General features: G+C 63.0%; 51 protein-coding genes and 1 riboswitch (2 of these 52 running past the window's edge). Of the genes, 38 read left to right on the forward strand and 13 right to left on the reverse strand.

Annotation, left to right across the window (positions count from 1 at the left end; translation table 11 throughout):
* Window positions 1–385: the 3' portion of a patatin-like phospholipase family protein gene (locus tag C8J98_RS04640; protein ID WP_107911403.1), read on the forward strand. Its footprint begins 1,871 nt before the window's first position; only the last 385 of its 2,256 coding nucleotides appear in the window; the start codon falls outside the window, past its left edge; it ends in the stop codon at window positions 383–385.
* Here the strand turns inward: C8J98_RS04640 and C8J98_RS04645 are convergent.
* The 3 genes from C8J98_RS04645 to C8J98_RS04655 form a co-directional block, all read right to left on the reverse strand.
* Window positions 382–798, reverse strand: coding sequence for a DUF202 domain-containing protein (locus tag C8J98_RS04645; protein WP_158272597.1), 417 nt, complete (start codon window positions 796–798; stop codon window positions 382–384). The two genes, C8J98_RS04640 and C8J98_RS04645, sit on opposite strands and share 4 nt — an antisense overlap.
* A 404-nt stretch (window positions 799–1,202) precedes the next feature.
* Entirely contained in the window at window positions 1,203–1,733 is a 531-nt protein-coding gene (locus C8J98_RS22245) for a hypothetical protein (protein WP_233260112.1), read from the reverse strand.
* A gap of 49 nt (window positions 1,734–1,782) precedes the next feature.
* Window positions 1,783–2,403 carry a response regulator gene (locus tag C8J98_RS04655; RefSeq protein WP_158272598.1) on the reverse strand — a complete coding sequence of 207 codons (621 nt, stop codon included), beginning with the start codon at window positions 2,401–2,403 and terminating at the stop codon, window positions 1,783–1,785.
* A 164-nt stretch (window positions 2,404–2,567) separates the two neighbouring features.
* On the opposite strand from C8J98_RS04655, the gene C8J98_RS04660 reads away from it, so the two are divergent.
* Window positions 2,568–4,100 (forward strand): arylsulfatase, encoded by a 1,533-nt coding sequence (locus C8J98_RS04660; RefSeq protein WP_107911410.1) that lies wholly within the window; start codon window positions 2,568–2,570, stop codon window positions 4,098–4,100.
* 19 nt (window positions 4,101–4,119) lie between these two features.
* Here the strand turns inward: C8J98_RS04660 and C8J98_RS04665 are convergent, their stop codons facing one another.
* Entirely contained in the window at window positions 4,120–4,872 is a 753-nt protein-coding gene (locus C8J98_RS04665) for a hypothetical protein (RefSeq protein ID WP_146171531.1), read from the reverse strand.
* 163 nt (window positions 4,873–5,035) lie between these two features.
* On the opposite strand from C8J98_RS04665, the gene C8J98_RS04670 reads away from it, so the two are divergent.
* The 6 genes from C8J98_RS04670 to C8J98_RS04695 all read left to right on the forward strand — a co-directional run bounded on the left by C8J98_RS04670 (window position 5,036) and on the right by C8J98_RS04695 (window position 11,553).
* Window positions 5,036–5,956 carry a LysR family transcriptional regulator gene (locus C8J98_RS04670; RefSeq protein ID WP_107911413.1) on the forward strand — a complete coding sequence of 307 codons (921 nt, stop codon included), beginning with the start codon at window positions 5,036–5,038 and terminating at the stop codon, window positions 5,954–5,956.
* 79 nt (window positions 5,957–6,035) lie between these two features.
* The gene (locus C8J98_RS04675; protein ID WP_107911415.1) at window positions 6,036–6,233 is read left to right on the forward strand and encodes a hypothetical protein; all 198 of its coding nucleotides are present in this window, start codon (window positions 6,036–6,038) and stop codon (window positions 6,231–6,233) included.
* A 9-nt stretch (window positions 6,234–6,242) separates the two neighbouring features.
* A complete protein-coding gene (locus C8J98_RS04680; protein WP_107911417.1) occupies window positions 6,243–8,297 on the forward strand; it encodes a pyridoxamine 5'-phosphate oxidase family protein in 2,055 nt (684 codons plus the stop codon).
* Window positions 8,298–8,328: 31 nt separating this feature from the next.
* Complete coding sequence (locus C8J98_RS04685; RefSeq protein WP_107911419.1) at window positions 8,329–9,216, forward strand: alpha/beta hydrolase; 888 nt, start codon at window positions 8,329–8,331, stop codon at window positions 9,214–9,216.
* A gap of 740 nt (window positions 9,217–9,956) precedes the next feature.
* Window positions 9,957–10,709 carry a hypothetical protein gene (locus C8J98_RS04690; RefSeq protein ID WP_107911421.1) on the forward strand — a complete coding sequence of 251 codons (753 nt, stop codon included), beginning with the start codon at window positions 9,957–9,959 and terminating at the stop codon, window positions 10,707–10,709.
* A 46-nt stretch (window positions 10,710–10,755) separates the two neighbouring features.
* Window positions 10,756–11,553, forward strand: coding sequence for a hypothetical protein (locus C8J98_RS04695; RefSeq protein WP_107911423.1), 798 nt, complete (start codon window positions 10,756–10,758; stop codon window positions 11,551–11,553).
* Between the two features lie 5 nt (window positions 11,554–11,558).
* Here C8J98_RS04695 and C8J98_RS04700 read toward each other — a convergent pair whose 3' ends face one another.
* The gene (locus tag C8J98_RS04700) at window positions 11,559–13,499 is read right to left on the reverse strand and encodes a cytochrome c/FTR1 family iron permease (protein ID WP_107912577.1); all 1,941 of its coding nucleotides are present in this window, start codon (window positions 13,497–13,499) and stop codon (window positions 11,559–11,561) included.
* A 145-nt stretch (window positions 13,500–13,644) separates the two neighbouring features.
* On the opposite strand from C8J98_RS04700, the gene C8J98_RS04705 reads away from it, so the two are divergent.
* The 3 genes from C8J98_RS04705 (at window position 13,645) to C8J98_RS04715 (ending at window position 16,314) form a co-directional block, all read left to right on the forward strand.
* The gene (locus C8J98_RS04705; RefSeq protein ID WP_158272599.1) at window positions 13,645–14,823 is read left to right on the forward strand and encodes a beta-propeller fold lactonase family protein; all 1,179 of its coding nucleotides are present in this window, start codon (window positions 13,645–13,647) and stop codon (window positions 14,821–14,823) included.
* A 172-nt stretch (window positions 14,824–14,995) separates the two neighbouring features.
* Entirely contained in the window at window positions 14,996–15,646 is a 651-nt protein-coding gene (locus C8J98_RS04710) for a DUF3313 domain-containing protein (protein ID WP_107911426.1), read from the forward strand.
* A 41-nt stretch (window positions 15,647–15,687) separates the two neighbouring features.
* Window positions 15,688–16,314, forward strand: coding sequence for a hypothetical protein (locus C8J98_RS04715; RefSeq protein ID WP_107911427.1), 627 nt, complete (start codon window positions 15,688–15,690; stop codon window positions 16,312–16,314).
* On the opposite strand, the gene C8J98_RS04720 is transcribed toward C8J98_RS04715, so the two are convergent.
* The 3 genes from C8J98_RS04720 to C8J98_RS04730 are packed head-to-tail and all read right to left on the reverse strand — an operon-like array spanning window position 16,286 to window position 19,967.
* A complete protein-coding gene (locus C8J98_RS04720) occupies window positions 16,286–17,296 on the reverse strand; it encodes a DUF2955 domain-containing protein (protein ID WP_107911429.1) in 1,011 nt (336 codons plus the stop codon). The genes C8J98_RS04715 and C8J98_RS04720 overlap by 29 nt on opposite strands.
* Window positions 17,293–18,444 (reverse strand): HlyD family secretion protein, encoded by a 1,152-nt coding sequence (locus C8J98_RS04725; protein WP_107911431.1) that lies wholly within the window; start codon window positions 18,442–18,444, stop codon window positions 17,293–17,295. Before C8J98_RS04725 ends, C8J98_RS04720 begins: the two co-directional genes overlap by 4 nt.
* 23 nt (window positions 18,445–18,467) lie before the next feature.
* Complete coding sequence (locus C8J98_RS04730; protein ID WP_199229815.1) at window positions 18,468–19,967, reverse strand: efflux transporter outer membrane subunit; 1,500 nt, start codon at window positions 19,965–19,967, stop codon at window positions 18,468–18,470.
* Between the two features lie 189 nt (window positions 19,968–20,156).
* Between C8J98_RS04730 and C8J98_RS04735 the strand changes: the two genes are divergently transcribed.
* On the forward strand, window positions 20,157–20,660 hold the full coding sequence (locus C8J98_RS04735; RefSeq protein ID WP_107911433.1) for a hypothetical protein: 504 nt from the start codon (window positions 20,157–20,159) through the stop codon (window positions 20,658–20,660).
* A 215-nt stretch (window positions 20,661–20,875) separates the two neighbouring features.
* Here C8J98_RS04735 and C8J98_RS04740 read toward each other — a convergent pair whose 3' ends face one another.
* Window positions 20,876–21,454: a hypothetical protein gene (locus C8J98_RS04740; RefSeq protein WP_343125714.1), complete on the reverse strand. Its 579-nt coding sequence runs from the start codon at window positions 21,452–21,454 to the stop codon at window positions 20,876–20,878.
* A gap of 83 nt (window positions 21,455–21,537) precedes the next feature.
* Here C8J98_RS04740 and C8J98_RS04745 point away from each other — a divergent pair, with 83 nt between their 5' ends.
* Complete coding sequence (locus C8J98_RS04745) at window positions 21,538–21,918, forward strand: helix-turn-helix domain-containing protein (protein WP_199229816.1); 381 nt, start codon at window positions 21,538–21,540, stop codon at window positions 21,916–21,918.
* Window positions 21,919–21,990: 72 nt separating this feature from the next.
* On the opposite strand, the gene C8J98_RS21910 is transcribed toward C8J98_RS04745, so the two are convergent.
* Window positions 21,991–22,176, reverse strand: coding sequence for a hypothetical protein (locus C8J98_RS21910; protein WP_146171533.1), 186 nt, complete (start codon window positions 22,174–22,176; stop codon window positions 21,991–21,993).
* A 179-nt stretch (window positions 22,177–22,355) separates the two neighbouring features.
* On the opposite strand from C8J98_RS21910, the gene C8J98_RS04750 reads away from it, so the two are divergent.
* Window positions 22,356–23,768: a lactate dehydrogenase gene (locus tag C8J98_RS04750; RefSeq protein WP_146171534.1), complete on the forward strand. Its 1,413-nt coding sequence runs from the start codon at window positions 22,356–22,358 to the stop codon at window positions 23,766–23,768.
* 56 nt (window positions 23,769–23,824) lie between these two features.
* Here the strand turns inward: C8J98_RS04750 and C8J98_RS04755 are convergent, their stop codons facing one another.
* A complete protein-coding gene (locus tag C8J98_RS04755) occupies window positions 23,825–25,738 on the reverse strand; it encodes a glycoside hydrolase family 76 protein (protein WP_107911438.1) in 1,914 nt (637 codons plus the stop codon).
* Between the two features lie 341 nt (window positions 25,739–26,079).
* Between C8J98_RS04755 and C8J98_RS04760 the strand changes: the two genes are divergently transcribed.
* From C8J98_RS04760 to C8J98_RS04785, 6 genes are all read left to right on the forward strand, one after another.
* Window positions 26,080–28,263, forward strand: coding sequence for a CBM35 domain-containing protein (locus tag C8J98_RS04760; protein ID WP_107911440.1), 2,184 nt, complete (start codon window positions 26,080–26,082; stop codon window positions 28,261–28,263).
* Window positions 28,264–28,449: 186 nt separating this feature from the next.
* A complete protein-coding gene (locus tag C8J98_RS04765; protein ID WP_107911442.1) occupies window positions 28,450–30,240 on the forward strand; it encodes a peptide-N4-asparagine amidase in 1,791 nt (596 codons plus the stop codon).
* A gap of 92 nt (window positions 30,241–30,332) precedes the next feature.
* Window positions 30,333–30,857, forward strand: coding sequence for a dihydrofolate reductase family protein (locus tag C8J98_RS04770; RefSeq protein ID WP_107911444.1), 525 nt, complete (start codon window positions 30,333–30,335; stop codon window positions 30,855–30,857).
* 153 nt (window positions 30,858–31,010) lie between these two features.
* Window positions 31,011–31,538, forward strand: a complete 528-nt coding sequence (locus C8J98_RS04775) for a DUF2170 family protein (RefSeq protein ID WP_158272600.1) — start codon at window positions 31,011–31,013, stop codon at window positions 31,536–31,538.
* A gap of 170 nt (window positions 31,539–31,708) precedes the next feature.
* Window positions 31,709–33,700 (forward strand): SPFH domain-containing protein, encoded by a 1,992-nt coding sequence (locus C8J98_RS04780; RefSeq protein WP_107911448.1) that lies wholly within the window; start codon window positions 31,709–31,711, stop codon window positions 33,698–33,700.
* A 161-nt stretch (window positions 33,701–33,861) separates the two neighbouring features.
* A complete protein-coding gene (locus C8J98_RS04785) occupies window positions 33,862–36,099 on the forward strand; it encodes a hypothetical protein (RefSeq protein WP_107911449.1) in 2,238 nt (745 codons plus the stop codon).
* 62 nt (window positions 36,100–36,161) lie between these two features.
* Here the strand turns inward: C8J98_RS04785 and C8J98_RS04790 are convergent, their stop codons facing one another.
* Window positions 36,162–36,671 (reverse strand): hypothetical protein, encoded by a 510-nt coding sequence (locus C8J98_RS04790; protein WP_107911451.1) that lies wholly within the window; start codon window positions 36,669–36,671, stop codon window positions 36,162–36,164.
* Between the two features lie 166 nt (window positions 36,672–36,837).
* Here C8J98_RS04790 and C8J98_RS04795 point away from each other — a divergent pair, with 166 nt between their 5' ends.
* From C8J98_RS04795 to C8J98_RS04825, 7 genes are all read left to right on the forward strand, one after another.
* Complete coding sequence (locus tag C8J98_RS04795; RefSeq protein WP_107911453.1) at window positions 36,838–37,527, forward strand: TetR/AcrR family transcriptional regulator; 690 nt, start codon at window positions 36,838–36,840, stop codon at window positions 37,525–37,527.
* Window positions 37,528–37,594: 67 nt separating this feature from the next.
* Window positions 37,595–38,116: an SgcJ/EcaC family oxidoreductase gene (locus tag C8J98_RS04800; RefSeq protein ID WP_107911454.1), complete on the forward strand. Its 522-nt coding sequence runs from the start codon at window positions 37,595–37,597 to the stop codon at window positions 38,114–38,116.
* A gap of 281 nt (window positions 38,117–38,397) precedes the next feature.
* Window positions 38,398–39,693 carry a CHAT domain-containing protein gene (locus C8J98_RS04805; protein WP_107911456.1) on the forward strand — a complete coding sequence of 432 codons (1,296 nt, stop codon included), beginning with the start codon at window positions 38,398–38,400 and terminating at the stop codon, window positions 39,691–39,693.
* 17 nt (window positions 39,694–39,710) lie between these two features.
* Window positions 39,711–41,291, forward strand: a complete 1,581-nt coding sequence (locus tag C8J98_RS04810; RefSeq protein WP_107911458.1) for a hypothetical protein — start codon at window positions 39,711–39,713, stop codon at window positions 41,289–41,291.
* Window positions 41,292–41,300: 9 nt separating this feature from the next.
* Entirely contained in the window at window positions 41,301–41,621 is a 321-nt protein-coding gene (locus tag C8J98_RS04815) for a GYD domain-containing protein (protein WP_107911460.1), read from the forward strand.
* A gap of 1 nt (window position 41,622) precedes the next feature.
* Window positions 41,623–43,803, forward strand: coding sequence for a TCAD7 domain-containing protein (locus tag C8J98_RS04820; protein WP_107911462.1), 2,181 nt, complete (start codon window positions 41,623–41,625; stop codon window positions 43,801–43,803).
* Between the two features lie 11 nt (window positions 43,804–43,814).
* Window positions 43,815–45,335: a hypothetical protein gene (locus C8J98_RS04825; protein ID WP_107911464.1), complete on the forward strand. Its 1,521-nt coding sequence runs from the start codon at window positions 43,815–43,817 to the stop codon at window positions 45,333–45,335.
* Between the two features lie 67 nt (window positions 45,336–45,402).
* Here C8J98_RS04825 and C8J98_RS04830 read toward each other — a convergent pair whose 3' ends face one another.
* Entirely contained in the window at window positions 45,403–46,395 is a 993-nt protein-coding gene (locus tag C8J98_RS04830) for a DJ-1/PfpI family protein (protein WP_107911466.1), read from the reverse strand.
* A 173-nt stretch (window positions 46,396–46,568) separates the two neighbouring features.
* Here C8J98_RS04830 and C8J98_RS04835 point away from each other — a divergent pair, with 173 nt between their 5' ends.
* From C8J98_RS04835 to C8J98_RS04885, 11 genes are all read left to right on the forward strand, one after another.
* On the forward strand, window positions 46,569–47,483 hold the full coding sequence (locus C8J98_RS04835; RefSeq protein ID WP_199229817.1) for an MBL fold metallo-hydrolase: 915 nt from the start codon (window positions 46,569–46,571) through the stop codon (window positions 47,481–47,483).
* Window positions 47,484–47,587: 104 nt separating this feature from the next.
* A riboswitch (cobalamin riboswitch) is annotated at window positions 47,588–47,818 on the forward strand.
* Window positions 47,819–47,975: 157 nt separating this feature from the next.
* A complete protein-coding gene (gene btuB, locus C8J98_RS04840; RefSeq protein WP_233260155.1) occupies window positions 47,976–49,814 on the forward strand; it encodes a TonB-dependent vitamin B12 receptor in 1,839 nt (612 codons plus the stop codon).
* A gap of 24 nt (window positions 49,815–49,838) precedes the next feature.
* Window positions 49,839–50,420, forward strand: coding sequence for a hypothetical protein (locus C8J98_RS04845; RefSeq protein WP_107911470.1), 582 nt, complete (start codon window positions 49,839–49,841; stop codon window positions 50,418–50,420).
* A gap of 23 nt (window positions 50,421–50,443) precedes the next feature.
* Window positions 50,444–51,046, forward strand: coding sequence for a cob(I)yrinic acid a,c-diamide adenosyltransferase (cobO, locus tag C8J98_RS04850; protein ID WP_107912582.1), 603 nt, complete (start codon window positions 50,444–50,446; stop codon window positions 51,044–51,046).
* Entirely contained in the window at window positions 51,043–52,332 is a 1,290-nt protein-coding gene (locus C8J98_RS04855; RefSeq protein WP_107911472.1) for a cobyrinate a,c-diamide synthase, read from the forward strand. Before cobO ends, C8J98_RS04855 begins: the two co-directional genes overlap by 4 nt.
* The gene (cbiB, locus tag C8J98_RS04860; RefSeq protein WP_107911474.1) at window positions 52,329–53,237 is read left to right on the forward strand and encodes an adenosylcobinamide-phosphate synthase CbiB; all 909 of its coding nucleotides are present in this window, start codon (window positions 52,329–52,331) and stop codon (window positions 53,235–53,237) included. Before C8J98_RS04855 ends, cbiB begins: the two co-directional genes overlap by 4 nt.
* On the forward strand, window positions 53,230–54,237 hold the full coding sequence (gene cobD, locus C8J98_RS04865) for a threonine-phosphate decarboxylase CobD (protein WP_107911475.1): 1,008 nt from the start codon (window positions 53,230–53,232) through the stop codon (window positions 54,235–54,237). Before cbiB ends, cobD begins: the two co-directional genes overlap by 8 nt.
* Entirely contained in the window at window positions 54,234–55,700 is a 1,467-nt protein-coding gene (locus C8J98_RS04870; RefSeq protein ID WP_107911477.1) for a cobyric acid synthase, read from the forward strand. Before cobD ends, C8J98_RS04870 begins: the two co-directional genes overlap by 4 nt.
* Entirely contained in the window at window positions 55,694–56,215 is a 522-nt protein-coding gene (gene cobU / locus C8J98_RS04875) for a bifunctional adenosylcobinamide kinase/adenosylcobinamide-phosphate guanylyltransferase (protein ID WP_107911479.1), read from the forward strand. The genes C8J98_RS04870 and cobU overlap by 7 nt, the downstream gene beginning before the upstream one ends.
* On the forward strand, window positions 56,212–57,255 hold the full coding sequence (cobT, locus tag C8J98_RS04880; protein ID WP_107911481.1) for a nicotinate-nucleotide--dimethylbenzimidazole phosphoribosyltransferase: 1,044 nt from the start codon (window positions 56,212–56,214) through the stop codon (window positions 57,253–57,255). The genes cobU and cobT overlap by 4 nt, the downstream gene beginning before the upstream one ends.
* Window positions 57,252–57,671: the 5' portion of a histidine phosphatase family protein gene (locus tag C8J98_RS04885; protein WP_107911483.1), read on the forward strand. It continues 117 nt past the right edge of the window; only the first 420 of its 537 coding nucleotides appear in the window; it begins with the start codon at window positions 57,252–57,254; the stop codon falls past the right edge of the window. The genes cobT and C8J98_RS04885 overlap by 4 nt, the downstream gene beginning before the upstream one ends.

The raw sequence follows: 57,671 nt of genomic DNA on the forward strand, positions 1-57,671 counted from the left end.
CGGCAAGCACTCGGTGCAAGTGGGGCTTCGCTACCACGTGACGACCAGCGGTGTGGCGCCGCTGCAGAGCATCTATCGGCTGGGCGGATTCTCCCGCCTCGTCGGATTCGAGTCGAACCAGCTTACCGGCCAGGACTACGGCGTGGCCCTGTTGGGATACTCGTATCGTATCGGTCGCGTGCTCAACCAGGACGCGCTTGTGGGAACCACGCTCGAGTACGGCAACGCATGGGTCGATCGGTCACGGATGAGCTGGGGCAACTCCCTTCTGAACGGGAGCATCTATGTCGGTCTGAATTCATGGATCGGACCGATCCTCCTGGGCGTCGGCGCACGGCAGGGTGGCGACTACAACATCTTCCTGGAGGTGGGGCATCGCTTCTAGAACAGGGTGGAAAGCATGCTCAAGGAGACGAAGAGTCCCGCCAACGAAAGCAGTGCCGCGATGATGAAGGAAGGCCTCCACGCGTAACGCATCGCGTGAAGACCGAGCTGTCGCATGGCGCTCACATACTCGCCCAGGCCCATGAGTATCGACAGCGTGCCAGCGCCGCACAGGAACAAACCGACGTTCAATGGACTGAATCGCTGTGCCAGCGGGTGAACATGCGCGGCGTTCGGAGCATTCTGGAAGCCGGTAAGGATCACGTAGAGCGAGAAACCGAAGCTGATCATCGAAATGCCCGTGCGCACCCAGTCCATCAGGACGCGCTCATCACCGGCACGGGTGTCCCTCAACGCGCGGTCATCAAGACCGGGGGTAACAGGGAGAGAGGGGCTCGGATCGTCGCTAGGCACGATTCATTCCATCGTTCGGCACGCCGGAAACGTGATCAGTCATGCTCGCAAAATCGCCGGCGTCCACAAGCGAACTTGTGCGGATCTTTCCCTAGGTAAATGTACATAGACTTTTCGGATGGCCAAATGGCCAGCACCGAATGCGCGGAACTACTGGGGTGTGGGACTGGGGCGCAGATTAGACTTCCACCATGTCCACCCTGCGCAAGCGATCCATCCGGCCGGATAGGGAATGCCGCGAGCAGTCTCTGGAACGCGAACTGGTTCGGCTGCGCGGCCAGCTGGCTCATCTGTCGAGGGTCCAGCTGCTGGGAAGTATTGCCGGGTCCATCGCCCATGAACTGAGCCAGCCTTTGACCGCGATCCTGAGCAATGCCCAGGCGGCGCTTCGCCTGCTCCCGGCATCACAGCGTGGCGGAGGCGAGATCCGTGACTGTCTCGTCGGTATCGTGCAGAGCGATAAACGGGCGAGCGGGGTGCTCGGACGACTTCGCCTCATGCTTCGCGAAAACCAGGCGGCATTCGTTCCTCTCGCGATCAACGACGTGGTCAGGGAATCCGTGGCTATCCTCAGCTGCGTGGTTTCGCGCAAGGGTGTCACGCCAAGAATTTGCCTGGCATCCCATCTTCCCAAGGTTGAAGGCGATCGCGTGGCCCTTCAGCAGGTCATGCTCAACCTTATTCTCAATGCGTGCGATGCGATGGCCGACCAGTGTGCTCCGCACGAGCTGACGATAAGCACGCACGCCACCGTCGATGGTGGCGTCGAAGTTCGGGTGATCGATGCAGGCGTGGGCATCCCCGAGGATGACCTCGAACGAATCTTCCAGCCTTATGTCACCAGTAAGCCGGACGGGACGGGCCTTGGCCTGTCCATCTGCCGATCCATCGTTGCCTCCCATGCGGGCACCCTGTGGGCCGCCAACGGAACGCATGGCGCGACCTTCCATATGCGGCTGCCACCGCCATCGCTCCACACCGCGCTCACGTCGATCGAGCCCCGAAGCGGTCGTACGCGCGCACCAGCTGCGCCACGGAGCGCACCTGCATCTTCGCCATCACGCGTCCACGATGAACCTTGACGGTCTTGATCTGGATATTCATTTCACCGGCAATCTGCTTGTTCAGGCGACCCTCGACCACATGCTCGAGCACCTCCCTCTCGCGAGGTGAGAGACATTCGAGCGATCGCCGGATCTGGTCACGGGCGGCTTTCTCGGCGCGCAAGCGGCGGTCCCGTTCCACGGCACTGCTAATGACCGGCAGCAGCGCTTCTTCGTCGATCGGTTTCTCGAGGAAGTGAAATGCGCCGTGCGTCATGGCATGGATGCCCACCGATACGGTTCCACACCCTGTCAGGAACACCACGGGCATCGTCACGCCGGCGGAGCGGAGTCGCTCATGCACCTCCGCACCACTCATGCCCGGCATACCCATGTCGAGGAGGACGCAGCCAGGCGTGGTATCGGGGATGCGTTCGAGGAAGTCCCGTCCCGTCGGGTAGGTGATTACGCTCCATCCAGCGGACCGGAGAAGGCGCGAGAGGCCATCGCGAACCTCGGGTTCGTCATCGACGATATGGACGGTGCCTTGTGCGACATGCATGGCAAAGCCTCTTTGTAGGGCCCAGTCTGCGCCGCTTCCATGCGAGTCGATACCGTAAATTAGCCGTAGGCAGGATGCACCCGGGTAGGACCAAGGTCCCATGGCACGGGCCAACGGACGAACGCACGCTCACTCCTTATCCATGCCGAGCGAAGGGGAGTGCCATGTCCACACCCAACATCCTTATGATCATGGCCGACGACGTTGGCATCTGGAACCTCAGCGCCTACCACCGGGGCATGATGGGTGGAAACACCCCGAACATCGACCGGATCGCCAGGGAAGGGGCCCTGTTTACCGACTACTACGGCCAGCAGTCATGCACGGCGGGGCGGGCAGCGTTTATCACCGGCCAGACACCGTTTCGCACGGGCTTGTTGAAGGTGGGCATGCCGGCGGCCAAACAAGGCCTGCAGGACACGGACCCGACCATCGCCGAACTGCTCAAGCCACTCGGCTACGCCACGGCGCAGATCGGCAAGAATCATCTCGGTGACCGTAACGAATACCTGCCCACGCTGCACGGCTTCGACGAGTTCTCCGGCATCCTCTATCACCTGAACGCCATGGAAGAACCGTACGACAGCGAGTACCCGAAGGATCCGACGTTCCATGCCATGTTCGGGCCGCGCAACATCATCCACACCAAGGCGACGACGACCGACGACGCAACCGAAGATGCCCGGTGGGGACGCATGGGCTGCCAGACGATCGCCGATGGCGGCCCCTTGCCGCCCCACCCGGGCATGGATCCCGCCGCGAAGTTCAGCATGGAAGATATCGACGCGGAACTGGTGAGGTTGTCGCTCGATTTCATCGACCGATCCGTCGCGGCAGACAAACCCTTCTTCCTCTGGCACAACTCCACGCGCTGCCATGTCTGGACGCACCTGGACAAACAATGGCAGGGAAAGAGCGGGTTTGGCCTGTTCGCCGACGCCATGATGGAGCTGGACTGGATCGTCGGGCAGCTGCTCGGCAAGCTCGACGCTCTTGGCATCGCGGAGAATACGATCGTACTGTTTACCAGCGACAACGGCGCCGAGATCTTCAGCTGGCCCGACGGCGGCAACCATCCGTTCCGCGGCGAGAAGGGCACGGTGTACGAAGGTGGATTCCGCGTGCCCATGCTCGCGAAGTGGCCCGGTGTGATCGCCCCGGGCACGATCGTCAACGAGATCATGGCAGCTGAAGACTGGATGCCAACCCTGATGGCGGCGGTCGGCGTGCCCGATGTGAAGGAGAAGCTCCTTACCGGTTACCAGGCGGGTGCGAAGACATTCCGCAACCATCTCGACGGTTACAACTTCAAGCCGTTCTTCACGGGTGAAGCGAAGGAGGGCCCGCGAAACGAGTTCTTCTACTTCAGCGACAACGCCGACCTCATGGCCGTGAGATACCGCGCGTGGAAGGTGACCTTCAAGACTATCGAAGGCAACCTGTTCACGGGCAAGGAAGACTCGACGAACGTGCCCCTGGTGACGAACCTGCGCGCGGACCCGTGGGAACGCTATCAGAGCGAAAGCATGCTGTACGGCAAGTGGTGGGGCGAGAAGCTCTGGTCGATGATGCCCGCGGTCGGCATCGTCGGGAAGTTCCTCGCTACGTTCCAGGCGTTTCCGCCGAGCCAGGTTTCCGGCTCGTTGAGCGTGGAGAAGGCACTGGCCGCGTTGTCGGAAGGTGCCAAGAAGAATTGAAGCGATCGGGGCGCTGCCCTCAGAACATAAAGGCGTAAGCCACCTCGGGACCGTACATCTTGAGCTTCAGGTTGCGCCCCTGATCGTCGAACTTCGTCACCATGTACCGGTAGCCAAAGAGCCAGGCGCCGTGATGGGTTCGATAGCTGCCGAGGATCGACGCGTTGTAGTTCGTATCGGTGTCGCCAAAGCCGCCATCACCGCGCAGCGTGAGTGCCCATGCGGGGGTGAACCGGAAGGTGTAACGAGCGCCGATCATGAAGTCGGTAAGGTTCTTGCTGACATCGACCCGCCCGCGACGCCTTTCCGGATCGGTCGGATCGAAGCGGAACTTGAACGAGGCGTCGAAATAGCGAATGCCGGCGAACCCCTCGAAGCCCTCGAAGCGAACGTCGCCCGGGCTCCACAGGGCCGCCGCTTCGCCGATGCTGGTCTTCAGCGACGAGTGCGTCGAGAAGCGGTCGCGCGAGTGATGATCTTTCAGGGAAAGATAGAGGATATCGGCGAAGCCGCCGAAGTCGTCGCCCTGGGCCTCACCGCGGAGCTCCGCAGCGGCACTCACCTTGCTCAGGATGTCCGGAAAGCTGACCGTGTTGCTCTGCTCGATCGGACTGAGCCTGAGGTTGAGGTCGCTCCTGATCGAAGGAGCCCATAAGTAGGGCTCGATAACCCAGCTGAGCTTGCCCGCATCGTCCGCCATCGCCTTGAACGAGGGCAGGGCCGTGACGGCGAGGGATGCCATGGCGCACAGGATGCGTCGAGACCGTTTCATGAATCGGACCCTCCGGGCCAAAGCGTGCCCATGCCAACTTAGCGCCGCGTCCCCGCGTTTCGACATGGGACCTTGATCCCATAGCAGCCAGAACGTGAGGGAATCCCGTGGGTTATGATGGGAACCTCGTAACATCCTATCGATTCCCAGAAGGCGACAGACCGTGGACCGATTCCGGGCGATGGAGATCTTCCTGGCCGTGCTCGACGAGCAGGGCTTTGCCCCGGCAGCCAGGAAACTCAGGGTGTCGCCGCCGGTGGTCACCCGCGCGGTCACCGAGCTGGAAGAGGCCCTGGGCGTTCGCCTGCTCAACCGGTCCACCCGTGTGGTCCGGGTCACGGAGATAGGCGCGCGATACGCCACGGATTGCCGCCGCATCCTTGCCGATATCGCCGAGTCGGAGCGAGGTGCCACCGGATTGCACGCGACGATACGAGGAACTCTCGTGGTCACCGCATCGACGTTGTTCGGCCGTATGCGGGTCATCCCCATCGTTACCGAATTCCTCAGGCGTTATCCCCAGATCGACGTTGAATGCCGGTTCCTGGATCGGGTGGTCAACATGATCGACGAAGGGGTCGACGTCGCCGTGCGTATCGGTCCATTGGAAGATTCGAACTATCACGCCGTGCCTGTCGGCCAGTTGCGTCGAGTGGTCTGTGCGTCGCCCGGCTATCTGGCGGCCCACGGTGCGCCCACGACGGTCGCCGAACTGGCCGACCACGTCATCATCATGGCGACCGGCATGACGCCTTCGTACGAGTGGCGGTTCTCCAGCGATGGCAAGAAAGCTGTGGTCCGGGTTCACCCGCGCCTGACGGTCTCCACCAACGATGCGGCGATCGACGCTGCGCTGGATGGGTTCGGGGTGACGCGAGTGGCTTCCTACATGGTGGCCGAGCACATCGCTTCCGGCCGGCTGGTCGAGGTTCTTCGGGACCAGGAAACCTCGCTGTTGCCGATCCACGTGATTTATCACGAAGGGCGCAACGCGGCGCAGAAGATCCGCGCCTTTGTCGACTTCGCCAGTCATGCCCTGCGAGAAGATCCTTCGATTGTTTCACTTGGTGGAAGGATGGATTAGCGGCGCTGGCTATTCCGCTTCGAGAGCTGAAACCCATACTGGACAGGGTCCTCTCCGTATAAGCATTCCAGGCCAGCGCATGAAACTCTACTACCACAACCTCTCCGGGCACTCGCACCGCGTGCGCCTCTTCCTGTCCCTGCTGGGCGTCGATTACGAGCCGGTTCTGAATGTCGACCTGGCCGGCTATCCGAACGTGCTGCTGTGGTTGCACCGCATGGAAGCGCAGCCGGGCTTCCTTGCTTTCGATAAGACCCCGGTCGGTCTGGCCGCGTGATCCGTTGTCATGGAAACGCTCATCTCCCCCATCGCGCCCTCGCCGTGGCATGAGGGTGAACTAAGCCTTCAAGCCAGCGTCGGCGCCGTGGAACGCATGAAGGTCCCGGGTCAACGCCAGATGGCCCGGGACTATATGCCCGACCAGCACCGCGAGTTCTACGCCCAGCTGCCGTTCGTGGTGCTGGGTGCGGTGGACCCGGCAGGCGACGCCTGGGCCACGCTACGTGCGGGGCGTCCGGGCTTCATGCACTCACCGGTCCCGCGCATGTTGCGAGTGGCCCTGCCGAGGGACCCGAATGACCCCGCCGACGCCGGCATGGAGGACGGCGACGGCATCGGCATGCTCGGGATCGAGCTGCACACCAGGCGACGCAATCGCCTCAACGGCAACGTCCATCGAAATGGTGAGGATGGCTTCGATATCGTTCCGACGCAGAGCTACGGTAACTGTCCGCAGTACATCCAGCTGCGCGACTATCGATTCGACGATACCGGTCCGGGCCCCGTTACCGAAACACGCGACCTTGACGAGCGTGCAAGGCAGATGATCTCGGCTTCCGACTCGTTCTATGTGGCGTCCTACGTGGTGCGTGATGGTGTACGGCAGGTTGATGTGTCGCACCGTGGTGGAAAGCCGGGCTTTGTGCGTGTTGATGAGGATGGCGTTCTCACTATTCCAGATTTTTCGGGAAACCTGTTTTTCAACACGCTGGGCAACTTCCTGCTTAATCCACGCGCAGGATTGATCTTCGTTGATTTTCATAGCGGCTACGTCCTGCAGATGACCGGGCGTAGCGAGGTGGTGCTGGACGCACCGGAAATCGCGGCGTTCCTCGGTGCGGAACGGATATGGCGGTTTCGTCCGCAGCGAATCGTCCATCGCACGCGCGGGCTGCCGCTTCGCTGGTCCGAAAAGGCAGGCGGCGCCTCGCCCAACGTGACCATCACCGGAAGCTGGGAGGATGCGGATGCACGCCTGAAGGCGGCCGCGCTCGCACAACAGTGGCGACCGTTCCGGGTGGACGAGGTCGTGCAGGAGAGTGCGTCGATCCGCTCGTTCTACCTTGCGCCGTCTGATGGTGCCGCGCTTCCCGCGTCCCTGCCGGGTCAGCATCTGCCAGTTCGCCTGCACCTGGATGGGCGCCGCGACCCCGTCCTGCGCATGTACACGCTCTCGAGCGCGCCTGGCGATAGGCGTCTGCGCATCAGCGTCAAGCGAGAAGGGCTTGCCTCTTCCCATCTGCACGACCATGTCCGCGTCGGCGACCTTATCGAAGCGCGCGCACCGGGCGGCGCCTTCACTATCGACGCGGCCGTGCGTCGTCCGGCCGTATTCATTGCGGCGGGTGTCGGCATCACGCCGGCTCTGGCCATGGTCAGGCATATCGTTCGCGAAGGGCTGCGCACTCGCCATCAGCGCCCGATGTGGGTGTTCCATGCGGCGCACAGCAAGGCGGAGCGTGCCTTCGATCATGAATTCGAAGCGCTGGTCCGCGAAGGGAAGGGCGGGCTGCGCCATGTTCGCGTGCTCGGCGATACGAGCGGCGCCGACGAAGGCACGGACTTCGATGTAGCTGGGCGACTCGGTATGGAACTGCTCAAGCAACGACTCCCCTTCGACGACTACGACTTCTTCCTGTGCGGCCCGGCATCGTTCATGCAGCAGATGTATGACGGGTTGACTGCGCTCAATGTCGCCGACGCGCGTATTCACGCCGAAGCGTTCGGGTCTTCGAGCCTGAAGCGCGTGGCAAGCAAGGTCGGCGTCCCGATGGAACTCGCCACCGCCGCGACCTCGTCGGTACCGGTGATGTTCATGCGTTCGGCCAAGGAGGCTCGCTGGTCACCCGGCACCGGCAGCCTGTTGGGCCTTGCCGAACAACGCGGCCTCACACCTGAGTACAGCTGCCGCGGTGGCACCTGTGGCGCCTGCAGCACCAAGGTGATCAGCGGCCAGGTCACGTATCCACAGCCTACCGAACTGATTCCCGCGGCCGGAGAAGCACTTATTTGCTGCGCCGTACCCGCGGAGGGTTCTGCACCCTTGCATCTGGACCTTTGATCCATGGAACGCCACCAAAACCGTTGGAGATATGAACGTGTCCGATAGCTTTGCTACCGCTCCGGTGTCATACCGGACAGTCACGATTGATGGCCTGAAGGTTGCGTACCGAGAGGCGGGTTCGAAGGACAAGCCCACGCTGCTCCTGTTGCATGGCGTGCCAAGCTCGTCCCGCATGTACGACGCCCTCATGCGTCGGTTGGGCCGTCGCTTCCATCTGGTGGCGCCGGATTACCCCGGGTTTGGCAACAGTGATGCCCCTGCACCGGATGACTTCGTATACACCTTCGAGCACCTTGCCGAGATCGTCGCGAAGTTCACCGATGCACTGGGTCTGGATCGGTACGTGTTGTTCATGCAGGACTACGGTGCCCCGGTGGGTATGCGCTTGGCGGTCCGACGTCCGGCGGCCGTGCTCGGCACGATTTTCCAGAATGGCAACGTGTACGACGAAGGCCTTGGCGCCGTCTGGGAGAAGCGCAAGGCTTTCTGGTCAGATCGTGACGCCCACGAAGCAGAGGTTCGTCGCGTGCACCTGTTGGTCGAGACAACGCGTGCGCGTCATATCGGCAGTGATCCCGACGTGGAAGCTTACGATCCCGACCTATGGATGGATGAGTACGCCTTTCTCAATCGCCCCGGCGAAGCGGCTATCCAGTCCGAGCTGATCTACGACTACCAGAACAATCTGAGCTCGTATCCCTCGTGGCAAGCTTGGCTGAAGCAGCATCAGTTGCCCACCTTGGTTGTCTGGGGGAAACACGATCTGGCGTTTATCGTCGCGGGGGCGGAAGCATTCAAGGGTGACCTCCCGGATGCGAAGGTCGTTGTGCTCGATGCAGGCCACTTTGCGATGGATACAAGGCTTGATGACGTGGTGTCGCTGACCGACGACTTCATGCAGGCGCATGTTTTCTAGATGCGCCTACAGACAACTTCAAGTTGATTTGATACGGTCGTTCCCGTTGCCTGCGTCGTCGCTGTGAATGCTGCGCAGGCAACCATCTCTCAATGCGGTGAGAAGCGCGGGCCAAGGGTGTCTCACCACCCAAGGCCCGCTGACCACAACCAACTAGCAAGGAGTCACTCGTGGCTGCCACTGATCATACGGCATGTATGGACGCCTCCCGTTTGGCAAGGTCCTTCGACGTGATGTAGCAACAGAGCGCGGTCGCGGTTATGTATTCGGCCTGTCGTGCAGGTTCGAATGCGATACCTGCTGGCCCTGATGGAATCAGCTGACTCATGCCTCATTACTCGCCAGGACTCGAAGTCCAGTACCGTATTCAGGCTTGGTGGATCACGGTCCGACATGTTGGCCCATCATGTCGTGGCGTATCTTGCACAACGCTTGAAATAAGATCCTGCCTACAAAGGGTATCTTGACCAGCTTACGCAGGCTGACTCACATAGCTGCATTGATAGGTTCGTTGATGGACCATGAGTGCCCATACCGTGGATTGTGAGCGCGTGGCGCACAGCCTTGAAGCGATAAGCGCGTTGACGCATATGGGGATCCAGTGCACCGCACAGGCGCATGCGCGGATGTGCTGGGAAACGTCAGGTAACCTAGGTCGTCTCTGATTCAGGACCACCCATCTCAAATGCTGAGACTCTCTTGCCTCAATCTGCGCATGACGAAAACATGAGGCGACATTTATGGTCGAGAAAGACAGGCAAGGTGTGTCCGCGAGGTCGATGCGTCTTGTGTGCGCCACCATTGTCGGCGCTACGGGATGTGTCTGCCTGTTGCTGGGAGATACACCGCTCGATGAAGGTAGCTCAGGGCTGTTCCAGGCTTCGCTGTTGACCGTGGTGGGGTTCCTGCTCCTGGCGGCAACCATAGGCGTACTGAACGCCGGGCGGCTGTCGAGAAGGTGGCTGTTCGGCATAAATATCTTGTACGTGACCATTTCCGTGGCGGCCGTAGCGCTTTCCCTGTCGATCGCCATGAATTTCATCAATGACAAGGAGAGTCGTTTCGCTCAGTCCCAGTTGCAAGAAGGCAATGCGAGACATCAATGGGCGTTTCAACAATTGGTGGTTGAGGAATGCCTCGGAGATTTCGAGACGAGGTGCGCGACGCTACGCAGGGTAACTCGCGATCTGGCCACGGGAGCCGGCATGCCGTCCCCTGAGGACATGGCTTCAGCATGTGTGCGTGATCCAACGCCATTGGTGGATAACGCTGAAGTTGCGGACTGGCTTCGATCGGGCTGCGCCTGGCTTCGCTATCGCCGATCCACGTGGACACCAGACTGGTCAGAGGCCGACTCGACCGAGACGGGCATTCGCCAGTACATGATTACCCTGGTTCTCGCCATAGTGACCGCGTTCAACGCCCTGGCGTCGGTGCTGTCGCTGATGGGCAAGCCGCGGGAGCATTGCCGAACTTCCCCGACCAACGTATAAGCCTGTCTGGGTCCATCTATCCATCAGCCATCTTCGGGGGAAGACATTGGAAGACTCGCGCGGGTTCGAAGACGAGGTCCGCTTCGTCTACAAGCTGCTTTTGCAGCTGAAAGGTGACGGGGTCCTGGTGACGCAGAATGCGAGGATCAAGGGCCGGTCCCAGGCGTTCCACCATTTCGATATCTATTACGAATTCGAGCGAGCCGGCGTTCGCTATAAGGTTGCCATCGAGTGCAGCGATCCGAAGCACCCTGTCGACAGGGGGCTTGTCGGCGAACTCGGATTCAAGCTCGCCGATGTAGGGAACACCATCGGATTGGTGGTTTCTCGCGGTGGATACCTGCCGGGCGTGGACACCCTCGCTAATCAGTACGGCATCGAGCTGCTGAGTCCCGCCGACCTCCCATCGATTGACCAGCTCTTCGCCAAACGCCTGACGGCCGTGGCGCTGCCCGATGAGACGGGCACAGGCGAACCGTTCTGGACCATCATGGAGTTGCGCGACGGGATAGCGACAGGGAGCTATTACGCCTCGGAACACCCCGAAACGCATCAGCGCAACATTCCGCTTCTGTACTGCAAGAACCACGCGGAACGCATCATGCGCGAGGGCCAGATGGATCCGCTCAAGTGGGGCGTGAGAGGACTTCCCAGGGCGTCCCTGCGCGCGTTCATCGTGATGCTGGAGATGTTCGAGACGCGGGGCGGCGGCGCCATGATTCTGTTCCTTCCGCCTGCTGCGCGGGAAGGTGCGGATTTCATCGCCATGCCTATCTCAAGGCAGCAGCTGATCGATCAGTACTACGGCAGTCCACTCGTCCCCGCGAAACGGGCGAACGCCTAAGGCGTCTATCGCGAACCGTCCTTCAGCGCCTTGCGGTGGTTGGCCCAGAAACCGGCAATCACCGCTGCCACCATGAGGCCCTGGGCCGCGACGGTCTGCAGCGTCGGAAACAGTCCGATCAGCTCGAGGCGGGGTATGCCTGCGAGCGGTCGGATCCCGACGATACCGGCCTCCTGCAGCGCGGCTATACCCTTACCGGCAAGCACCACGGTGAGGATCGCCATCAGCCACGAGCTGTAGTTGAAGAACTTGCTGATGGGAAGGATGCGGCTGTATCGAAGCAGCGCCCAGGCAATGATCGCGAGCGCGACGCAGGCGGTAGCAGCGCCGGCCAGAAGCGCCGCGCCACTGCCGGGTGTCCACAGCGCGGCGTAGAACAGGATCGTCTCGAACACCTCGCGATACACCACGATGAACGCCAGACCGAACAGGAACCATGCCGAGCGGCCCGACAGCGCCGTCGCCATGCGTTCGCGGATATAGCGCTGCCACTGCCCGGCCTGGGCCTTTCCGTGCATCCATATGCCGATGGACAGCAGCACCACCGCGGCGAACACGGAGCCGAAGCCTTCGGTCAGCTCACGACTCGCGCCACTGATGCCGATGAGCCACGTCGCCGCGACCCAGGTGAGGAAGCCGGCCCCGAGTGCGCCCGTCCAGCCGGCGTGTACATAAGGCATCACTTCCATGCGCTCGGCCTTGCGTAGGAAGGCGATCATCGCGACGACGATGAGCAGTGCCTCGAGACCCTCTCGGAGAAGGATGGTTGCCGCACCGATGAAAGTGGAAAGGGCGCTGCTGGCATGTGGCGATAGTGCGGCTTCGGCGTCATCGAGCAAGGTGCTCAGCACCTGCTCGCGGTTCGTCAGATCGTCGACGGTGGCGCCGTGCTCAATGGCCGCCCGGTATTCACCCATCGAGCCTTCGATATGCTCGAGCAGGGTGCTGTCGCGCGTGCCCAACAGGGGCTCGATCGGTTCGAAGCCATCCAGGTAGGCGGACAGAGCCAGTGTGCTCGCGCGTGGCTTGTCGCCCGCCCGGTACGCAACCAGGCTCTCTTTAAGCTTCTCGCGCACCACGGACAGCGACGACGCTGAAACTTTCGGTGCGAGCACGTCGGGATGTCGTCGGAGGTAACCCATGATCTCATCGGCCTGTTCTTGCCCGATGCGCTTGCCGAGGGCTGAAGGCGTGGTGGTGACGAGCGAGGTGAGGTCGGGGACTTCCTTGTGCACATTCGCGTCGCGCTGCCAGAGGTTCCCGCCGGCGGCTGCCACGGTATCAGGGACGGCAAAGTGGCCGACATAGAGGGCCAGCGACCAGCGATCGTCGTCGGAAAGGCTCGCGAAGCTCGGCATGGGCGTGCCGTCCACGCCTTGCGTCACGATCTGGTACAGCGAGAACACGCTGCGTTCGCGAGCGCGTTCCTGACTGGTGAAGGCGATGGGAGGCGTAGCCAGCGCCCTGGCAGCGGGGCCGTCGCCATTGCCCGTGGCGCCGTGGCACGCGACGCAGTTCTGTTCGAACAGTTGCGCGCCGTGCGCAAAGTCCGGTGTGCGTGCCGGCGCGAGGGGCACGGGATACGCGGCCAGCAGAGCGGCCGCCAACCGGTGCGAAGCATCCGCGACGTCCTTCGCGTCGGCCTTCGACGCAATCGCCTTCTGCAGCGCATTCGCTTTAGCGATCAGCGCCGCTTTCTCGGGCTTCTCGGGCAAGGCGGCGATATGCGCCGAGACGGTGGACGCGAATTCCTGCTGCTCGGCGTATTCGGCGGGGCTGGACACGGCTCCATGGTTTACCGCGCCGGCATAGTCCACGGCGATGTAATCGAGCAGGCGCCAGGCCGTCTGCGCATCGGCGGCGTAGGGTTCGGCGGCCAGGCACATCGTGGAGATCAGGAGCAGGGAGGTAAGTCCAGCGAACCACCGGATCATGCGGGAAAGCATGTTGCACGCCATTCGTAGTGAGAATCGTTATCGTACAGGAATGGCAGTCCGTGACGGGAAGCACGATTCGCGATGCGGCATGTAACCGCAGTGTTTTCCGGAGCGAAAGCCTATGGAGCCATACGGCTCTATGGGAGACGTGATCATGAACACTTCGCAAAAACTTGCCACTGGTCTGGTTGGGGTTCTGGCGGCCGCCAGCGCTGCCCAGGCACAGGACCAGGACCGCCTGCTCGACCTGCGCCGGTTCGACTCGCCTTATGTGTACGTCATGTCCAACGACATCCAGGGCAACAGCGTCGCTGTCCTCAAGCGGAATTTCTTCGGTGGCCTGGAAAAGACCTCCGTCGTGTCCACGGGTGGCAAAGGCGTTGGCGTGGGAACCACCGCCCCGCCGCCGGATCCGTTGGGTTCGCAGAACGCACTGCTCAAGAGCGCCGATGGCCGTTGGCTCTTCGCCACCAATGCCGGTAGCAACCAGGTGTCGGTATTCGCGATCGACGGCAGCCGGCTGCACCTTGTCGATGTCCAGTCGTCGGGCGGCAGTTATCCGGTAAGCGTCGCGCAGCAGGGCAACCGTTTGTATGTACTCAATGGCGCAGGGACCTCCACCATCACAGCGTTCCAGGTGACGCCGGGTGGACAGCTGGTAGCGCTGCCGGGACAGACGCGGCTGATCGGTACCGACACGCCGCTGGTCGGTAACCAGCCCAACGTCGGCATGACGCCGGCGCAACTGCAGTTCTCGCCCGATGGCCGTTGGCTCGCTGTCTCGGTCAAGGATGCGTCTGCCAAGGGCTGGTTCGAACTGTTTGGTGTGGCGCGTGACGGCAGCCTCGCCCGCGATCCGGTCATCACGCCCTCGAACGATCCGCAACCCTTCGGCTTCGACTTCGATGCGCGCGGACATCTGGTTACGTCGGAAGCGGCCGGCTCGGCGGCGAGCTCGTACGACATCGGTCGTGACGGCGACCTCAGGGCTATTTCCAGCGATGTCGCCAACCATCAGGCTGCCGCGTGCTGGTTGACCGTCTCCGGGCGTTTCGCTTTTTCCGCCAATGCCGGCAAGGGCAACATCAGTGCGTATCGCATCGGCAATGATGGCTCGCTGAGTGTCGTCAATGGCGGCGTGGCCGGTTCCCTGGAAGCGGGAGCGGCACCGACGGACATCAAGGCCTCTGCGGACGGCCTGTTCCTTTACGTAGGCAATTCGCTGGGCGGTAACGTCGATACGTTCCTGATCCTCGCCGATGGAAGGCTGCTCCAGGTCGGACAGACGCCGGTCTTCGCCGGGGCGGCCGGCATGCAGGGGCTTGCGTTGTGATCACGCGGGTTCGCCGAACTCTTACGGGGTAAATCTTAGGTAGTACTACCGGCTCGTAGCGCGACTGACGGGCCTAAGCTGCTCGTCAGTCGGCGCCACAACGGCGCCGTGAACCGGGCTGTGACGCGGGGTTCGAAGCTCTTCCCTGGGCGCGGCTTATGAGGAGCTTCCCATGCGTCGTGCCCTTTGCCTTATTGCCGGCTTGCTCGTCCTCACCGTGGCTACAGCGGCCACGCCGCCTCCGCAGAGCGGCTTCCTCGACTCCTACCCAGCCTTGCAGCCCGATCCCAAGCACGAGGGGTCTTTCATCTACCTGGCGCCGGGAGCGAGCCTCAAGGGCTTCACCAAGGTCCAGATCGATCCGATCCTCGTCTGGTACTCGAAGGATTCCACGTATCAGGGCATCGATCCGAACGAGCTGTCCGCCGTCACGGAGAACCTGCGCAAGGCGCTGGTCAAGAATCTCGAACCGACGTATCCCGTGGTCGATGCCGCGGGCCCGAACGTTCTCCGGCTGCGCCTCGCCGTCACCAACGTGATCGCGGAAAAAAAGAAGCGCGGCATCCTCGGCTACACGCCCGTCGGTTTCGTGATCGGCGCGGCGAAGAACGCCGCGACCGCCGGACCCAACCTCAACATCGCTTCGGCGACGTTGGAGGCCGAGCTGCTTGATTCCTCCGGCAAGCGCATTGCCGTGGTTATCGATCCTCTGGCTGGGCAGGACGTCGAAAAGGACAACCTCACCTGGCACGACATAGGCAAGATCCTCGATGCCGCAGGCAAGCGGCTGAGGACGCGCCTGGATAGCGACAACCTGCAGTGAATCCGCGCTTTGGCCCCCACAGTCTGTCTTGGAGAGATCGCATGAACAAAGTCCTTATTCCGGCGATCGTCTCGCTGGTCGCTTCGCTCGCCCTTGCGGCGCCAGGCATGGCCCAGGCACAGGCGGCGGAGCCCGCCATGGCCTCGACAGTGCACGGCAGGGCATTCGAACTGGCACGTCACGAAGAAACCGAATCGGCGACAGTCACGAACGTGGACCACCAGAGCCGCTTCGTGACACTGCGTGACGCCAAGGGGAGCGAGTTCACGATCGAGGCTGGTCCGGAGGTGCGTAACTTCGCGCAGCTACGGGCGGGAGATGTCGTGGCGGTCACCTACCAGGCGGCCACCGCGCTCGAGCTCCTGCCCGCGAACAGCGCCTCGCCGGGGATAGAAACCGAGAGTGACAGTACACGCGCCCCGAAGGGCGCCAAGCCGGGCGCTGACATCGGTCGGTCCGTCTCCATCACGAGCCGGATCACGGCGCTCGATCTGGCAAATCACACCGTTACGCTGACCGGCCCCGACGGCAAGCAGCGCAAGATCGAAGTGACCGACCCTGCACGGCAGGCACGCATGTCGCAACTCAAGGTCGGGGATCTTGCCAGGATGACTTACGTGGAAGGGGTGGCCGTGCAGGTCACTCCGAAGGCGACGGCAAAGCCCTGATATCACGATGCCACACCAGGCTCATCGTGCCCACGGCAAAGGCGCCGGCCAGCGCGAACTGAAGCACGCGTATCAGCCACAACGAAAGCGTCCCTGCGTCCGATGAAATCGCCGTGCTGAGGATGATCAGCATGGCGTTACAGGTCAGCATCGCCAGCCCGGCCGACGGACCGCCGGCGCTGGTGCGTTGGCCGAAGCCAAGCAGCACCGCGAACATCAGCACGCAGAGGAAGGGAAGGGTAGGCGTGGTAACCAGCAGGCTGTGCAATAACAGTCCAAGCAGGCCGCCGACCGAATTGCCGACGATCATGCCCAGCGCGTGCATGCGGCCACGTTGCGCATCGAAGTTGGCCACCAGCATCACGGTCGCGATCATCACCGGCAGCACGTCGGCGAGGCCGAAAAGCAGGTAGACCAGCATCAGTGGCATCACGATGGCGGCACCAGCCGCTGCCACGGCGCCGGGAGCCGCTGTGCGTGATACCGCGGGGGGCGGAGATCGTGCTGGCGGTGCAAGAGGCCATGCTACGTAAACGAGCTGGATGGTCAGTAACGCCACCAACATGCTCCTGATCAGGGCTGCCGGCAGTATCCCGGCCTGAGCGGGTGCGATCATCACCACCACTGGAATGGTCGCAAGGCAGATCAGGAGCAGTAGCGCGGGCAACGGTGGCCGTCCGCTGAGAATGGCGAGAAACGCCGCGAAGACGCACAGGGCGATCAAACCGAACATGACGGTGGGCGTGCCGCGAAACAGTGAGGCTAGCGCCAGCGCAAACAGCGACGCCGCGGTGATCACGATCATCAGACCCACGGCTATCTTCACGGTCGGCCTGATCGGAAGATTGGTGAGCAATACAGCAGTGAACACGGGTGCGAGAAAGCTCGGCGACCAGCGCATCGCTTCGCTGACGACGAAGGCGAGCGTGACGCCCACGGCGAAGCGAAGCACGGCCTGAAGTGTCGCGTCGCTCGTGCTCATCGCAGGTAGCTGAGCATGGCGACCATCCTTATCCACAGGCGTGCCAGCGGGTTCATGACCGAGCCCTCGCTGGTGAGTACGACGACGTTGGCCTGGGCGCCGCTGCGGCCCGGCGGAAGCTGTGCGGATGACGTGGCTGGAGCATCCAGGACGACGCGCACCGGAAAACGCTGCGGCTCGCGGAGCCAGCCGCTGGGCGCGCTGACCGTCGGTAACTGTCCGCTCGGGGCCTCGTCGCCCTGCGCGATGCCCCAGCCGACGCTATCGACGTGGGCCGGATAAACACTTCCGGGACGATCGTCGAACACGACATAGGCGCGATTGCCGGAGGCGATACGACCCAGTTGGTTCTCGCGCATCGCGGCGCTGATCCAGCGTGGCCCGTTGGCGACGAAGCTGAGTACAGGTGTGCCGCGACTGGCGAACTGTCCCGGCGACAGACGCAGGTTGGTGACGACACCGTCGCTGGGCGCGACGACCGTGCTGTGGCTCAGGTCGAGTTCGGCCTGCGCCAGAGCGGCGAGGGCCTGGCGAATCTGCGCGTTGCTGTTTCCCGTGTCGCCCATGCGGATGCGAGCCCGTTCGGTCTCCGCCTCGCCGCGGCTGATCTCGGCTCTCGTCTTCGCGATGTCCGCCCGGGCACGAATGGCCGAGGTCTCCGACAAGGCCCGTTTCGCCGACAGGTCCAGCACGATCTTGCCCAGTTGCTGGGACGCGGCCAGGTCCACGCGTTGCCGGCTCAGCTGGGCCTCGGCGACGCGCACGTCAGCCACGGAGGCATCGGCGGCCTGGGTCGCCAGCGATACGTTGGCTTGCGCTACCTGCAGGGCGATCTGAAAAGGGCGAGGGTCGATGCGGAACAACACCTGGCCCTTCTTTACCTCGTGGTTGTCGGAGACCTCCACCGACACCACTGGCCCTGAGACCTCCGGCGCGATCTGCACGACGAAGGTATCGATCGCCGCCTGCGACGTATACGGCGTGATCCGGTCGGCGAACAGGTGGTAGAGGAACATCGCGAGCAGGACCAGAAGCGCCAGGCGGACGAGGCGTCGAATCCGCTGCGCACTCGCCGCGGCGGTGACGGCGGCATCGTCGGTGCGCGCGGAGCCTGGCGGTGCGGTATCGGTGGTTGTCTGAGTGGACATCGTCGCCCTCGTCGTCTCGTGAGTCAGCGTGTAAAGGAGAGGGGAGGGGCCGCCTGCTGTGCAAGAGGCAACGGCGCCACCTGTTCAATCCAGTCGCCGCCCAATGCGCGATACAGGTCCACCAGCGCCCGTAAGCCGTCGCCGCGTGCCGAGCTCAGGGACAGCTGCGCAGAGAAGAGGCTGCGTTCGGTATCGAGTACTTCAAGGTAGTCGGTGTAGCCGTTGTCGTAGCGATAGCGTGTGAGCTCGACCGCGCGTGTCAGTGCCACGACCTGCCGCTCGAGCGAGGCAACCAGCGTTCGCCTGGCCTGGATGGCGGCAAGGGCGTCATCGACATCGCGGAACGCGCTTTGAATCGTTTGCTGGTACGCATCCAGCGCCTGCTCGCGCCGCGCCTCCGCCTGCCGGTTCGCCGCGTCGATTGCGCCGCCGGCGAAAAGCGGGCCGAGCAGCTGGCCGGAGAACGACCACGTACGCGCCGGGCCGGTGAAGAGGTTATCGAGCGCCCTGCTGGCAGCACCACCGGTACCCGTCAGTGCGACTGAGGGGAAATAAAGGGCCCGCGCCGCGCCTATCAGTGCATTGGCGGCGACCAGCTGCTGCTCCGCCTGGAGGATATCCGGGCGCCGGGTGATCAGGTCCGACGGCAGGCCGGCAAGGATCGGCGGAACACTCAATTGCTGGAGGGTGCGGCCGCGCCGGATCGGGCCCGGATTGCGACCGACGAGAACCGACAGTGCATGTTCCTGCTGGGCGATGGCCTGCTGGATCACGGGAATGGATGCCACGGCGGTTTCGTATTCGGCCGTCACCTGCATCATCTCGAACTCGGAGACCGCTCCGCCATCCAGGCGCATCTGAAACACCTCGACGTTGCGTCGGCGACCTTCGAGCGTCGCCTTCGAGACCTCGAGCTGGCGGTCCAGGTCGAGCAGCGTGATGTAACCGGAGACGATGGTGGAGACGAGTGTCAGGGCGACGCCGAGCCGCGCCTGTTCGGTGGCGAACAGATTGGCTTTCGCTGCTTCGGTTTCGCGCCGCACACGTCCCCAGAGGTCCAGCTCCCAACTGGCAGACAGGAGCGCCGAGTAGTTGTTGCTGATGGGACTGACGCTCGCCGGCAGCCTCGTCACGTCCTGACTGGCCCGCTGGCGAACAGCGCTCGCTCCATAGCCTAATTGGGGAAGACCCTGCGCCCTGGTACCGACGACGACCGCGGCGAACTCATCGACACGCGCCGTGGCGATGCGAAGGTCATGGTTGGCCACTAGCCCCTCGTCGACCAGCGCATTGAGCTCGTCATCGCCGAAGCTTCGCCACCATGCCGGTACCGTGGCCAGGGTTGCTATAGCGGTGGAGGAGTTTGGCGCCGTCGCATCCGGGAACCGGTAGGTCGCCGGGACGTCGACGTCCGGGCGAATGTAGTCAGGTCCCAACGCGCACCCGTTATTGACGCATGCGATCGCGACCACGGCCAGGGCGATGGGGAATGAACGCCAGCCGATGCGCGTTCCGCGAACCACGGCTCTTCCCTCTGTGGCACTGGCTGGGAGCGACCGGTGAAGATCGAAGGCTCTGCCATCCGCAGGCTACTGCCTAGGGCACTTGTACCTAAACGGACTAAGTGAAACTACTGACATTGAGAGCATCCGTCTCTGCGATGCTGCACGTCAGAAGGCGCTTACCTCCTCTGCCAACGAGGGTTCACAGCCATGACCAGTGAAACACTCATGCCGGCCGTCGTGGCTACGCCGACGAACAGACAGCGTGCGTATGTTCGTTACGTCACGGCGATCCTGATCGACCTGGTCGTACTGAACCTCTTTGCCGAGTACTGGAAGAACGTGTTCATCGACACGTTCACTACTTCCTTGCTCGCCGCGATCGTCCTGCAGGTGCTTTTGAAACTGACGATGGCCCTGGAGCATAAGATTGGAGCTTTCTTCAAGGCACGACCAGGTCGGCTCAACACGGGTCTCAGGTTCTTCTTTGCCTGGCTGGTGTTGTTCGGTTCGAAGTTCGTCATCCTCGAAGCGATCGCGCAGATGTTTGGCGAAGACGTCCGCTTCCTCGGGGCGTTCCATGGTGTCGTCGCACTCATCGTCGTCATCGTCGCGATGCTCGCCGCCGAAGAGGTTTTCGTGAGGATCTACCGGAAGCTGGGAGACCATACGACGACGGCTGAATCCGGGGCGAGCCGAGAGCAGGCGCTATGAGGTGACCGGTTCGCAGGTCGGGAAATCGGTATATCCCTTCTCGCCGTCTCTCGTGTAGAACGTCGACTTTTCGGCTTCGGCCAGCGGCCAGTCATGGCGGAGGCGCTCGACCAGATCGGGGTTGCCGATGTACGGACGCCCGAACGCGATGAGGTCGACCAGGCCGGTGTCCAGCGCCGCCTGTGCTGACGCGCCGTCGAATCCACCGCACCAGATCAGGCTGCCGGAGCGAACAGATAGCCGTTCGCGCCGTGGATTTCCACGCCATCAAAGCCTGCGCGGCTGGCGTTGACGAACGCAGCGGCGAACTCGTCCACGACCATGGCCGCCTCCGCGGTCTCGATCTGACGTGGCGCACTGGCGCGAATAAAGGTGAGCTTGCCGCTGGTATCGTGGATGAAGACGTCCGATTCACTGGCGCGTTCGGCCGTCACGCCCCAGGGTGCCTCACCGTTCGGGAGCATAGAGGTATGCGCCAGCCTGCCAACATGCCAGGCCTGCATGAAAATCGTCCCGCCATGGCGATGGACCTCGTCGGTGACCAGGCGCCAGCCCTGCACCTGTGCTTCAGTGTAGATGCCCGGTGTCCAGGCGTAACCTTTCGTACGTGGGGACACGTCGGTCGCCTCCGTCACGATCAGGCCCGCACCGGCGCGCTGGCCGTAATAGGTAGCCATCAGCGCGTTGGGCACGTCCCCCGGCGAGGTCCGGGTTCGGGTCATGGGCGCCATCACGGCGCGATTCTTTAACACGAAGGTACCGCCGAGCGCATGGTTTTCGAACAAGGTAGTCATCGATGAATTCTCGAACGGCAGAATGGATCGACGTAAGCTAGTGTCCTTGCATTCCGCTTTCCACCCACCATTTGGTGGGTATGATGACCATCACCAAACATCTTCCCGGGTTACCTCTTGAGCGCGCGCTCGGGGTCATTTCCGGTCGCTGGAAAGCCGTCATTGTCCACGTGCTTTTGAGCGGTCCCAAGCGAACCAGCGAACTGGGGAAGCACATTCCATCGCTGACGCAGAAGGTGCTGATTCAACAGTTGCGCGCGCTTGAAGATCACGGCCTTGTCTTTCGCACGGCGGGCGCCGATGACGCGCATCGCGTCGATTACGCGTTGACGCCGTTAGGGCTGAGCCTTGAGCCGTTGATCGCGCAGCTTCGGGCATGGGGCGAGCATCATGCCGAGGAACTCGATGACACCGACCGGTTGCTGCCCTGCGAGGCGGTGGTGCGTCCGCTCATAAGCAGCTAAGCCGCCTTCATAAAAAAAGGCAGGCCTGTCCGATGAAACGAGAAGGCCTGCCTCTTTAACAGGACGCCTTGTTCAAGCGGGTACGCAGCGCCAGGTAGCCTTGCCGTTGATCACACCAACGAATTGAGCCACCTGCCCGTCAGGACACACCGGGGCATTGCTGGGGGCATGGTTCAGATCCCCGCGGTTGCCTATGCCGCCGGCATTTGCCGATGCGGCTGCCGCGATCATGACAAGAGCAATGAATACCATCTTCATATCGACGTTCTCCCGCTTGGTGAGAGATCCACATCTACCACACCAAAATATCCTCGCCACGTGTCACTGGCATTCGTTGCCGTTATTGCGCCTGGATTTGCGCCACTGGGGAGGGCTCAAGATAATACGGATCGGGTCGATAGCCTCCACATATGATAAACAACATATCTCCGATCATCATGACGCGCCTCGCCGCGTCGTCGACGGGCAGGACCGCGGGCGAGCCGCTTGAAACAAAGCCGGCGGTACAGCCTTCGGTCGTCATCAGCCTCAGTGGGGCCGGGGGGCCGGATACGGCAGCCACGTACCCCCGTCCCTCTATGCCGGTCTGGCAGATGCACTCGGACGACGCCGTGACCATGCGTATAGCCCGGCAGTACAACGTCGAGACGAACACAGGAAGGTTCAGTGGGATCGGCGCGGCGCTGGTCGGCCAGTTCGGCAGTAGTGGTGCGGACTTCGCGCAGTCGGTGTCGCTGCATCCGTCCGCCAGCTCTGCGAGTACTGCGTTCAACCTCAAGATCACGACGGCGAGTGGCAAGGCGGTGACGTTCTCCCTCATGGGTAGCGAGGGCGAGCTGGCCGTGCAGACGACGGCCAGCGATGGGCTAGACGATAGCGAGCGGGCCGCAGTGGCCAAACTGGCAGACGGTTTCCAGAGCGCCATCGACGGCATGGCGGGGCAACCGCCGAAGCTCGATCTCACCGCACTGGCCGGCTTCGATAAAGGCGAGCTCGCCTCCGTGGACTTCAGTGCGAGCACGGCCAGCGACGGCCAACCACCCATGACGCTCGCCCTGCATGCAGACGCGACCTCCCGCGCCGTGAAAGTGACCTCGGGCGCCGGCACGATCGACATCGGTGTGGATGATGCCTCGGCCGCTATTCTCGGCACAGGCGCGCAGCGCACGGCCGCGATGGCGAACTACCTCGACCAGATCGACAAGGCGACGGCGCGTGGACACGGTGATCGTGCGCTCGCGGCGATGTTCAAGGACGCGTTCACTGAGCTCAACGCCGCCGACGATGCCAAACCGGGTAGCACGAACGTCGCAAGTCCTCAGCGTTCGAAGAGCGAGCACGCGATGCTTAGCGGCCTGGCGGATTTCCATGCCAGCTTCGCGCAGCGGGCCGTCGCGTCGAACCCGATGCATCCGGACGAAGTGGATGGGTTCTCCTACGACGTCTCGCAGTCCACCCATATGGGCGCCGCCGATACGAGGAATCGCGAGCTGTCGCAGCAGCGTTCGTCACACCTTCTTGCCAGCTTCCACTCGCCCTTGAGTGGCGGTTCGCTTGCGCTCACCGGTAGCCCGTCATCGCAGAACTATCTGTATACGCAGATCGACGACAAGTCGAGCAGCCAGGCCGACATCGCATATCGCAACGGAATCATGGTCAAGGCTGCCTTGACGCTGTCGGCGAGCCAGTCCACCCATCAGATGAAGTACGTGATGGGTAAGCTTGTCGAGGATACGATGACGCCGGTGACCCATTCAGCTACCCGCGATGCGCTCGAACTGTTGGACAACGGACAGGACGACGCCGTCAATCAGAGCGCGCGGCTCGAATCGGACCCTTCAAAGCTCTGAAGAGGCGTGCCAGGCTCTCCGGGCACGCCCCACATCCGGCCTGGGCGCCCGCCAGGCTACTCCACGATATTCGCCGTCACGTGATACACACGTCCGCCCCACCCGTCATTGGGGAAGGCGTCCGACACCTTCAGGTAGACCGGTTTGGAACCGTCGGCGCCGGCACCTAGGTACGGCGTCAGGTCGACGGTACGGTCGGCCTTGTTCGAGCCGTCGGTGACCGGTTGCGTCTCTTGCAGCACGGTCGTCCAGTGCTCATTGTCGGAACTGGCCTGCACCAGGAACTCGGCGTCGATGGTCAGGGTGACGTGCGCCGAGGTGGTATCGGCGGGGAAGGGCAGGCGATAGGTGAAGTGAGCATTGCCGTCGGCGAAGCGGTTCTGCACGCCATTGCTCTGTGAGCCGCCGGCGTCGAACAGCCACGGGTTTTCGTCCACCGTGCCGGTGTCGAAATCTATCGTGTGCGCGACCAGCACGTCGGCCTGCGTCGTAAAGCTTAGCCCGGGTGCCACAAGCTTGGCGGTAATCATGTGGTGGCCGTCGGTGGCTGTGCCCGGCACGCTGACTTTCAATGCAACGGTGCTGCTGACGGGAATCGCATTGCCATGAGGTTGCAAGCGCACGAGTGAGGCACGAGGCGATGCGTTCCATCCCGCGGGAGCATCGACAGAGGCTAGCGCCAGGAGCGGGAAGAAGCCGGTCGCCGAACTGCCGAGATCGATGGGGATGCTCGTAACGCCCGAGGCCGCAGGCATGACGACCGGTTGCGCCGGGGACATGGTGGCGGCCAACGAAGCCAGTGGCGTGAAGGCAGGTACATTGCCAATGAGGGCACTGAGCGCGCTCGCCTGGGTGCGCCAGTCGAAAACATTGGGGTGATCATCGCTGGTCGCGCCGGACCAGCGGGTACCGAGTCGACCGGCGGCATCGCGGTCGTCGTCCCAGATGCTTGCGGCTTGCTGTTCGAGGAATGCGGCGTAGCCGCGATCGTGCGTGGTGTCGACCAGGTCGCTCCAGTAGCGCATGAAGATGCCTTTGAACTGCTTGCCGTTGTCATCGCAGGTCTGGTCGGTGGCATCACAGGTTTCGGTCAGCACACCGTTGTTCACCAGTGCGTCGGGGCCGACCGCTGCATCGGCCAGACGCCGCACGGAGGTGAGCACTTGTGGGTCGCGGGTTGCGCGCCAAAGCTCCAGGCCGGCGCCGATTGCCAGGCCCTGGTTGTAGCTCCACACGTTCTGGCCGTTGTTGGTGCAGGCATTGGTGAGGCCGTCGTTGACCAGGCCGTTGGCATTGATCATCCCGCTGCCCTGGAACCACGTCCAGGCTGTTCTGGATCGGCCCAGCCACAGCGTGTCGCCAGGAATCCGGTTGTGCAGTTCGGCGGTGAGCCGGATCCACAACCCGTTGGTGATGGCGTTCTTGTACGTGCGCTCGCCGTCCCACCAGACGCCACCGCCGCAGGTGCCTGTGTCCCAGTACCCGTCGACGTAATTGGCAATCGTCACCGCCATGTTCAGGTACTTCGGATCGTGGGTCAGGTCATACGCCTGCAACCAGGTCAGGCCCCACCATTCGGAATCGTCGATGGCACGGCTGGTGAAGTTGCCCAGCAGCGGATCGCCAGACAGCACGCCGGCGGGAAACACGCCTTTGTCTTTCTCGAAGGTGTTGTTGAGCTGTCCGAGATAGCGGCGGTCGCCCGTGCGCTGCATGTAATCGCCGACGGTCTGCAGGGCCACGGCCGAGTTCCACCAACTGGACGGGAACCAGGCCTTTCCGGGTTCATAGGAACTCATTAATACGTCGGCCGCGACGCGGGCGCGGGCCATGGCCGTGGGCCCGTCGGTTGGTCGAGGAGGCGACTGGGTCTGCTCCGCTGCCGTCGATGGGAAGGTGGCGGCCATGGCCGTCAGGCTGGCTACGGCCAGCAGTGTCGATACGCGTATGCGCAGTACGCCGGGCTTCATGTTCGGAAGCGCTCCTCTGGGAAAATTTAGACGTCTAAATTTAGGCAACGACTCGCGAGAATCCGCCGAGTGTTGCAGAGGCGCTTCGTCGAAAGTGAGAACCAGGTCAAGGCAACGGTGCTTACGCCAATGCGGCGTCGAGTGATCTGCACGAATGCTGCGCCGCAGCTTGCGAACATATAATCATTAAATACTACAATTGAATCGAGCGGGAATTTTGACCGGTTGTGACTATGGGATAGAGAGCAGGGCGACCTGCTCTTCGGGGAACGTTTGTCTTATGGATTTCGACAGGCGCCCATTCACAGGCGCCTCCTTCGTCTGCACAGGAGAGTCGCGCTATGCAAGTTCATCTTCCTTCCCTGACCCGTCTGGCCATTGCCTGCGGACTGCTGTCCCTGGCGGCCGGCGCATCGGCCCAGGTCAACGGTGTCGGACAAAAGCCGTATCTTGGCTGGAGTAGCTTCAGCCAGCAGACGCTCGATTCTGCTTTCCTCACCCAGGCCAACATGGTCAGGCAATCCGACGCGCTGGCGTCGTCGGGCCTGCAGGCGCACGGGTATACGTACATCAACCTCGATTCGGGCTGGCAGGGCGGATTCGACGCCAACGGTCGTCCTACGCCTGACCCGACGACGTTTCCCGACATCAAGGCGATGATCGATCACATTCACGCCAACGGTCAGAAAGCAGGCATCTACTGGATCCCCGGCGTCGAACAACCGGCAGTGCAGGCCAATTCTCCCATCCTTGGTACGCCGTACCACATCACCGACATCCTCGCGGTGCCGTACCGCGCCGGTAATGCGTTCGGTGGACCGGGGACCTCGCCGTATCACTACAAGATCGACTTCTCGAAGCCGGGTGCGCAGGAGTACATGGATTCGGTAGTGGCCCTTTTCGCGTCGTGGGGCGTGGATTTCATCAAGCTCGACGGTGTGACTCCCGGCTCTTATAGCGACGACCTGAGCATCGACAATCGGGACGATGTCGTGGCGTGGTCGAAGGCCATCGCGCACAGCGGCCGCCCAATCTGGTTGACGGTGTCGTGGCAGGTCGACAAGGATTATCAGGACATCTGGAAAACCTATGCCAACGGGCGTCGCATCGACGACGACGTGGAATGCGAAAGCCGTTGCGCCACGCTGACCAACTGGCCACGCATCGAGAAACGCTTGCGCGATCTGCCGTCCTGGCAAGACACCTCGGGGCCGACGACGGGCTGGAATGATCTCGACTCGCTGGACATCGGTGACGGCGCCCTCGACGGCCTGAGCATCGACGAGAAGCGTTCAGCCATGACGATATGGTCGATGGCGAACGCACCGCTTTACCTTGGCGGTGACCTTACGCGTCTGGACGATACCGGCAAGCGTCTCGCGGGCAACGACGAGGTGATCGCCGTAGACCAGTCCGGCAAGCAGACGAAGCAGGTGCTGGCTGGCGATATCAACGTATGGGTGACCGACCTCGGAAACGGCCGCTACTACGTGGCGCTTTTCAACATGAATGCGACGACGACGGTCGCCAACCTGCCCTGGCATGTGGTCGGCATGACCGGTGCGCGTCGCATGCGCGACTTGTGGACCCATCAGGAGCTCGGACCATCGCTTGCCGACCATCAGGTCGTATTGCCCGCCCATGGCACGCAGTTGTTGCTGGTCGAGGCACTGCCAGGTCATGTCGCGGCAACACCCACGACCAGTTACGAGGCGGAGCAGGGCACTCTGGGGGGCAATGCCGCTGCGTATGCATGCCCTGGCTGTTCGAACGGGTTCAAGGTTGGTGGGCTGGGACTCGGTGCCAACAATACGGTAAGCATCGACGGCGTTTATGCGCCGCATAGCGGCACATATCTCATGCAGATCGATTCACTCACCCTCGGCCTGCGCTCGTACCTCTACCAGGTGAACGATGGTCCGTTCCGCACCTTCAACTCAGGTGGAAGCAGCTTCCAGTTGCCCTCGAGCAGCACGGTTCCCGTATGCCTTCAGAAGGGGCTGAACCACATCCGCTTCGGTAACACGGTCAGCTACCCACCGGATCTGGATCGCATCGTGATCAGTGGGACTGGTGACGCACCCTTGCCAACGAGTACGACCTACGAGGCAGAATCTGCCATCCTCGGCGGTACCGTCACCGCCGGGTTCAGCAATTATTCCTCGGGTCTGGCCAAGGCGGGAAATATCGGCGGCGGCAGCGCAAACAGCGTGACGTTTACGAACGTCACAGCTCCCTATGCGGGCGTCTATCAGCTCGAGATCGACTACGCCACGAGCGGAGCTCGCTCGCTGTTCCTCTCGGTCAACGGAAAGGCAGCGCAAGAACTGAGCCTGGATGGGAGCAGCTTCGATGACCCGGTGGCCAAGGTGCTGGAAATCCCGCTTCACGCCGGGCAGAACACCATCCAGCTCGGCAATCCCAGTGGTTTCTCACCTGACCTCGATCGCATCGTGGTGACACCGCGGGTGTTGCCGGCCTTGCTCGGCGTTTCTACACAGGCGTGCAAGCAGGACATGCGTTGACTGAGGCGGGATAGCCTCATGTTGATCTAAGCGGCATGGCTTCATGTGGGAGCCGCTTCAGCGGCGATGGCCAGTCAGTGGCAAGCACCCATCGCCGGCGAAGCCGGCTCCTACACTTCCGCCGGACACGGTTGGTTCTCTATGCTAGGTTTCGCTGGCAGGGGGATTCTTCGGGGAGAGCGGTAGATGGCGATCACCAACGAGGCGGTCCGCAAGGGCCTGCGGGCGGGATTGTTCGGTTGTGTCATGACGTGCTCGGTGCCGGCTGTCCAGGCTGCGACGGCGCCCGGGTTCGATGTTGGGTCGGCGAATGTCGCAGTAGCCGACCCCTCCGTGCCCAGGCCGCCAGGCAAGGCCTGCACGGTCGAGCTCTTCAACGGCTTCACCTTCCGGGATTTTTCCAACCATCCCTATACCTATGCGCCGCCGGTGGGTTGCGGCAAGTCGTGGTCGAAAGTCGTGCTCGAAGCCGATTTCTCGGTAACGGCGGGCCGCCAGTTCGACCGTACCGCGTCCTTGTGGCTGGCGGGTGCGAATATCTACTTCGGCACGACACAGGAGCCCTCCGCCACGGTCTCCCCCAGCTGGCACGTCGAACGCGATGTGAGTGACTTCGCCAGCGTGTTGGGCCAGCCTCAAACCGGTCAGGCGATCCTGGGCAATATCGTCGACGGAACCTATACCGGGATCATCAGCGGCTCCGCACGCCTCGTCTTTTACCCGGCAAACGTGTTGGCACCGAAGGTGGATGCGCCCGATGCGGTGTTTCCGCTATCGGACGGCACCGGAGGCGGCACCGTTGCACTCAATACCGGCAACGATGTGCTGTCACGCACGCTCACCTTGCCTACCAACGTGGAACGCGCCTATCTGGACGTGTTCGCCCAGGGGCAGGGCGGCGACGAGTTCTGGTACTCCTGTGTACCCGACGCGCTGGCCGATGAAGCACAGAGTTGCGGCGGCGGTTCGTACCGTGAAGTGCAGGTTTCCATTGACGGACAGCAAGCAGGTGTCGCTCCGGTCTATCCGTGGATCTTCACCGGTGGCATCGATCCCTACATGTGGCGTCCCACGCCGGGCGTGCAAGCGCTCAACTTCCTGCCTTACCGCGTCGATCTGACGCCTTTCGCCGCGCTGCTCAACGACGGCAAGCCGCATGCGTTGGCTATCGGCGTCACGGGTGCCAATGGCAACTTCTCCGTCACCGGCAACCTGTTCGTCTACCTCGATCGTGGTCGGAAGGTGTTGACCGGTGCGGTTACCTCCAACACTTTGCAGGGCCAGGCAGCCGTCGCCTCGATCGACAATCAGTTGACCGAGGCGGCCGGCGTCGTAAGCGGCTCGATCGCGACGCGCGCCTCTCGCAGCTTTCGCGTGGCCGGTTACGTGGACACCTCGCGCGGGAGGATTTCTACCGACGTGAACCAGACCGTGACCTTCCGCAACACGCAGTCCTTCACGATCGATCCAGCGCACTACCAGCAAGGCATCGACCAGCTCGCGACAGTCGACAGCACCACGAAGACACGGCAGGGGCCGCTCGGCTTTACCGTGACGACGCAGGCTCACTTTGACTATCCGCTGCTGGCAAGCTTCGGCTACACCTTCGACACCGAAGGCAACATCGTTACCGCACCAAGCGCGGTTACGCAGGGCTTCTCGCGCCAGTTCAGCAAGAAGTTGGGCAATCTGGTCCTCTACCGCAGCGATGTCGACAACAGCATCGATACGGCCGATACACTCGCCTTCACAAATGGCGCCGTGACAGGGCACTCGGGCCAGCGCAGTACCCAGCAATTCCGTGCAAGTGACAATCTGGGCAGCTGCTACGGTCGCGACGTCTCCACCACGATGGGCGTCCTTACCACCGCGACGGATGGCGGCGATTGCCCGCAGGGCCGCAACCGGTTGTTGTGGTTCACGCATCCGGACGGCTCGCCCGATACATCCAGAACAGAGGACCCTGGGATCTTCTGATCTTGCCTCCCACATGGATGTCGAATCCCGGGCCGGTCGTTCGTCGTTATAGTCAAGGCGGGCGATCGGCCTGGCCAGAGCGGGAGAGTCCCATGGCTAAGTTTGTCTTCGGATTGAACCAGTCCCTGGATGGGTACGTCGACCATCAGGCGTTTGGCCCTGATCAGGCGCTCTTTCGTCACTTCATCGAGCAAGTGCGCCAACAGACCGGCATGATTTACGGCCGCCGCATGTACGAAGTCATGCGTTATTGGGACGAAGACTCCCCGGACTGGGATGAAGAAGAGCGCGAGTACGCCGCGGTTTGGCGCAGCCGACCGAAATGGGTGGTGTCGCGTACGCTGACATCGGTCGGCCCGAACGCCAGCCTCATTGGCAATGACGTTGAGTCGGAACTACGGGCGCTGAAGGCCGGGCTTCCCGGGGACATTGAAGTCGCGGGCCCGGAGCTCGCGCAAAGCCTGGCCGACCTTGGCCTGGTCGATGAATACCAGATCTACCTGCATCCCGTGGTGCTCGGTCACGGCAAACCCCTTTTCGCAGGCCCTCGGCCGCGACTTAACCTCGCGGCCAGCGAGGTAATCAGTGGAGGCGTCATCAGGCTGACCTACGTGTAATTGTGTAGCAGCTGGGTACCGGCGTAAGTTACGCCTAACGTTACGCCTAACACTCACCGGAACGGAACCGGTCCGCATATGCCACCCACCAAGCTAGTCAGTACTGGAGCGGAGCGCCAGAAGGCGTTCCGTGACCGGATGACACGGATGGGCATGACGATCCCCAGGATCTACATGACCGAGGGCGAGCAGGGGCAGGTCAGGGAGTTCCTGCGGCATCACCGCAACGAGCGGACCGATCTATTGATCGGTGGGATGGATTTGCAGGCCATGAGCCAGAAATGGACGACGCAGCGCTTGTTCGATGCGTTGCAGGAGCATGCCGGTAACCAGCAGCAATTCTCGCGTGTGTGGCTACAGGCCACACCGGCGTCGATCGAACTTGCGTTGGCGGCCTATGGTGACCAGCCAGTGCACCTGGTGGTGACCGAGTACGACATACGCATGACGACAACGCTCTGCGATCAGCGCACGGTGCAGGATCCCTTGCGCTTCAACGAGGCCTGCCTGCGCCTGGGTCCGAACATGCCGCTGTCGAATGTGGGCCTGGTGGGCTCGCAGTACATTTTGTTTGGCCAGCTGTCTGCGCATTCGCCGCTGGCGAATATCGTCGAGGAACTCGATGTCATGGGTCGGAACGTGATCGATGCACAGGCCGAACTCGCCCACCTGATCGGGTAGGGAACGACGCCTCAACCCCTCTTATGAGAAGCCTCTCCTGCTCTTTGCGGCAGCGGCCGCGTGCACGCGAATTTTGTGTCGAGTGAGACGTTTTCCAACTTTTCCAGATGTTCCGCGTTACCACCCCGGTGTTGCGCCGGGCCTTTTTTAAACCTTAAGGACATTCAGCCATGACCTGGCTTATTGCTATCGCAGTTGCCGTTGTCGTACTGATCGTGCTCGTCGCTAGTTCCAATGTCATCGTCTACATCCCCAACGATCGCGTCGGCGTGGTCGAACGGCTATGGGGTGCGCCGTCGGTCACTCGGGGACTGATCGCGCTCAATGGCGAGGTGGGTTATCAGCCGACCTTGTTGCGTGGTGGTTTGCATTACTTCGTTCCGTTCCAGTATCGCGTGCACAAGGTCGACCTGGTAACCATTCCGCAGGGCGAGATCGGCTACGTTTTCGCACGTGACGGTCACGATCTGGAGGAGGGCCAGGCACTTGGTCGCACGGTGCAGCCCGGCATCGAGGACGTTGCCGCCTTCTTGCGTGCTAACGGCCAGAAGGGTCCGCAACGCACCATTCTTCGCGAAGGTACGTATGCGTTCAACGTGGCGCAATTCGCCATCATCACGGCGTCGCGCGTGCATGGATTGCTGCTGTCCGAAGAAGAGCGCAGCACCATCGACCACATGGGCAGCGTGCTGAAAGAGCGTGGCGGCTTCTCGCCGGTGATCATCGGTGGGCGTCGCGAGAAGGCCTCGGCGGATGCGGATGACACCGCCAACGACATGCTTGGCGTGGTGACGGTGCACGACGGCCCGGTGCTGCCGCCGGATGAAATCGTCGCGCCGCGCGTAGGCCAGGATGCGGCCGACAAGGCGACGTTCCACAACAACTTCCAGAATATCGATGCATTCCTGCGTGCCGGGGGTAATCGCGGCCGCCAGCACCAGGTGCTGGTGGAAGGTACGTACTACATCAATCGCCTGTTCGCGACGGTGGACTTCATCCCCAAGACCGTGGTGCCGGTTGGTTTTGTCGGCGTGGTGGTCTCGTATATCGGCAAGGTCGGTACCGACCGCTCGGGCGAGGGTTACTCGCATGGCGAGCTGGTCGACAGTACCTGCCGAGGCGTGTGGAAGGAGCCGTTGCTGCCGGGCAAGTACGCGTTCAATCTCTACGCGGGCAAGATCCAGCTGGTGCCGACGACCAACTTCATCCTGAAGTGGACGCCGGAGGTGACCAATGTGCACAAGTTCGACGAGAACCTCTCCGAGGTGTCGCTGATTACCAAGGACGCCTTCGAGCCGCTGTTGCCGCTATCGGTGGTGGTTCACATCGACTACCGCAAGGCGCCGCTGGTGGTGCAGCGCTTTGGTGACATCAAGCGCCTGGTCGACCAGACGCTGGATCCGATGGTCAGTGCGTACTTCAAGAACATCGGCCAGACGAAGACGCTCATCCAGCTGATCCAGAACCGTGCGGATATCCAGCAGCTGGCCAGTGTCGAGATGATGGAGCGCTTTGCCGCCTACAACCTTGAACTGCAGGAAGTGCTCATCGGTACGCCGCATGGCAGCACCGGCAATCCGTCGGGTGCACGTATCGACACGCTGCTCAACCAGCTGCGTGACCGCCAGGTGGCGATCGAGCAGGTGGCGACGTTCGAACTGCAGGAGCTGTCGGCGGTGAAGGAGCGTTCGTTGCGCGAGGCGCGTGCCAAGACGGATATCCAGGCCGAGCTGACCAATTCGGTGATCCATATTGATATCAAGAAGAACGTCGGTGACGCCAACGTGGTGGAGGCGAGCAAGCGCGCGAATGTGATCGGTATCGATGCGGATGCCGAACGTCGCCGCCTGACCGCCGAAGGTGACGGCCGTGCTTCGGCGATCGCCGCGGTGGGTAAGGCTGAGGCCGAAGCGATCCAGGCGAAGTCGGCGGCCTTGACCGGCGAGGGTGCGCGTCTGCAGCTGATCAATACACTGGGTGCGCAGTTTGCCGAGGCGATTCGCGATGGCAAGATCGCCATCGTGCCGAAGATCTCGCTGGGTGGTGGCGATGCGGGTGGCAACGGATTGTCTTCGCTGATTCAGTTGGCTAGCTCGTTGTTGGCTGAGCGGGCGGATGCAGAACTCTCCGACGGGAAAGCGTTGCAAAGCACGCAGGGTTAAATGTTGTAGCAAACGTGAGATGGGGGAGGGCATCCAGATGATGTCCTCCCCTCGGACTACTGAAGTAGTTTTACGGGATGGCGCTCCGTACAAGTGACGATGCGCGCTCCATGGGCACCTGACTACAGTGCGATGTTGCATGACGTCCAGGGAGAAAACCCGTGCCTAACCTCAGCGATCTGTCACTTGAGATGCTAAGCGCTGTCCTGAAGGATCGCGACATCTTCAACCTCTCCAATGTCTATGTCGCCGGTATCGAGGTAACGCAGGCAATTCAGTGGTACGAGGCCAGGCAACACCTCACGGACAAGAGCGATCAGGGACCCGACAACGGGGTCACTCTTGTTGCCAACAAGCCTGCATGGGTCCGCGTCTATATCGGCGGCTTCATCGCGCATAGCGGAGTCACGGGCACCCTGACGATGCAGCGTCGTAATGCTCACTTTGCCTGGGAGGATGTTGGTGTTCTCGATCAGCAAGGCTATAGCAGTGTGAACTACGATCCGGGCACGTCGTATGCCGAAACCCGGCGCCGTCTTTACCACACACTCAACTTTGTCATCCCGGCCGGGAAGATGCGTGGGAACTTCCGGGTGGTGGCAAAGATTGAGTCAGCCAGAGGTTCGTCTGCCAGCGGATATGCGGACGTCGATGCGACTTTGTTGCAGACGCTGCAGATACGAGGCATCCCCATCCGCTACTGGGGCAAGAACACCGCGGGTAACTCCGTGCAGATCGGCCCGACCACGGCGGCGGAGTTCGCCAGTACGGCCACCTGGGCGATGCTGACCTATCCTGTCGAGAACGTGCCGAGCATCACCCTGGCAGGCATCTTTACCTGGTCCGAGACGCTGGCCGGACCAGCCGTCGTCCCCGGCGGATGCTCGACCGGCTGGAACGATCTGCTGTACTGGTTGCAGCTTGCCAAGGTCATCGACGGGACCAAGCCGGGTGTCATCTACTACGGTCTGCTACCTGCCGCCACGCCCAACGGTCCGGTCATCGGCTGCGACATCGGTGGCGCAAGCGCGGGAATTTCGGGTGACGGCATTACGATGGCCCACGAGATGGGGCACTACCAGGGCTTCCCCCATTCGCCTTGCGGAAATGTCGGGACGCCCGATGCCAATTATCCTGCATATGAGCCCTACGACACCGTCGGCGCACGCATCGCGAGCATTGGCGAATTCGGCCTGGACGTGAGCACGGGAGCGATCTATGACCCGGCCACCACGAAGGATTACATGTCCTACTGCGGTCCGCAGTGGACGTCGCTCTATCACTACAACGCCCAGATGGGGAGCAGCTGGTTCAATCCCCGCTACGTCTCCTCGGGCGACCGGCCGGCGTGGTGGGACCACTACCAGCTCTACCGCAAGTACTCCATACCGCGCGACCTGCCTCGCCCGGGGCCGGTCGAAGAGTTCCTGGTTCACGAGCGGACCGTTGTGCAGCTCGAGCCATCGATTGTCGTCACCGGCATGCTTCACGATGGACAGCTCGACATCCGGTCGGTGCTTCGCGTCGACGCCGCTCGGGGGAGTGGCGACAGGGGCGAGGAGCTGCTGGAAATCCTCGATGCTGGCGGAACTGTCATCGCAAGCGGGGCGTTCCATTACTCCCCCGTGGGCGCGTGTGGGGGGAACAGTGGCGGATCAGGACACGATGGCGGTTGTGGTTGTGGTTGCGGCGGCCTCGCGGGCGGCCGATCGGAATGTCCGCGCGTCGTACAGGCGATCCTTCCTGATGTGGATGGGGCGGCCGCCATGCGAGTCGTCCGTCGCGGCGAAGTGGTATGGAAGCGGGAAGCTCCCAAGCGCGTGCACGCCCTCGACGAGGTACGTGCCGAGGTGGGGCATGAAGAGATGGCTGTGGAGTGGCACGTTTCCGAAGGCGAAGTCAGCGAGACGCACCTTCAGCTATCGAGCGATCGCGGTGAAACCTGGAGCTTGCTGGAGCTCGGAGTGCGGTCGACCACGACGAAGATTCCCTTGAATGTTCTCCCGCCCGGTCGCCACCTCGTTCGGGTGCTTGTATCGAACGGATTCCACACCGTGACGTCGAAGCCGGTAGACATTTCGGTCCCGGCCCGCCCACCTGTGGCGACAATTCACTGGCCGCTGGACGGCGCTACTGTCACTAACACGGCGAAAATGCGGCTTTGGGGAAACGGTATGTCTGCCGGGACCGAAGCGCTTCCAGACCGGGCTCATGCCTGGGCAATCGATGGGACCGAGATGGGTGTCGGGCACGATGTTTGGATCACGCCACCGATGGTCGAAGGTGAGCACGTCGCAACACTCACCGTTCGGGACAGGCATGGCGAAACCAGCATCTCGAGCCGGTTCTGGATATCGGCTAGCGGGTTGGCACCACGCCTGCAGCGCTCGTCGCGGTAGACGAGGAGACGGATGGACAGCGGCGATCATCGTTACTACCGCTGTCCGTCCACCGAACCCAACTACTGTTCGAAGCGCTCCGCAACCGCAACGGCGCAACCTGTTTGCAGGAGATTCCCCGCCGGGTCGAAGAACTCGACCGTGGCCTGGGGCGTGCTCAATTTGTTCGGCCCGGGCCCCATCTGAATCGTCTGGGTGATCTTCTGCGTCTTGACGAGTCCGCCATTCATCGTGATGAAGGCGATGGACGCCGCGCTGTACTGGCCTTTGTGCCTGCCGCGGCTCCACACGCCATGGCCGGGACCGCGCTCTGCGGGGTAGAACATGGAGTTGGCCGTGGTTTCGGTCATCGTTCCGCCGTCCGCAAAGGTCAGCAAGGACTGGAACGGAGCGCCGACGGGCGCGCCCGATTGGCAGTTATGCAGGGTTATCTGGAACTGCCATGTCCCGGCCAGGTCGCTCGAGTCATCCCTGTCGTCCGAGTCGTGAGCCGCCACGGCTGACGCGCAGGCTAGGGCGCACGCGCCGATCAGCGCCAACGCTGCCGGCAGCAATCGATATTTCGCGATCATGAGGTTTCTCCACTGAGTGATTTCGACGGTTGTGACGCTTGCGAAGCGAGAACCCACCCTGTGCCGATTGATCCGCGGCGTTACTTGCCCTGGCTTCCTGCCGTTTGTGACAACTGAGTGTCTTTATGGCACTCTTGTGCCATGAACATAGTGCTAGGATCTGGCCATGTCAATCTCCCATTCGAACGATTTTTCGGCGGCTGGCCTGGAGAAGGGCCGTAGCAGCCAGAAATTGCGCACCCGGCGTGCGTTGCTCGAGACGGCGGCAGCCATGATTGCCAAGGGCTTTCGCCCCACGGTGACTGAAGTGGCGGATGCCGCCGACGTTTCACGGCGCACGGCTTACCGCTATTTCCCCACGCAAGTGAAGCTCATGACGGAAGCCGCACTCGAAGGCTTGCGGCCATCCATGGAGGCTGCGCTCGATGCCGCTCCCACGGGCACGACCACCGGCGCGATCGAAGCGCGCGTGGATGCGTTGGTCGGACAGATGCAACAGCTCGCCCTGGCCAATGAAGCGTTGCTGCGCACGATGATCCACGAAACCGTTCTGCATTCGCCGGATGACAAACAGCCACCGCGAGGTACGCGCCGAGTCGAGTGGATCGACGCTGCCGTGCATCCCTTGCGCACACGCCTGGGCCCCGCGTCCTATTCACGCCTGGTGTCGGCGTTGGCGTTGACGACGGGTATCGAGGCACTGCTGGTGCTTCGCGATATTCGCGGATTGTCAGCCACGCAGGCGGTGCAGGTCAGTCACTGGATGGCACGCGCTCTACTGAAACAGAGCCTTGCCGATCGCGATGCCGAGAAGCGCAGGGCCCGCGACAAGCGGCGCAAAGCCGAGGAGTCTTAGCAAGAGCCTTGTCGGGCCACCCCGGCAAGCGTAGGCGCGTCAACCACGGGTTATCGGGAGATCACTCATGACAAGCAGGTTCTTCTCCATCGTTGCAGCAGGCGCCATGGCCTTTGCCCATGCCGCCCCCACCCACGCGGATGCACTGGCCGAGAAGCCGCTCCGACAATCGCTCGATCGTCTCGCACAAGCATGGAATACCGCCGATGGCGCCATGTGGGCGAACGAATACTGGCCCGAGGGTGAGCTGGTCAATATCCTCGGCGGCATCATGCCCAATGCCGAGGCAATTCGGGAGCGCCATTCCGCGGTCCTGGCAGGACCCTTCAAGGGCAGCCACTTCGAGAGCACGGTGCGACACATCCAGTTCCTCGGTCCGGACGTGGCGATCGTCGATACCGATATACGGGTGACCAACTTCCATGCCTTGCCGCGCGGGGCGGTCGCGACGTCGCCGGGTGTGCTGCTGACGCGCATGAAGCATGTCTACCAACGCCGTGACGGCACGTGGCGCATCATCGCTTCGCAGAATACGGCGGTGCTGCCCACGGTCGATGCGCCACTGACATCGGGTCCCGGTTCGACATGATCGGATCGGCGCGGTAAGTCAGATTCATGAGTTGCTTCGCACATCCCATCGTTACACGCATCCGATGAAACGCGGGGTTTTCGGCGAGTAGTTCCACTGAGCGAAAAGAAGTAACTGACGCGAACTTGCCGTATTTGTTTATGCCTGTTGGCGCAACCAAAAGGGGTATTGCTATTCGCGCCCGAAGAGCAATGACTATGCATTATCAGCGTACTTCTGAATGACCCGATGACTGACCTCGGTGCGATCGCGCACGACCGAGAGTCCATGAGGGAACTGCTATGCCGACGCACAAGAAACACCTGGACTTCGACCTGCGGCTGTCCGTGGAGGGTGATCGTTACTTTGCGAAGGTATCGAACTCTCCTGCGGGAGAATCGGAGAAGTCGCAGATAAGCCTTCAGTTCGGCAGTGAGTCGTTGGAGGCATTGCGTCTGCGGCTTGCCGATGCCGTTAGGCGTCGTTCGGGGTCGGGTGTGTCGCCGGCGTCGAAGGAAGAGAGTTTGCTTCGCGAGTTCGGTGACCAGATATTTCGCGCGATATTTCGCAATACGTTTGCGGTTGCGACCAAGTTCGAAGCCAGCCTGGGCATCGTCCGGGAGAGAAGTGATGAGCTCGAAGGCCTGCGCGTCAAGTTGCATGTCGATTCGCCCGAGCTCGCGCTGCTTCCCTGGGAATTCATGTTCGACAAGGCCATGGGTCACGAGGACGCCTACCTGTGCCTGAACAATCGTTCTCCCATCGTCCGGTTCCTCGATATCGAAGGCCCACCAACCCGGTTGCCCGTCGACGGACCCGTGCGGATCCTCGGGATGGTGTCGAATCCCTGCGCCGCCGAATGGCCGGATCTGGACGTCGAAGCCGAGCGTACCCGCATCGACATGGCACTGAAGGATCTCCCCGCGGGGTCCGTCGAGCTCAAGTGGGTGCATGGGGGATCCACCGATAGATTGTTCGACATGATGCAGGAGGGGCCGTGGCACATCTTCCACTTCATCGGCCACGGTGGTGTCGATGAATACACGGACGAGCAGGGGCAACAACGTACGCGTGGCTTCGTACTGATGCAGGACGGCGACGGTAAGCCGGTGAAGGTGTATGGGTCGGGACTGGGCGGCATGTTGCAGGCGGACGGGAGTCTTCAACTGGCCATCCTCAATTGTTGCGAAGGCGCGCGTGGCGCTATTTCCAGTGCCGGTGCGTCGCTGGTCAGTTGGGGCCTGCCCATGGTCATCGCCATGCAATTCCCCATCACGGACGGGGCTTCGGCGCGCTTTGCAGAACGCTTCTATCGCTCGCTGTCGATGGGTGAGACGGTCGAGCACGCCCTGACGACTGCGCGACAGGGGATGCTCTGCGCCGGCGGAATGGAGTGGGGCATTCCCGTGCTTTTCAGTCGTTCCGGTTCGAGTGTGGTGTTCCAGGCCGGCGTCCGAAAGACGCCCGTGACGCCGATCACGGTGACACCTCCGGCCAGCATGTCTACGCTTCCCACGTATGCCGTAGCGCCGGTGGTAAACCTGAAGGCCCAGGACGAGTTTCGAAAGATGTTGTCCCGGCGCTCCGGCGCCCGCTAGGCGAGAGGGAGTGCATCATGCTTACCGCACCGTCCATCGATATCCTGCTTGCCTGGGTGGTGGTGGTTTCGATGGCCGGCGTCGGTTTCAATCAGCCGAGCTGGTCGCGGAGCTGCACCACGGGATTCAGGTACTACGCCGCGCAGATGGGTCACATGACGCTGTACTCGGGTATCTTCCTGCTCGCATACGGTCTGGTGTCGCTTGCGTTCGGATGGAGCACGGGTTCTGCCCCTCACCCGCTCGCCACGTGGCTGGCATTGCTGCTCACACTGTCGCTTCGAGCCATGCCTTCCACGGCGCGGTACTTTCGGCAGCGCGCCCATCGGTGGGCCAGTATCCCGGGTTCCGTGCTGCGCCTATCCCGCGTGATGAGCGCGGCGCGTTTCGGAACGTCCTCGTTTGCGTCCGACGCCCGCTTGCTTCTGACGGCACGCGGCATCGCACTCGACGATGATCCGATCCCTGCCGTGGCGTTGGCCAGGCAGAAGCTCCTGGCCGCTACCGAAGTGTTCCTGACGATAAGAGCGTGGGAGGAATCGCCCGCAGCGACGACCTTCTCCCTCGATGCGCGGCCAAGTATCGACTTACTCAGGCATCGTTTTGACCGGCTCGCCTTTCGGGTATCGCATACGATCACTTCGATCACCCGGCTGGGCGATGTCAGGTATCTGTATGTCAGCGATACGGACCCATCGCGTGACACGGGCGAGATGGACGAACTCCTGCGCAGGCTGGTCGACGACATGACCGACGAGATGCTCGAGGATATTCGAGCCTTCTATGCCGACGCGTGCCTGCTCGCGGCGAAGGGCACCCTGGCCATGCGCGTTACCCGGCATGGCCGCGACGCATTGCTCGCGAAGATGGGTTTCGACCTGGGCCGTAAGAAGCGCCCGACCGCGGCGTTGCTGCTGGCGACTTTTGCGTTGCTTGTGGCCGTCAGTCTCTGGCTTTACTTCACGCTCTTCCCGGCACCGGCGCCGAGCAGTGGCAACTCGCAGTCGCTTTCGCTCGGCGTGCGTTTCGTTCTCCTCGCGCTGGACATCTTCGGCTCAATTACCGTTGCCATCATACCCAAGCGCCATTGGGGGTTTGCCAATTCAGGGCTATGGCAGCGAACGCCGAAGCTGTTCGTGGTTGCCTCGGGTGCTTGTGCGATGGCCGTCGTATTGGCGATCAATGTCGGCATCGGCGCGATCCTGGATGGGGAGAGCGGCGCCGCAAGATGCCTGGCATACAGCTGGGTGCTGCTTCCGTTCATGTTTGCGCACGCAGCGGCGGCTGCCTGGCTCATACAGGATCACCGATGGTCTGGTACCGCTTCCCGGATCAAGCGGCGACTTCTCGATGCCTCGACCTGGGCGGTCGGACTGGCGGTTGCGTCTATCGTTTCGGTTCCGATTCTTCTGTTCCTCGGTCGCGAGCCATTCGAGTTCCTCCCGCGGATGGTGCTCACGAGCCTGGTCTTCGGAGCGGTGTACGGTTATTTCATTCCCGAGTCGGTTCGATCCATCGATGCGCCGCGAATCAATGATGACTCCGGAAACGGGCTGCACGAGTTTGTCCCCGCCAGTCTGCGCCGCTATGTCGAATGAGGGAGCAACATGCTTTTCTACTTGACCCAGTGGACCTACAGGGACGATCAGCTCAAGCGCTTTCTAACCGAACCCTCGGATCGCGCCGAAGTCGTTCGCGTGGCCATAGAAGCGTTCGGTGGGCAGCTGCATAGCTTCTTCTACTGTCTCGGGCCGTATGACGGGGTGGCGATCTCGTCGTTCCCGAACCAGCAACAGGCGCTAGCCTGTTGGATGTCGTTACGTAGCGCGGAACGAAACACGGCAATTCATAACACCTTGCTGATCGAATCGGGCGACGGGCTGAGTGCCATGGAATTTGCGAGCAGCATTGTCGGCCAGGACGGCTGACGTGCTGAAACCCGTCATAAGCCTCGATGCCGACATGACTGCGGAGGCGGTGCTCCAACGGCTCGCCATGAATGGCTTCTGGATTTCCGTCGACGATCCCGCGGCGAGCGCGTACATCGCGCAGCTTTCCATCCGCACGGGCAGGCCGGTCGATGACGTGGCGACGATGCTTACGCGCGACGCCAGCCGCTACGGGGCGGCGATACGCCGGCAGTGGGGTGCGCGGGTGCTCTGGTATGCGCGCGAGTTGGGCGAGGTGCTCGAACGTTGCGCGCGTTCGTCCGGTGGACAGAGCCTTCTCGACCTGCTTCAACTGCATGAGAGCGATGCATCATCCACGCCTTCCCGAGAGAGCGGATCGCAGGCGTTCCCGACAAGTAGCGTCGTGATGGATGCCGGTGAGCCGGTCGCCGTTGCGCTGGTCACCGGCGTGTCGACGCAGCCTCGCATTCGTAGCCCAGGGATAGACCCGGGGGAGGCGTCTCCTCGCTCCGCCACGACGCGTTCGGCGTCGAGTCCCGTCGTAGCGGTGTCCGAGGTCAGGGATGTTCCAGCCTGGCCACGCATCGACGCTCCGGATTTCGTCCCTGCACTTGAGCGATTCGACGTCACGGTCGGCTTCGGCACTGCCGCCCAGGCGGGGGTGGCTGGTGGGCAGTTGATCCTGCGAGCCCCGGCCGGTGTAGCGTCCGTTGAGGTCGTTGTCGAGCTGTCGGCAGGTCCCGGAGTCCAGGCCATCGACGGCTGGCGTGGCACGATGTCGGTAAACCTTGATGATGTCGCGTCGGCGTGTGTGCGGTTCACGCTCACCGGCGAGGAGCGAGTCGATGCGTGGCATCCCCTCCTGACCACGCTGGAGGTTCGCTACCTCGTGGGTGGAACGGTGTGCGGTATCGCGTCCAGGCCGCTCATCATCCTCCACTCGCGTGAGGCGGCGCCTCCTCAGCAGGACCGGGTCGGTGAATCATGGTCGGCTCCCGTGCGGGCGTCCGCACCCGTGGACCTGATGCCGGATCCAGCCGCGCCCGACCTCACCATCGAGATCAGCAAACCCGATCGCAATGCATCGAGTGGCCAGTACGTATGCCAGATATTCTCCCTCCACCCGCTCACGTGCGGGCGTGGACCGTTTCCGATGGATCTCGGGCAGGACGCGAAGACCTTCGCGGCGGACCTGGTCACTGAAGTCAAGGCGGTTGGTCAGAGCATCCTGCTCAACCAGGCGCTGGAGAGCGTAGGCAGGCTCGTCGCACAGTGCCTGCCCGCCGCTGTTTTCGACGCGCTACGCGAAGTCGCCGTCAACGTCGCACCGAACGCGCCTGCCGTGTTGATCGTCAGCGCGGAACCGTATGTGCCCTGGGAGCTGAGCTGGGTCGATCAGCCTCTGGACGCCACCCGGCCCAGTTATCTTGGCTGCCAGGCCCTGGTTGGCCGCTGGCTACGGGATGACAAGGCAGCAGCGCCGACGGCCGGAATTACGACATCGCCTCGGCCGGCTACCCATCCGATAGCCAGCCTGTCGGTATGCAACATGGCCGTGATGGCTGCCTGGTACAAGGCAGCGAGCGGCTTCATGCGATTGCCCATGGCGGAAGCCGAAGCTTCGACGCTTGTGACCGAACACGGTGCCCTCCCTCTTGCTGCGACCGAACAAGCCATGAGTAGCTTTCTCGGCGCATCGCTGGAAAAAGGTTTTGAGAGGATCGGCGGCGTGGAGGCGGCGCATTTCGCCGGTCATGGCGACTTCGACGCGACGCGTCCGGACGCCTCGACGCTCTTCCTCGAGTCCGGGATGCCGATTCGTTCGAATCTGTTTCGCGCTGCCCGTTACGGCGGAGCCCAGCAGCCCCTCTTGTTCCTCAACGCCTGCATGCTGGGCATCGGCGGAGAACTGCTCGGTGATATGGGCGGGTTTCCAGGCAATTCCCTGCGTGGAGGTTTTGGTGGGGTGCTGGGGGCACTGTGGGAAGTCGACGATGAGGTGGCTCGCACGGTGGCGCTGGAATTCTGGCAGCGAGCCTTGCCGGCAGGACCGACCAAGGGCGAACCCGTTGGTGCGATCCTGCGCGACCTGCGCTGCCGGTTCGCATCAGCGGCCGGGTCAGTTCCGGACTCGACCTGGCTTGCGTATGTCTACTACGGACATCCGCGACTTACGCTCGAACGCGCAACGACGCAATAAGGAGCCATCGCATGGCAACGACATTGACCGGTTCCGCCGAAGCGGTGCCCCTGGGCGAGGGGTATGCATTGCGCACACCCGGACTGCGCGGCGCCGCAACGCTATCGCATGCTACGCCGGCCACGACACGCTCCCGTGCGGCGGTGGCAGACGACGGCATGGCCGCACTCGACGAGGCGCTGCGGGCCCAGAACGTCACCATCGTCAAGCAGATCGACCTGGACATTCACCCTGCGCCGGGAACAACGCGGACTAGCGCGACTCGAGGCGGGGAGGACGGCGAGTTCATCGAACTGCAGACGCCCGACCTTGGTGCGGAGACCGGGCAGATCGTCCTGTCGATGGATGACGCGGGAGCGCTGCGCTGGCATTTGCCCGAGGACGCAGGCGACGTGCAGCCGATGACGACAAGAGCGGGGCGTTCCGTCAAGAGATTCCGCATACCGGCATCGGTGATATCGGGCGATGCCGGAACCGCATCGGTCACCAGCCGAAGCATCCTGGGTGCCGCGGCGCGCCGTGTGTTGAAAGTCCTCGTCTACCCGATAACCGACCCCGTGCTTGGCGCCATCAGCAACGCCTTTGCCTCGGCATGGGAGGCGAAGAAACGTCCTCACCGCCTGCGCTTGTTTACGCCGGAGAACTACAAGCTCTCCGATGTCCCTGACCTCGATAAAGCAGGCATCAAGGCGCTGGCCGAGCAGGGGCCGCTGCTTCTCTTTGTGCATGGCACTTTCAGTACGGCGCATGGTGGCTTCGGTGACCTGCCGCAGAATGCCATGCAGGAACTGCATGACCGCTACGGTGGACGCGTGATCGCGCTGGACCACCCGACGCTCAGTGTCGGTCCGGACGACAACGTGCGCTGGTTATTGAGCCAGTTGCCGGATGCGCCGGTTCGGCTGGACGTGATCTGCCACAGCCGCGGAGGCCTGGTCGCCCGGGTACTGGTGGAAGGCCTGGGCACTTTTGCGCTCGATACCTCGCGTGTGAATGTCGGTCGGGTTTCTTTCGTCGGAGCTCCCAACAACGGTACCGCGCTTGCCGATCCCGATCACATGGTGTCCATGATCGATCGCATCACCACGGCACTGACGTTGTTTCCCACCGGTCCGGTGACAGAAACCATCGAGGCCATGATCACGGTGCTCAAGATGATCAGCCATGGTGCATTGGCCGGCCTGGACGGCCTGGCGGGCATGAAACCGGGAGGGACATTCCTGACGAAGCTCAATACGGACTTCACATCGACGACGACCTGCTTTGCCGTCACGTCCAACTACGAACCCACCGACAGCGGGCTTCGCGGCCTCGTCGCCGGGCTCGGTAATGGCGTCGTCGATAACGTTTTCCAGGAAGCCCGGAACGACCTCGTCGTGCCGACCGATGGGGTGTGGGACAAGAATGGCGCGACCGGTTTCCCCCTGGCTGCAGCGAACTTATTGGTTCTGGAATCCGCTGAGGGTGTCATGCATACGACGTACTTTTCGTGCCCCGCGGTCGCGCAAAGCATCCTTAAATGGATGGGGTGAGGAATGCGGCCCTGCCGTACCTCTAAGAAGGCGTCACAGCTCGGGCAGTCGTCGGGCTCAGGGGCGATCAGCGCGTGGACACCGGAGCCGCCACGAGCACCATCTCGAGATCGTAATGCGACGCGTCGGCGCCGGACTTCGTGGTGAAACTCAGCGTGACATCACGGTTCTCCTGCCGGCTGTTCCAGCGATGCGGACCGGCGGGTTTCCACTGCCCGGTCTTGCGCGCACCGACGTCGAGGCGGTCGAGCAGTTCGGCCGCGGGTGTGGCTGTCTGCACGTGATAGCGGGTCACCCACTGGTCGAGGTCGCCGACGGAGACATACTCGTCGAACTTCGCGTCTTTCGGCCAGTCAACGCCGGCTTGCAGCTGTTTCTTTGTCAGATAGCGATCGGCGAGCCGTGAGCGGACGAAGCCGCCTTCAGGCTTCCAGTCATACTCCAGCCGCAGGGCGACGGTGCGGGCTTCGTCGGTGCCGCGGAGTTTCGCCACCACGTGCAATGCGGCATCGATGCCGGACGAGAGTCCGGCCGAGGTCACCAACTTGCCGTTGTCGGCCCAGCGCACGTCGCGGATCACCTGGATCTTCGGGAAGGCCTTAGCCAGTTCGTCGATCCGCGGGGTGAAGGTGGTCGCCTTGTCGCCGTCGAGGAGACCGGTGGCACCGAGGATGAAGGCACCAGTGCAGACCGAGAGCACTTGCTTTGCTGGCAGCGAGCGCTGGCGGATAAAGTCGAGGATGCGCGTATCGCGCTGCGCATCGGCCACGTCGCCGCCAGGTATGAGCAGAACGTCGAACGGCGGCGCCGTCGCGAAGCTCGCATCGGGGGTGACCTTCAGGCCCATCGCAGTGGTCACGGGCTTGCCGTCCGGCGACACCGTGACCACGCCAAAGCCGGCGTTGCCGAAGACCTCGTAAGGTCCTGCAAAGTCGATGATCTGGACGCCGTCGAACATCACGATGCCCACGCGTACCGGCGGGTCCGACATCGGCTCGTGCGCGGCGAAGGCGGGTAGGGTGAACATCAGGACGAAAAGCAGCAATAGGTGGCGACGCATGTATGACTCCCTGGACTTGGCGTGCGAACGATAGCGTAATGGGGGACAAGGGGAGGAAGATTGTTGCGCAACAGGCAATATCGTGAGCCCGCTGCGATGCCTACCGAAGCCTTCTGCTGAAACCTAGGATGGAACCCCCATCGGTTCCCTACCGTGGTAAGCAGGAGATGAACATGAGCGCCGTACACAGCATCCCACACACCGTTGAAGCAACGTCCAGGGACCTTGTTCCGTCGCGCTATGCACTGAAGATCGGGGAGATCGACGTCATGGTGATCAGCGACGGCGTGTTGCCGATCCCGTTCGAGGTGATGTCGACCAATGTCGCACCCGCGGGCCGCGCCGCCTGGCTGGACAACATGCTCCTGCCGGAATCGTTCGACTGGGCGGTGAACGTCGTCGTCGTGCGTAGTGGCGAGCAGATTATCCTCATCGATTCCGGCCTGGGCGGTGAATTCGAGGGCTTCCCGCGCGCCGGACAGTTGGTCAAGCGACTCGAAGCGGCCGGTATCGACCTGGCCTCGCTGACCGACGTAGTGCTTACCCATCTGCACATGGATCACGTGGGTGGGCTGCTGGGCGACGGTGTAAAGGAGCGCCTTCGTCCGGACGTGCGCATCCACGTGGCGGCCGCTGAGGTCGCGTTCTGGGAGTCACCGGACTTCTCCCGCACGGTCATGCCGCCGCCGATCCCGGACGTGCTTCGAGCCACCGCCAAGCAGTTCCTGGCTGACTACCGCGGCCAGCTTCGGCAGTTCGACGAGGAATACGAAGTGGCGCCGGGGGTGGTTGCCCGTCGCACAGGGGGCCACACACCGGGACATTGCGTGGTTCGTATTGCATCCGGCGGTGAGGCACTGACGTTCGCGGGCGACGCTGTGTTTCCAGTTGCGTTCGATCACCCGGATTGGCAGAACGGTTTCGAGCATGATCCCGAGGAAGCAGTGAACGTTCGGCTGCGGCTCTTCCGGGAGCTGGCAGCGAGCGGGGAACTGCTGGTGGCGACTCACCTGTCGTTCCCGTCGGTCGGCCGGGTGGCGATCGACGGTGATGCTTTCCGTTGGGTGCCAGGGTATTGGGACTACTGAGCGTTCTGACGGCACGAGTATCGATATATGACGGGCAGTGCGCCGGTCGGCCTGGCGCCATTTCTTGCGATTGGCCATCTATGCCGCCGTGCGACGTGTTCGGATACACTAACGGCGCCCAAGGTGATCCAAGGCTTCAGTGCCGCGGATTGAAACGGGAATCCGGTGACGTGCGCGGCCTTTCGAGGCTGCCACCATTCCGGAGCTGCCCCCGCAACGGTAGGCGAGCAAAGGTCGGCATCAAGCCACTGTGCCATAGGCATGGGAAGGCGCCGTCCGGTAGGGATTCCCTGCGCTCGCGAGCCCGGAGACCGGCCATGAGGTACACCGGACAGGCGGAGGGCCATGTCGTGGGTTGCCGTCGGCCTTTTGCCCTCCGCGATCCTGTCTTCCCGCCTCCTGTTCCTCGCCATTGATGCTGCGCGGGTAGGCGCGGTTAGCAGGAGTTGTTTCGTGTCATTTCGTTCTTCCACCCTCGCGGTCGCCATCGCGATGGCTTTGCTCGCGCCCGCTGCGGCCATCGCCGATGATGCTTCCACCGATCTGGACAAGGTCGTCGTCACGGCCAGTCGCACAGACCAGGCCCAGAGCCAGGTCCTCGCCGCCTCAATGGTGATCGACCGCGCCGATATCGAACGTCTCCAGCCGCGTTCCCTGGCCGACCTGCTGCGCGGCACCCCGGGCGTGTCGATCGCCAACAACGGCGGTCCGGGCAAGGCCACATCCGTGTTCCTGCGCGGTACCGAATCCGATCACGTGCTGGTGATGGTGGATGGGGTCAAGATCGGCTCGGCCACCTCCGGCACCGCTGCCTTCCAGGACATCCCGGTCGACCAGATCGAGCGCATCGAAATCGTGCGCGGTCCGTACTCCAGCCTTTACGGTTCGGAAGCGCTCGGCGGCGTCATCCAGATCTTTACCCGTCACCCCGAGGGCGCGTTCGTACCGAACTTCTCGGTAGGCGTGGGATCGTACGACGCGGCGCGCGGTTCGGTCGGTTTCGCCGGTCGCGGTGCGCAAGGCTGGTATTCCGTCCAGGCAAGCCATGACCAAACCGACGGCATCAATGCGTGCCGCGGGAAGCCCAGCCCGGGCGGCGCCGGCTGCTTCACGTATGAGCCGGACAGGGATGGCTACAGGAACAATGCGCTGTCCTTGCTGGGCGGCTGGCGTTTCGACGACCAATGGGACGCCGACGCCACGGCGACGCGTACGGAAGGCCGCAACCACTACGACGGCACCAGCAGCAACTTTGCCGAGTCGGCGACCCAGGTACTGGGTAGCCGCGTGCGCTACAAGCCGGCGCAGGACGTCCTGATCACCGCCAGCCTGAGCCGTAGCGAAGATCTTTCGACCGACTACGAGAATGGCGTCTACGCCGATACGTTCAATACGCATCGTGACCTCGCTTCCCTCCAGGCCGATCTCGGCCGCGTCGGCGACACCGCCGGCCTCACCACCGTGGGCTTCGATTGGCAACGCGATCGCGTGGTTGGCAGCACCGACTACCTCGTCGATGCACGCCGCAACCACGCGCTGTTTGCCGAGTGGCAGCAGGAGTACGGCGACAGCTCCGTACAGGGCAGCGTGCGCCGTGACGAGAACAGCCAGTTCGGTGGCAAGACCACCGGCAGCCTCCAGTACGGCTATGCGCTGACGAAGACCTTGCGCGTTACGGCCAGCTACGGCACCGCTTTCAAGGCGCCGACCTTCAACGACCTGTATTTCCCCGACTACGGCAATCCGGATCTGGGCCCGGAGACATCGAAGAACTGGGAGTTGGGGTTGCGGGGCACGCCGGGCTGGGGCCACTGGTCCGTCAACGGCTTCCAGAACAAGATCGACCACTTGATCGTGTTCGACTCGAGCCTGAGTGGTCCGCTGTTCCCGTTTGGTGGGGCGAACAACATCGACCGCTCGCGCATCCGTGGCGTCGAGATGGCCGCGGACACGACCCTCGGCGACTGGCGCCTCGCCGGAAACGCCACCTGGCTGCAGCCGATCGACGATAGCGACGATGACACGCACGGAAACCTGCTGCCGCGTCGTGCGCGTCGCACCGGAAATATCGATGTCGACCGCAGCTTCGGCGCGTTCAGCGTCGGTGCGAGCGTGTTCGCTTCGGCCTATCGCTTCGACGACACCGCCAACGCCAACAGGCTGGGCGGCTACGCGCTGACCGATCTTCGCATGGCCTATGCCTTCGCCCCGGCGTGGAAAATCGAATTGTCGGCGAACAACATATTCGATCGTCGCTACGAGACTGCGCGCTATTACAACCAGCCGGAGCGCAACTGGATGCTGACCCTGCGTTACCAGCCCCGTTCGTAACCGTCCCACCTTCGAGGTCAACTCATGAAGCCGCTCTCACGTTCCTTGTTCACCGCTGTTGCCGGCCTGTTCGCGCTAGTGATGATCGCCACGCGCTTCAACCACTTCGGCGATGCCCTTCATCTACCCGATGCGTCCATGTCCTTGTTCTTCCTTGGCGGCCTTTATCTGCGCAAGCATCTGGCCTTCCTCGGCTTCGTCGTCCTGTCCGTGCTGATCGACTGGTACTCGGTGAGTTATGCCGGGGTGAGCGACTTCTGCATCACGGTGGCGTACGCCTTCCTGCCGCTGGCTTACGCCGTGCTGTGGTATGCGGGCCGTCTTCTCGCCCCGCGCTACAACGGCTCGCTTGCCTCGCATGGCGTGGTGTTCGCGGGCATCGTGGTCAGCGCCACGCTGTCGTATGCCGTGTCGAACGGAGCGTTCTACTGGCTGGGCGGCCGCTACGCGGAGCCGAACATGGGGCAGTATCTGCAGCGCTTCGCCCAGTGGGCACCGCTGTTCGTGCGTGCGGCGGCCGGGTACGTGCTGGCGTCGCAGGTGATCCAGGCGTTGGTGTTCCGCCTCCTTCCGCAAGCGCGTGACGGCCAGACGGCACGCGCATGAACGAGGCAGTGCCCTGGCAAGAGATGGACGAGGAAGCCCGTCACCGTGATCGCATGCGCCGGAAGAAGGAGCTCATCGACCGGCGTATCGCGAAGGCGACCATCGACCGTGGCGTGCTGGTGGTCAACACCGGTAACGGCAAGGGCAAGAGCTCATCCGGCTTCGGTATGCTCGCCAGGTCGCTTGGCCATGGCTTCCGCTGCGGCGTGGTTCAATTCATCAAGGGCAGCTTCTCAACCGGCGAGGAGGGTTTTTTCCGGATGTTCGAAGACGGCCCGTTGGATTATCACGTGATGGGCGAGGGCTATACCTGGGAGACCCAGGACAAGGCCCGCGACATCGCAGCCGCCACGGCGGCATGGGAACTGGCCGAGGGCATGCTCCGCGATCCAGGCTATGACTTCGTGTTGCTCGACGAACTGAACATCGCGTTGGTGAAGCAATACATTCCTCTCGATCGCGTGCTGGCTGCCCTCGCGGCACGGCCCGAGCGCCAGCACGTGGTCATCACTGGCCGTGGTGCACCCGACGAGCTGGTCGCCGCGGCGGATACGGTGACCGAGATGCGCGTGGTAAAGCACGCGTACCAGGCGGGTATCCGTGCGCAGAAGGGTGTGGAGCTATGACCCGTTATTGCCCTGCGTTGCTTGTCTCCGCGCCGGCTTCGGGGCAGGGCAAGACCAGCGTTACCGCTGCCCTGGCGCGAGCCCACGCGCGCCAGGGTCGCCGGGTGCGCGTGTTCAAGACCGGACCCGACTTTCTCGATCCCATGATCCTGGAGCGTGCGAGTGGCGCGCCGGTGTACCAGCTCGACCCCTGGATGGGTGGTGATGAGGATGTGCGCGCCCGTCTGTACGAAGCGGCAGGCGAGGCCGACCTGATCCTCGTCGAGGGCGTCATGGGGCTGTTCGACGGATCGCCTTCGAGCGCCGATCTGGCGATCGCTTTCGGGCTGCCGGTGATGGCGGTGATCGACGGCAGTGCGATGGCGCAGACGTTCGGCGCCCTGGCGCACGGGCTGGCCACGTATCGTCCGGCGCTTGTCCTTCACGGCGTCCTGGCCAATCGGGTGGGCAGCGCGTACCACGCCGGTTTGCTGCGCGACAGCCTGCCGCCCGGCCTGACCTGGCACGGGGCGCTGCCCCGCGACGCCGCCATGACGTTGCCGGAGCGACACCTTGGACTGGTCGCCGCGTCGGAACTGGCCGATCTCGACTCGCGGCTCGACGCCCTCGCTGACGCATGGAGCAAGCAGGGCGTCACCGAGCTGCCACCGCCGGTCGCCTTCGACGCGGGCACCACCATGCCCGCATCGGTACGGCTGGACGGGGTCCGGATCGCCATCGCACGCGACGCCGCATTCGCTTTTATCTACCCGGCGAACCTCGACGAACTCCGCGCGGCGGGCGCGACCTTGCACTTCTTTTCGCCCGTGGCAGGCGACCCGCTGCCGGCGTGCGATGCAGTGTGGTTGCCGGGCGGCTACCCCGAATTACACATCGACGCGCTTGCCGCACGTGACGACCTGCGTCGCGACCTTCGCGCGCATGTGGACCGCGGAGCCCCCTTGCTCGCGGAATGCGGCGGCCTGCTCTATGCGCTGGACGGACTCACCGATCGCGACGGTCATGTCGGCGCGATGGCGGGCCTGCTCGAGGGCCACGCGACCATGCAGCAGCGTCTGGCAGCGTTGGGCATGCAAAGCGTCGAACTGCCCGAAGGTGCCTTGCGCGGGCATTCCTTCCATTACGCCGAAGCGAACATCGATGCGCTTCCCCTGGCCGGCGCAAGCAACCCGCATGGCGGGCCGACAGCCGAGAAAGTCTATCGCCGCCAGCGTATGACGGCGAGCTTCGTGCACTTCTATTTTCCGTCGAATCCCGATGCGGCGCGACGGCTGTTCCTCGCATGACCGTTGCGCTTTGCATGGTGCTGGCGTTGCTGCTCGACATGATCCTGGGCGAGCCGCGACGGTGGCATCCGCTCGTCGGTTTCGGCGCACTGGCCGTTGCCATCGAGCGACATCTCTATGCCGATCGTCGTGTTGCCGGCGTGGCCGCATGGACCCTCGCAGTCGTGCTGCCGGTTGCCGTACTCGCGTGGTTGCGCGCAGCATCGCCCGCGCCACTGGCCTTCGTGATCGACATGATCGTCCTGTATTTCTCGCTGGGTCGGCGCAGCCTTGGCGAACACGCACGGCCGGTGGCGCAGGCGTTGCTTGCCGGTGACCTCGTCGCTGCCCGCATCGCGGTGGGTCGCATGGTGAGCCGTGACACCCTGGCCCTGGACGCGACGCAGGTATCCGCTGCCGCGACAGAGTCCGTGCTCGAAAACGGACACGATGCCGTATTCGGTGCATTGTTCTGGTTTGTGCTGTTCGGCGGGCCCGGCGTGCTGGGATTCCGCCTTGCCAATACGCTGGATGCGATGTGGGGCTACCGGACCGCCCGATACAACCGTTTTGGATGGATGGCGGCACGTGCCGATGACGTCCTTGGTTTCATACCTGCGCGACTGACCGCGTTGACGTACGCCGCCATGGGCGACGGCGTGACCGCGTTGCGTTGTTGGCGCGTGCAGGCGCCTGCATGGGATAGCCCAAATGCGGGCCCGGTCATGGCGGCTGGGGCAGGGGCCTTGCGCGTCAGCCTCGGTGGGCCAGCGCCGTACCACGGTCGCTGGGAGGACCGCCCCGAGCTAGGCGAAGGCTCCCCGCCCGGAACGGATGCGATCCTGCAGGCGCTGCGGCTGGTCGATCGTGGCGTGGTCGTCTGGGTGGCCATCGTCTTGCTGGTGGGAGTCGCAGCGCATGCTTGAACACGGCGGACGTCTCGGTCGCGCGGTGCGCGAGTACGGTATCGCGCGCGAGCATTGGCTCGACCTGTCTACGGGAATCAGTCCCTTTGCGTATCCCTTACCCGCGGTGCCTTCGACGGTGTGGCAGCGGCTTCCCGAAGACGATGATGAGCTGCTCGACGCGGCGCGCGGCTATTACGGCACCCACCACCTGCTGCCGGTCGCTGGCTCACAGGCGGCCATCGCCGCGTTACCACGGTTGCGCGGGCGTTCGCGCGTGGCCGTGGTCGAACCCGCCTACGCGGAGCATGCTCACGCGTGGATAACAGCCGGTCACGACGTGGTGACCCTGCCATTCCTCGCGTTGCTCACACGCGCTCACGAGTTCGACGTCGTGGTGGTGATCCGGCCGAACAATCCGACCGGCGAATGTGCCGACGGCGAGACCCTGTTGGCACTGCATGACCGCCTGGCCAGTCGCGAAGCGGCGCCCGGGCTTGCGCGGCAAAGGCCATGGCTCGTCGTGGATGAGGCTTTCATCGACGTGAGCCCGGAAGACAGTCTCTGCGGACACAGGCGCGAGGGTCTCATTGTCCTTCGTTCGGTCGGGAAGTTCTTCGGCCTCGCCGGTGCGCGCGCAGGCTTCGTTTCCGCATGGCCGGCGTTGCTGGATGACCTGGCTGGATCGCTCGGTCCGTGGACGCTGACCGGACCCACACGCTACGTTGTGGCGCGCGCCTTGATGGACACCGTGTGGCAAGCGTCGGCGCGCGAATGGCTGCGCCGTGCCTCCGCGCAACTGGCATTGCTACTGACCGAGCACGGTCTGCCCCCTTCAGGCGGCTGCGAGTTCTTTCACTATTGCGAACACCCGGATGCCGCCGCGCTTCATCGCGCCTTCGCGAAGCGCGGCATCCTCGTCCGTCACTTCGGTAACCCTCCGGCACTACGCTTCGGCCTCCCGGCCGACGAGACTTCCTTTGCAGCACTATCCCAGGCGCTATCGGAGGCCATCGCATGAACGCCCGTGTCCTCATGGTGCAGGGCTGCACCTCCGACGCGGGCAAAAGCACGGTCGTTGCGGCGTTGTGCCGCTGGTTGCGTCATCGTGGCGTGGCGGTGGCACCGTTCAAGCCGCAGAACATGGCGCTCAATTCCGCGGTGACGGCGGATGGCGGCGAGATAGGTCGTGCGCAGGCGGTGCAGGCCCAGGCAGCCGGCGTGGCGCCGCATACCGACTTCAATCCGGTGCTGTTAAAGCCGAACAGTGATACCGGGGCGCAGGTGATCGTGCACGGGCATCCGGTGGGCAACATGGATGCGGTGGGTTATCACGCCTATAAGCGCGTGGCCATGACCGCGGTGCTGGCCTCCCATGCACGCCTCGTGGGTACGTATGAGGCAGTGGTGGTCGAGGGCGCCGGCAGCCCGGCCGAGATCAACCTGCGTGACCGTGATATAGCCAATATGGGTTATGCGGAAGCCGTGGACTGTCCGGTCATTCTGGTTGCCGATATCGATCGCGGAGGTGTGTTTGCGCACCTCATCGGCACACTGGCCTTGCTATCGGAAAGCGAACGCAAGCGGATCGCGGGCTTCGTCATCAATCGGTTCCGGGGAGACATCGCCCTCTTGCAGCCCGGCCTGGACTGGCTCGTGCGCGAGACCGGCAAGCCCGTGCTCGGGGTCCTGCCGTATCTGCACGACCTGGTACTCGAAGCCGAGGATGCGCTTCCGCGTGGGCCTGCGATAAAGCCTCACGCGCGCCTGCGTATCGCCGTGCCTGCGCTGCCACGCATCAGCAACCACACGGACTTCGACGCACTGCGTGCGCATCCCGACGTCGAATGCGTCTTCGTTGGCCCTGGTGAAGCCTTTCCTCCGTGCGACCTCATCGTGCTGCCGGGGTCGAAATCGACCCGCGCGGATCTCGCCTGGTTGCGCACGCAGGGGTGGGACACGGCCATTCTGCGTCACGTGCGTTATGGCGGCAGGGTCATCGGCATCTGCGGCGGCATGCAGATGCTCGGCAAGGCCGTGCACGATCCCGCCGGCCTCGAAGGTCCTGCGGGTTCCAGCGAGGGACTGGGTCTGCTCGAGCTGGAAACGACGCTAGCGCCGATGAAACAGCTACGCAATGTGCGTGGCTGGCTGGCCGACGGCGACACCGCCGTGACGGGCTACGAGATTCATTGCGGGGTGAGCGAAGGTGCGGGGATGTCCCGTCCTGCAGTTCGGCTCGACGACGGACGAGGCGACGGCGCGCGGTCGGACGACGGCCGCATCATAGGCACGTATCTGCATGGCGTCTTCGACCATCCTGAGGCGTTGGCCGCATGGCTCGGCGATGCCGGTCTCGCGGCGCCCACGCCGCTCGACATCCATGCCCTGCGTGAGGCGACGTTGGAACGCCTCGCCGCGGTCATCGATGCACACATGGACACCGCGGCTCTGGAATGCTTCTTCGGACTGCCAGCATGCTGACGCTGATTCTCGGCGGCGCACGCTCGGGCAAGAGCGCGTTCGCGGAACGCCTCGCCACGGAAAGTGGCTTAGACGTGTTCTACGTGGCGACCGCACAGGCACTGGACGGCGAAATGGCCGATCGGATCGCCCACCATCGGTCGCGCCGCCCGGTCACGTGGACGTCATTCGAAGAACCCGTGGCCCTGGCTGCCGTACTACGCGAGCACGCCCGCTCCGACCGCTTCCTGCTGGTCGATTGCCTGACGCTCTGGCTGTCGAACCTGCTCGGTATCGACGAGGGCGCGCACTTCGAGAATGAGCGCGACACCTTCCTCGACATCCTGTCCACCTTGCCCGGCGACATGGCCTTCGTAAGCAATGAGGTCGGTCTCGGCATCACCCCTATGGGCGAGCTCACCCGCCGTTTCGTCGACGAAGCCGGCCGCCTTCACCAGGCCCTGGGCCAACGATGCGACCGCGTCGTCTTCGTCGCTGCCGGGCTGCCCCTGATCCTCAAAGGAATACCTCTATGAACGACTGGCTCGCGGCCCCCACTCGCGTCCCGGATGTGGCCACCGCCCAGCTCGCCCTGGCGCGCCAGGGCACGTTGACCAAGCCTCCCGGCTCGCTGGGCCAACTCGAGGCCCTCGCCGTGCAACTCGCCAGCCTGCAGGGTCGTGAGCAGCCCCGCGCCGATCGCGTCTGGATTGCCGTCTTCGCTGGCGACCACGGCGTGGCGGCGGAAGGCATCTCAGCCTTCCCGCAAGCCGTCACAGGCGAGATGCTGCGTAATTTCGCCCATGGCGGTGCGGCCATTGCCGTGCTCGCCCGCGAACTCCAGGCGACGCTGGAGGTGGTGAATCTCGGCACGGTGAACGATCCGGGTGACATTCCGGGGGTGCGCCGATGCATCATCGCTCCGTCCACCGCGAACTTCTGCACGTCCGCCGCCATGACCGAGCCGCAACTCGAGGCGGCGTTCGCCGCGGGCGTTGCGAGCGTCGGCGAAGCCGTCAAGGCCAGCGCGCACATCTACATCGGTGGCGACATGGGTATCGGCAATACGACGGCGGCCAGCGCACTCGCCTGTGCGCTGCTCGGCGAGGACCCCGCGATCCTCACCGGTGCGGGGACCGGGCTGAATGCCGAAGGCATCGCACACAAGGTGCAGGTGATCCAAAGCGCGCTGCAGCTGCACGCGGACGCTGACACCGCGCGCGAGCGCCTGCGCAGGCTCGGTGGATTTGAGATTGCAGCACTGGCAGGCGCGTTCATCGCGGCTGCGCAGCGTGGCTTGCCTGTCCTCGTCGACGGCTTCATCACCAGTGTGGCGGCGCTCGCCGCGGTGAGGCTTCACCCGGACGTTCGTTCCTGGCTGATCTTCGCGCATCGCTCGCAGGAACGCGGCCATGCACGCGTGCTGGCGGCGCTGGAGGCGGAGCCGTTGCTCGATCTCGGGCTGCGCCTTGGCGAAGCCAGTGGTGCGGCAGTCGCGGTGCCACTGTTGCGGCTGGCGTGCGCGCTCCACAACTCGATGGCGACCTTCGCCGAAGCCGGTGTATCCGAGGCATGAGCATCGACTTGCTCAGGCACGGTGACACGGGGCAGCGCAGCTATCGCGGACAGCTGGACGATGCCTTGACCGATCTTGGTTGGACACAGCTTCGCGCGTCCGTGGAAGGGCACGAATGGGACCGCGTGGTGGCGTCGTCGATGTCGCGCTGTGCGCGCTTCGCCACGGAACTGGCCGAACGGCGAGGCTTGCCGCTACGTCTCGATCCACGCCTGGCCGAATACCACTTCGGAGACTGGCAGGGCGTGCCCATCGAGGACATTGCGGAAAAGGACGGCGACGCGCTCGGTCGCTTCTGGGCGGACCCCGTGGCGCATCCACCGCCGGGTGCGGAGACCTTCGAGGCTTTTCAAACACGTCTTGCAGCCGCCCTGGCCGATGTGGCCAGGGAGGCTGCCGAGGCACGCGTACTCGTG

The organism is Luteibacter sp. OK325 (assembly GCF_003050935.1).
Taxonomy (GTDB): Bacteria; Pseudomonadota; Gammaproteobacteria; order Xanthomonadales; family Rhodanobacteraceae; genus Luteibacter.

Excerpts from the sequence above, each read along its gene's own strand:
- C8J98_RS22245 (WP_233260112.1), bottom strand. The coding sequence starts at position 1,733 with ATGCGTTCCGTTGGCGGCCCACAGGGTGCCCGCATGGGAGGCAACGAT.
- C8J98_RS04655 (WP_158272598.1), bottom strand. The coding sequence starts at position 2,403 with ATGCATGTCGCACAAGGCACCGTCCATATCGTCGATGACGAACCCGAG.
- C8J98_RS04660 (WP_107911410.1), top strand. The coding sequence starts at position 2,568 with ATGTCCACACCCAACATCCTTATGATCATGGCCGACGACGTTGGCATC.
- C8J98_RS04665 (WP_146171531.1), bottom strand. The coding sequence starts at position 4,872 with ATGAAACGGTCTCGACGCATCCTGTGCGCCATGGCATCCCTCGCCGTC.
- C8J98_RS04675 (WP_107911415.1), top strand. The coding sequence starts at position 6,036 with ATGAAACTCTACTACCACAACCTCTCCGGGCACTCGCACCGCGTGCGC.
- C8J98_RS04680 (WP_107911417.1), top strand. The coding sequence starts at position 6,243 with ATGGAAACGCTCATCTCCCCCATCGCGCCCTCGCCGTGGCATGAGGGT.
- C8J98_RS04685 (WP_107911419.1), top strand. The coding sequence starts at position 8,329 with ATGAACGTGTCCGATAGCTTTGCTACCGCTCCGGTGTCATACCGGACA.
- C8J98_RS04690 (WP_107911421.1), top strand. The coding sequence starts at position 9,957 with ATGGTCGAGAAAGACAGGCAAGGTGTGTCCGCGAGGTCGATGCGTCTT.
- C8J98_RS04700 (WP_107912577.1), bottom strand. The coding sequence starts at position 13,499 with ATGCTTTCCCGCATGATCCGGTGGTTCGCTGGACTTACCTCCCTGCTC.
- C8J98_RS04705 (WP_158272599.1), top strand. The coding sequence starts at position 13,645 with ATGAACACTTCGCAAAAACTTGCCACTGGTCTGGTTGGGGTTCTGGCG.
- C8J98_RS04710 (WP_107911426.1), top strand. The coding sequence starts at position 14,996 with ATGCGTCGTGCCCTTTGCCTTATTGCCGGCTTGCTCGTCCTCACCGTG.
- C8J98_RS04715 (WP_107911427.1), top strand. The coding sequence starts at position 15,688 with ATGAACAAAGTCCTTATTCCGGCGATCGTCTCGCTGGTCGCTTCGCTC.
- C8J98_RS04720 (WP_107911429.1), bottom strand. The coding sequence starts at position 17,296 with ATGAGCACGAGCGACGCGACACTTCAGGCCGTGCTTCGCTTCGCCGTG.
- C8J98_RS04725 (WP_107911431.1), bottom strand. The coding sequence starts at position 18,444 with ATGTCCACTCAGACAACCACCGATACCGCACCGCCAGGCTCCGCGCGC.
- C8J98_RS04735 (WP_107911433.1), top strand. The coding sequence starts at position 20,157 with ATGACCAGTGAAACACTCATGCCGGCCGTCGTGGCTACGCCGACGAAC.
- C8J98_RS04740 (WP_343125714.1), bottom strand. The coding sequence starts at position 21,454 with ATGACTACCTTGTTCGAAAACCATGCGCTCGGCGGTACCTTCGTGTTA.
- C8J98_RS04745 (WP_199229816.1), top strand. The coding sequence starts at position 21,538 with ATGACCATCACCAAACATCTTCCCGGGTTACCTCTTGAGCGCGCGCTC.
- C8J98_RS21910 (WP_146171533.1), bottom strand. The coding sequence starts at position 22,176 with ATGAAGATGGTATTCATTGCTCTTGTCATGATCGCGGCAGCCGCATCG.
- C8J98_RS04750 (WP_146171534.1), top strand. The coding sequence starts at position 22,356 with ATGACGCGCCTCGCCGCGTCGTCGACGGGCAGGACCGCGGGCGAGCCG.
- C8J98_RS04755 (WP_107911438.1), bottom strand. The coding sequence starts at position 25,738 with ATGAAGCCCGGCGTACTGCGCATACGCGTATCGACACTGCTGGCCGTA.
- C8J98_RS04760 (WP_107911440.1), top strand. The coding sequence starts at position 26,080 with ATGCAAGTTCATCTTCCTTCCCTGACCCGTCTGGCCATTGCCTGCGGA.
- C8J98_RS04765 (WP_107911442.1), top strand. The coding sequence starts at position 28,450 with ATGGCGATCACCAACGAGGCGGTCCGCAAGGGCCTGCGGGCGGGATTG.
- C8J98_RS04770 (WP_107911444.1), top strand. The coding sequence starts at position 30,333 with ATGGCTAAGTTTGTCTTCGGATTGAACCAGTCCCTGGATGGGTACGTC.
- C8J98_RS04775 (WP_158272600.1), top strand. The coding sequence starts at position 31,011 with ATGACGATCCCCAGGATCTACATGACCGAGGGCGAGCAGGGGCAGGTC.
- C8J98_RS04780 (WP_107911448.1), top strand. The coding sequence starts at position 31,709 with ATGACCTGGCTTATTGCTATCGCAGTTGCCGTTGTCGTACTGATCGTG.
- C8J98_RS04790 (WP_107911451.1), bottom strand. The coding sequence starts at position 36,671 with ATGATCGCGAAATATCGATTGCTGCCGGCAGCGTTGGCGCTGATCGGC.
- C8J98_RS04795 (WP_107911453.1), top strand. The coding sequence starts at position 36,838 with ATGTCAATCTCCCATTCGAACGATTTTTCGGCGGCTGGCCTGGAGAAG.
- C8J98_RS04800 (WP_107911454.1), top strand. The coding sequence starts at position 37,595 with ATGACAAGCAGGTTCTTCTCCATCGTTGCAGCAGGCGCCATGGCCTTT.
- C8J98_RS04805 (WP_107911456.1), top strand. The coding sequence starts at position 38,398 with ATGCCGACGCACAAGAAACACCTGGACTTCGACCTGCGGCTGTCCGTG.
- C8J98_RS04810 (WP_107911458.1), top strand. The coding sequence starts at position 39,711 with ATGCTTACCGCACCGTCCATCGATATCCTGCTTGCCTGGGTGGTGGTG.
- C8J98_RS04815 (WP_107911460.1), top strand. The coding sequence starts at position 41,301 with ATGCTTTTCTACTTGACCCAGTGGACCTACAGGGACGATCAGCTCAAG.
- C8J98_RS04825 (WP_107911464.1), top strand. The coding sequence starts at position 43,815 with ATGGCAACGACATTGACCGGTTCCGCCGAAGCGGTGCCCCTGGGCGAG.
- C8J98_RS04830 (WP_107911466.1), bottom strand. The coding sequence starts at position 46,395 with ATGCGTCGCCACCTATTGCTGCTTTTCGTCCTGATGTTCACCCTACCC.
- C8J98_RS04835 (WP_199229817.1), top strand. The coding sequence starts at position 46,569 with ATGAGCGCCGTACACAGCATCCCACACACCGTTGAAGCAACGTCCAGG.
- btuB (WP_233260155.1), top strand. The coding sequence starts at position 47,976 with ATGGCTTTGCTCGCGCCCGCTGCGGCCATCGCCGATGATGCTTCCACC.
- C8J98_RS04845 (WP_107911470.1), top strand. The coding sequence starts at position 49,839 with ATGAAGCCGCTCTCACGTTCCTTGTTCACCGCTGTTGCCGGCCTGTTC.
- cobO (WP_107912582.1), top strand. The coding sequence starts at position 50,444 with ATGGACGAGGAAGCCCGTCACCGTGATCGCATGCGCCGGAAGAAGGAG.
- C8J98_RS04855 (WP_107911472.1), top strand. The coding sequence starts at position 51,043 with ATGACCCGTTATTGCCCTGCGTTGCTTGTCTCCGCGCCGGCTTCGGGG.
- cbiB (WP_107911474.1), top strand. The coding sequence starts at position 52,329 with ATGACCGTTGCGCTTTGCATGGTGCTGGCGTTGCTGCTCGACATGATC.
- cobD (WP_107911475.1), top strand. The coding sequence starts at position 53,230 with ATGCTTGAACACGGCGGACGTCTCGGTCGCGCGGTGCGCGAGTACGGT.
- C8J98_RS04870 (WP_107911477.1), top strand. The coding sequence starts at position 54,234 with ATGAACGCCCGTGTCCTCATGGTGCAGGGCTGCACCTCCGACGCGGGC.
- cobU (WP_107911479.1), top strand. The coding sequence starts at position 55,694 with ATGCTGACGCTGATTCTCGGCGGCGCACGCTCGGGCAAGAGCGCGTTC.
- cobT (WP_107911481.1), top strand. The coding sequence starts at position 56,212 with ATGAACGACTGGCTCGCGGCCCCCACTCGCGTCCCGGATGTGGCCACC.